The following is a 56,811-nucleotide window of genomic DNA, read 5'->3' as shown; positions in this document are numbered from 1 at the left end:
CGTCCGCGTCCGCGGCACCGGCGCCCCGCGCGGGCGGCGGCGGGGGCGGATGCTGCGGCGGCGGCTGCTGCGGCTGACCGGCCGCGGGCCCGCGATTAATTCAGCGAATTTTCAGCTTTCGTTCCCCGACGCCCGGCCTTGGTCCGCTCTGGTCGGTTCGTCCGGCTCGGGCCCGGCCGGACGAACCGTCCGCCCGCTCAGAGCCGGTCGGCAGGACCTCCGCGGTCCGCACTGTCCTCGCCCCGCGTCACCCGCAGGAACTCCCGCAGGATCCGCTCGCCGGCCAGCACGCCCCGCTCGGGCAGGGCGCTGACCGCCGGTGCCGTCCAGCCGCTCTCGGCCAGCTCGCCGTGGCCGGGCCGCCAGCCCCGGTCCGCCGCGAGCAGCAGGTCGGCGTCGAGCAGGGAGTCACCGGCGGCGAGGGTGAGCCGGGCACCGGTGCGGCGGGCGACCTCGCGCATGGCCGCGCTCTTGGTGAGGGGCTTCGGCACGGCGTAGATCTTGCGGCCCTGGAGCGACACCGTCCAGCCGCGGTCGTCCGCCCACACGGCGAGCTCCTTGACCCACTCCTCCGGCAGCAGTTCGCGCTCGACGACGAGGTAGACGAAGAGGTCCTCGGCGATCCGGTGCTTGCGCACCCAGACCGGGTCGGCCGTCGCCGCCAGGTGCTCCCGCACCTCGTCCAGGGGCGCGCACTCCTCGGCCAGCCGGGCGGTGACCCGGGCGTGCCAGTCCGGGTCGGACACGCCGTTCACCAGGAGGTGCCCGCCGTTGGCGCAGATCACATAGGTCGGCGCGGGGCCGGGCAGGTTGATGCGCTGGTACTGCTTGCGGGTGCGGGTCGTCGTCGGCACGAACACGGCCGCGTCGCCGAGCTCGGTGAGCAGGCCCGCCGAGGTCTCCGTCATGTACGACAGGGGTCTGCTCTCGTGCACCTCCACGCACAGCAGCCGGGGTGCCCGCGGGTCCGGCATGGTCAGCGCCAGGGCCGCCGCGGAGTAGATGAGCGTACGGTCGAGGTCACTCGCCACCAGCACCGGCATCAGACCGTCACCGCCCTGCCGTCGGCACCGGTGGCGCCGCGCGTGTACCTGGGGTGGATCAACCCCACGCAGGTGTACGGCAGTCCGTCGACCTCTTCCACCGGTACGCCCCGCTGATCGGCCAGCAGCCGTACGTGGTCCAGGTCTGCGCCCGCTCCGGCCCGCGCCAGGATCTTCCACGGCACCCGGCGCAGCAGCACCCGGGTGGTCTCGCCGACGCCGGGCTTGACGAGGTTCACGTCGTGGATGCCGTGGTCCTCGCTGATGCGCTCGACGGCCGCCCAGCCCTCCCAGGTCGGGGCGCGGTCGGCCGACAGCAGTTCCTTGGCCTGTGCGTCGACGGCCTCCGCGACCTCCGGGAACCGGGCGGCCACGGCGTCCAGGAAGTCCACCGACACGTCGGCGCCGGCGAGTTCGCGGTAGAACTTCGCGCCGTGGAAGTCGTGCGGGCCGACCAGGTCCGCGCGCAGCACGGTCCGCGAGATCAGGCCGGACACCGTGGAGTTGAGACAGGCGGAGGGGATGAGGAAGTCCTCGCGGGTGCCGTACGTCCGCACGCACGAGCCCGGGTCGGCGAGTACCGCGATCTCCGGGTCGAAGCCGGTGATGCCGTCGGACGCCTCGAACTCCTTGACCGCTTCGGCGAGTTCGCGGGTGATGGCGCCCTTGCCGGTCCAGCCGTCGACGAAGACGACGTCTCCCGGGTCGTGGTGGGCGGCCAGCCAGCGCAGCGCGTTGGCGTCGATACCGCGGCCGCGCACGATCGAGACGGCGTAGTGCGGCAGGTCGAGGCCGTGCCGGAACTGGGCCCAGCGGCGCATCAGGACGCCGACAGGGGTTCCCGCGCGGGCCAGCGACACCAGGACCGGCCGGGGGGAACGCTCGGCGAGCACGAGCTCGGTGACCGCGCCCACCGCCTGCGCGATCCGCGCCGCGGACGCCTCCAGCGCCGTGTGGAAGAGCTCCTGGTACTGCTCGCTGGGCTGGTACTCCACCGGCAGCGACTCCGCGTAGTGCGCGCCCCCGCTCTGGATGGCCTCCTCGCGCTCCTCGGTCGGCGCCTCCAGCGTCACGTCCGAGAGGTCGCGCAGCAGCCAGCCGACCTCCTCGGGCGGATACGAGGAGAAGGCGGGGCCGCGAAGGGGCTCGGGCAGCATGGAGGGCCTTTCGGGTACGTGCAGGGGCTCGGGCGCGTACGAGGGCACGACCGCGAGCAGGACGTGCGGGGCGTGCGCGGCGAGCCGGGACAGCAGGCCGTCCGGCGCGTGCAGTGCGGGGGTGTCGGCGACCGAGTCGACGACGGCGACCACGGCGTCGAAGCCGGCGCCCGCCACGTTGTAGGCGTAGCGCTCGCCGGGGCCGTCGGCGGGGTCGTCGTGGGCGGGGAAGACGATGCGGCTGCGTATCGCGTAGCCGGGGTCGTCGACCGCGAGGACGGGTGAGCGGGTCGTGGTGGAGTAGCGCACCTCGGCGTGCGCGACCTGCTCCAGCTCACGGGCCAGCCTGAGCGGCGCGTACATCAGCTCCTCGAAGCCGAGCACGAGCACCCGCGAGGCGTCGGCGGGCAGCGCCTCGGCGAGCCGCGCGGCCATGGCGGGCAGGGCGCCCTCCAGGCGGGCGCGGTGCGCGGGCGTGAACCCGTGCCGGCCGCCGTCGGGCAGGCCGCGCGGCCAGCACAGGTCGACGCGCGCGACCCGGCCGTAGGGCGGTTCGGCGGGCGCCGTCGCCGGCTCGTACCGCGCGACCAGCTCCTGCCCCTTCTCCAGCACGCCCTCCGGCAGCCGTACGTGGCCCGAGGCGGCCGCCACCAGGTCGACCCGGGCGCCGATCTCCCGCGCGAAGTCTGCGAGCCGGTCCATGTCGGCCGCCGAGCGCATGTCGACGAGGGCGACCACGACGTAGCGCCCGCGCGGGTAGCGCTCGTGCAGGTCCCGGATCGTGTTCAGGACGGTGTTGCCGGTGGAGAACTCGTCGTCGACCAGCACCAGCGGGCCGTCGCCCACCAGCAGCGCCGGGTCCTCCGGCAGCAGCAGGTGCGAGGTGGCGTGCGAGTGGGACTCCTCGAAGCCGCCCGCCGTGGCGACGCCCGGGACCGGGCGGCGGGTGGAGTGCAGGTAGGGGGCGAGGCCCACCCCGTCGGCGACCGAGTGGCCGAGACCGGTGGCGGTCTCCGCGTACCCGAGGACGACCGCCTTGCGGGCCTGCTCGGCGCCGAGCAGCTCGCGCACCCGGCGGCCGAGCGCGAACCCGTGGCCGTAGACCACGGACGGTGACTGCGGTACGTGTTTGCCGAGCACGTTCGACACGAGCAGATGCGCCCGCTTGGGGTTGCGGCGCAGCGCCATCCCCAGCAGGCAGGCCAGCTCGTCGTCGCCCGCGAGCTCGACTCCGAGCCGCTCGGCGACCCAGCTGCCCGACCACACCCCGTTGTTTCCTGCGTTGTTCATGCGTCCCTTGGTGTTCAGCGGTTCTTCAGCCGGGAATTCCGGCGGCGAGGAGCTCCACGAAGCCGATGTCCTCGTTGGCCACCCCGAAGACCTCGGCACGGAGCACGGTGCGCTCGGCCCAGGCCCGGTGCGGCTTCACCTCGTTCATCTTGTTCGTGTACGCCGACCTCAGTACACCCCCACCGCCGCGTTCCGGCCGCAGGATGTCCTGGGCGTCGCTGAACTCCTCGTGACTGACCACGGACAGTGCGTGCACGGGGAGTACGTGGGTGGGGTGGATGCAGGTCTTGCCGAGCAGGCCGTTGGCCCGGTCGAGGGAGATCTCGCGCAGCAGTCCGTCCATGGCGTGCTCCAGCAGCGCCTCGCGCAGTTCCTCGGCCTTCCCGTCCAGGAAGGGGCTGCGGCGCAGCTGTGGCTTGAACATGCGCTCCTGCACGCGGAAGTACTCCCACACCGGCCCGGTCACCGTGAAGCCGGTGCCGTCGGCCCGCCCCAGCATGTTCACCACGTCGGCGATCACGGAGGCGACGACCTGGACGTCGTAGGCCGTCATGTCGGGGGCCCGGCGCAGGCCGTAGGAGGAGCAGAAGTCGGTGACGCCCAGGCGCAGCGCGAGCACCCGGTCGCGGTACTTGTCGACGGCGCGGGAGATGCCCTCCAGGGTCTCCACCCGCGACTCCCGGTACAGCAGCTCGGGCGACTCGAGCACCGGCATCCCGAACAGGCGCCGGCCGCTCTCGGCCTCGGCGCTCGCCATGGCCTCCAGGAACGGGATGCCACGCTCCTCGGTGAACTTCGGCATCACGAACCCGGACAGCAGGCGGACGGCGGGACCGAGCCGCCGTACGAGGTCGGGGATCTGCTCGGGCACCCGGACCCGGATGAACAGCAGCGGGAGGTCGGTTCCGGGGCGGGCGGCGAGTTCCGTGAGCTGCCGTACGAGGTTCTCCTCGCCGTCCGCGACGTCCTCGTCCCCGATCGAGTCCTCCAGGCACAGCACCATCGAGACCACACCGTGTCCGGTCTGCTTGACGATGTCGTCGGCGAGCCGCGGCCGCGTGGCCGGACTGTACAGCGTGGCGCCCAGGGCCACGGCCAGCAGCCGGGCCGAGGAGTCCGCCGTGAACTCGCAGGGCTCCCGGTGGAACAGGCGCTGCCGCACCTCCGGGGCGATGTGCCCGAAATGACGCATTGAACTCCCCGTGGTGATCGAGCGATCCCTGTGGACTGTCCACAGGTGGCCGGTAATAGTACGTAGGGATCCATGTCAGCAGTTCCCGCCGGGCATGAATTTCAGGTAACCCGGCTATGACGATGCGAGTACCCCGCATTGTCGTGATCAGGACCGAGAGGGCAGGATGACCGCATGACGCACGCGATGCTGAAGGGGTCGAACGTCCCGCTCGAAGCCACCACGGTGCGCGCCGTGCTGCGCTGGACACCGGGACAGGGGGTTCCGGATGTGGACGCCTCGGCGCTGCTCCTCGGCCCCGAGGGTCGCGTGCGCTCCGACGAGGACTTCGTCTTCTACAACCAGCCCCGGCATCCCGCCGGCAAGGTGTGGCGGCTCGGCAAGAAACGCGTCGCCGAGGGCCTGACCGACACGATCCAGACGGATCTGGCCGGTGTCGAGTCGGGAGTCGGCCAGATCCTGCTGGTCGCTTCGGCGGACGGCGTCACCTTCGACCGGGTGCGGGACCTGCGCATCCTGCTGTACGACGCCGCCGTCGCCGACGGTGAGCCGCTGGCCCACTTCGACATCAAGCCGGAGACGGGCGAGGAGACCGCCTTGATCTGCGGCGAGCTGTACCGCCGCGGGGAGGGCTGGAAGTTCCGGGCCCTGGGTGAGGGCTACTCCAACGGCCTGAAGGGCCTGGCCACCGACTTCGGCATCTCCGTCGACGAGTCGGAGGCCCTGGACGAGCCCGGCGAGGTCCAGCCGCCCCAGTGGGCGGCCCCGGAGACCGCGCGCCCGCTGCCCCCCGAGCAGCCGACGGGGGTGCCGACCCAGCCTGCCTACGGCTATCCGCAGCAGGGGCAGTCCACCTACGGCTATCCCCAGACGGCGGCTCCGGTGCCGGTGACCGCGGCCCCGCAGTCGGGCTACGGCTATCCGCAGCCGGTGACGACGGTGGCGAACCCGGACTTCCGGCTGCCGCCGCAGGGCCCCCAGTTCATCGGCCGCTGACGAGAGGACCCCGCCGGAGCTCGGCGGGGCGGGGACCGACAGCGAGCCAGCCCGCAGGGCGGGATCCGGCATCGGACAACCCGGCGGCGCGAAAGCCCGCAGGGCGGGATCCGGCATCGGACAACCCGGCGGCGCGAAAGCCCGCAGGGCGGGATCCGGCATCGGACAACCCGGCGGCGCGAAAGCCCGCAGGGCGGGATCCGGCATCGGACAACCCGGCGGCGCGAAAGCCCGCAGGGCGGGGATCGACAGCGGGCTAGCCCGCAGGACGGAATCCGGCAGCGGACAACCCGACGACGCGAAAGCCCGCAGGGCGGGGACCGACAGCGCGGAAGCCCGCAGGGCGGGGTCCGGCACCGCGTGGCCCAGCGGCGCAGGACCCGGCGTCATGCGTGGCACCGGGCCGGGCTCGGCGTCAGCGGTCTGCCTTTGCCTTGTATCCGCGGCCCCACTGCAGCCCCCATCCGTACAGCCGGTCCAGCTCCGCCTGGAAGCCGTACACGAACTTCACCTCGCGCCGCACGACCAGCTCCCCCTTCACGTTCTCGATCATGACGACCGCGCAGGACCGGGCCTGGGGATGGCGTTCGTCGAGGCCTATCTCGATCCGGGGGCCGTTGCTGGGGTAGAGCGTGACGATGGCGTGGGTCCGGTCGAAGGCGGGGGTCTGGTCGTAGATGTAGACGAAGACCAGCAGCCGCTTGATCTGCTCGCGGTGGTCGAGATTGACGTACATCGTCTCGCCTGACGCCGAACCGAACCGGTCGTCGCCGCTGAGCTTGACGAACGGCGGCGCGTTGATCTCGCCGAGATAGCCGCCGAGCGGCTGGACGACGCCCTTGGTGCCGTCCGCCAGCTCGTACAGGCAGCCCAGGTCGAGGTCGACGTTGACCATGCTCTGGCTGTGCCCGATGACCTCCGGGGGCTTGAGTGCCTTGAAGGGGTGCCGCAGCAGGCTCTCCCGCGGGGAGCCGCCGATGTCGGACGTCCGCATCCGCCAGTTCAGGTTGACGCGCAGATGCCCGGTGGCCGCACCCTGCTTGGTGAGGGAGACCTGATGGTGCCGCTTGGTCAGCTCGATGGCGTTGCTCGCCGCGCTGCCCGTGTCGAAGTCGGCCTCACGGCCACGCCAGAGCCCGTCCAGAAAACCCATGCCCGCCCCCACGTCCACTCGTAAACCCGGCGGGGCGGCCGGCGGAGGACTCGTCCTCACCGGCCGCCCCGCACAGAGCGTTCCGCACTGAAGCCCGGTTCACACCGGGAAGCGGGCTCCTAGACCGAGACCTCAGTCTTCTCGTCCGAGCCCGCCGCTTTTCCCTCGGCCGCTGCCAGAGCCTGGTTGCGGCGCACGGAGGACCAGAAGGACCAGGCGATCAGGACGACGCCGACGAGGCCGGTGATCACCTCGTTGATCTGGTACTGGATCGTGACCATGAGGATCACGGCCAGCGCGCCGATCGCGTAGTGCGCGCCGTGCTCCAGGTAGACGTAGTCGTCGAGGGTGCCCTGGCGGACCAGGTAGACGGTGAGCGACCGGACGTACATGGCGCCGATGCCGAGGCCCAGGGCCATCAGGACGATGTCGTTGGTGATGGCGAAGGCGCCGATCACACCGTCGAAGGAGAACGACGCGTCCAGGACCTCGAGGTAGAGGAACATGAAGAACGCGGCCTTGCCGGCCAGCGTGACCGCCGAGCGCTGCTTGCCCGTGCGCGCGGCCTCTTCCTCCTCCTCGTGCTCGCGTTCCTCCTCCTCTTCAAGTTTGTCCTCGAAGTAGCCGGAGAGACCGCCGACGACCATGTACGTGATCAGGCCGGCGATACCGGAGATCAGGACGGTCTGCGCCTTGTCGGCGTGCGCGCCGCCGTGCTGGTGGGCGTGGGTGGCGAAGGTGAAGGAGGTGATCAGCAGGACGATCAGGGCGATGCAGACCGATAGCATGTCGACCTTGCCGAGCTTGGCCAGCGGCCGCTCCAGCCAGGCCAGCCACTTGATGTCCCGGTCCTCGAAGATGAAGTCCAGGAAGATCATCAGCAGGAACATGCCACCGAAGGCCGCGATCGACGGGTGGGCGTCGGTGACGAGCTGCTGGTACTGGTCCTTGTCATTGAGCGCGAGATCGACCGCGTCGATCGGACCGATCTTGGCGCTGATGGCGACGATGACGACGGGAAAGACCAGTCGCATGCCGAAGACGGCGATGAGCACGCCGACCGTGAGGAAGATCTTCTGCCAGAAGGCACTCATCTTCTTCAGGATTCCGGCGTTGACCACCGCGTTGTCGAACGACAGCGAGATCTCCAGGACGGAGAGGATCGCCACGATGCCGAATGCCTCCCACCCCCCGTAGAAGACCGCTGCGACCAGGCCGAGCGCGGTGACCGCGAACGACCAGCCGAAGGTTTTCAGAAGCACTGGCTACCCAATCGTGTAGGTACGGGTCTCCCCCGCGCCGTACTCGGCTTTACGAAACGTTGACTCCGAAGTCTAGAGCGATGCCTCGCAGCCCTGACGCGTACCCCTGCCCTACGGCCCGGAACTTCCACTCGCCCTGATAGCGGTAGAGCTCGCCGAAGATCATGGCGGTTTCGGTGGAGGCGTCCTCGCTCAGGTCGTAGCGCGCGAGTTCCTGGCCGTCGGCCTGGTTGACGACCCGGATGAAGGCGTTGCTGACCTGGCCGAACGTCTGACCCCGCGCGTCCGCGTCGTGAATGGAGACGGGGAAGACGATCTTGTCGCAGTGGGCCGGCACCTTGACGAGGTCGACCAGGAGCGATTCGTCGTCGCCCTCGCCCTCGCCGGTGAGGTTGTCGCCGGTGTGCTCCACCGAGCCGTCCGGGCTCTTGAGCTGGTTGTAGAAGACGAACCACTCGTCCCCCAGCACCCGCCCGCCGTTGCACAGCAGTGCGCTGGCGTCGAGGTCGAAAGCGGCTCCGGTGGTGGAGCGCGCGTCCCAGCCGAGCCCGACCAACACCTGTGTGAGGTTCGGAGCGGCCTTGGACAGGGAGACATTGCCTCCCTTGGCAAGCGTGACGCCCATGCTGCTGGTCCCTCCCCGAGACGGTACCTACCTGGGTTGTCCTGCGCGTCCGGCGCCGCACGCGAGCAGTGCGGCGCCGGACGATGCGGCCTGGGGGCTCAGACGTTGACGCCGAAGTCCTGCGCGATGCCGCGCAGGCCCGAGGCGTAGCCCTGGCCGATGGCACGGAACTTCCACTCCGCGCCGTGCCGGTACAGCTCGCCGAAGACCATGGCGGTCTCCGTCGAGGCGTCCTCGGAGAGGTCGTAGCGGGCGAGCTCCGCCTCGCCGGCCTGGTTCACGACGCGGATGAACGCGTTGCGGACCTGGCCGAACGACTGCTGGCGGTTCTCGGCGTCGTAGATCGAGACCGGGAAGACGATCTTCTCCACGTCGGCCGGGACGCCGGCGAGGTTGATCTTGATCTGCTCGTCGTCGCCCTCGCCCTCACCGGTGATGTTGTCGCCGGTGTGCTCGACCGAGCCGTCCGGGCTCTTCAGGTTGTTGAAGAACACGAAGTTCGCGTCGCTGCTGACCTTGCCCTCGGCGTTCGTCAGGATGGCGCTGGCGTCGAGGTCGAAGTCGGTGCCGGTGGTGGTGCGGACGTCCCACCCCAGACCGACGATGACCGCGGTCAGGCCCGGGGCCTCCTTGGTCAGTGAGACATTGCCGCCCTTGCTGAGGCTGACTCCCACGAGTCCTCCAATGATGTCCAGGGGCGGGGAGCCCCGCCGTGCGTCGGATATCGGATCAACGATTCGATCCTAGTGACGGGTTCCCGCCTCACGCAGGCCTTGGAACCGAAGAATCACAGGGTGTCGAGCGCCTTGACGTACTCGTTCAGGTCACGGGCGTCCGGCAGACCGTTGACGACGGTCCAGCGCACCACGCCCTCCTTGTCGATGACGAAGGTCCCGCGCACCGCGCAGCCCTTGTCCTCGTCGAAGACCTCGTAGGCGCGCGAGGTCTCACCGTGCGGCCAGAAGTCGGACAGCAGCGGGTACTCCAGGCCCTCCTGCTCGGCGAAGACGCGCAGGGTGTGGATGGAGTCGTTGGACACGGCGAGCAGTTGCGTGTCGCGGTCGGCGAACTGCGGCAGGTTGTCACGCAGCTCGCACAGCTCGCCGGTGCACACGCCGGTGAAGGCGAAGGGGTAGAAGAGCAGCACCACGTTCTGGTGGCCGCGGAAGTCGGACAGCCGAACGGTCCGGCCGTGGTTGTCCTTGAGCTCGAAGTCGGGGGCCTTGTCGCCGACCTGGATCGCCATCGCCTTGAATGTCCCTTCGGTGGGGCTGTTCGGGTGATGCGAACACCCTACGCAGCGGTCACCGGGGCGTACGGACGGGCCGACCGGAGTCGGCCCGTCCGGCGTTCACGGAGGATTACCTCTTGGACTTGGCCGCCTTCGGCGTCACGAGCCTGCTGCCGCTCCAGTCCTTGCCCACACTGACGCTCTTCGACGCGGACAGCCCCGCCGTCGTCGCGGCTTCGGAGATGTCGCTCGGCTCCACGTAGCCGTCCCGGCCGGTCTTCGGCGTCAGCAACAGGATCGAGCCGCCTTCTTCGATGTACGTGATGGCATCCACCAGTACGTCGGTCAGGTCGCCGTCGTCGTCGCGGAACCACAGGACAACGGCGTCGGCGACGTCGTCGTATTCCTCGTCCACGAGATCACTGCCGATGACTTCCTCAATGGCCTCGCGGAGTTCCTGGTCTACGTCGTCGTCGTAGCCGATCTCCTGGACCACCTGCTCGGGCTGGAACCCCAGCCTGACGGCAGGGCTAGTCCGTTCCTCCGCGTGGTCCGCGGTCGCGCTCACGGGTTGCCTCCTGATCTTGTTTCGGTGAATGTCTCAGCCACGCGCGTGCGCGAAGCATTGGCCGTAGTCCACACGGGCGGGGCGGATCGCGCAAGTACCCGGCCGCCGAGACCGCCGAAACGGTGACGATCCGGGCCGTGTCGCCGCAACTCCAGGCACGGCGCCCTGATGGCAGGTGACGCACACCACACCTTTCTGCCCCGTTTGTGCGTTTGGGAACCAGGGATGCTGCGGCAGATCCTGTTACCCCGGAGTAGAGATGACGTTTGACGCCCCGAGGTACACGATGGGGAACGGCGCAGGAACGCCGTAATCCCAGCGAAAAGCAGCCCTCTGACAGGTAAGGAACAGCGTGGCTTCCGGATCCGATCGCAACCCGATCATCATTGGCGGCCTTCCGAGTCAGGTTCCTGACTTCGACCCCGAGGAAACCCAGGAGTGGCTCGACTCCCTCGACGCCGCCGTCGACGAGCGCGGCCGGGAGCGAGCCCGCTATCTGATGCTGCGGCTGATCGAGCGGGCCCGCGAGAAGCGCGTGGCCGTGCCGGAGATGCGCAGCACGGACTACGTCAACACCATCCCCACCAAGAGCGAGCCGTTCTTTCCCGGCAACGAGGAGATCGAGCGGAAGGTCCTGAACGCGACCCGCTGGAACGCCGCGGTCATGGTCTCGCGCGCCCAGCGGCCGGGCATCGGGGTCGGCGGCCACATCGCCACCTTCGCCTCCTCCGCCTCGCTCTACGACGTCGGCTTCAACCACTTCTTCCGGGGCAAGGACGAGGGCGACGGCGGCGACCAGGTCTTCTTCCAGGGCCACGCCTCCCCCGGCATCTACGCGCGCGCGTTCCTGCTGGACCGCCTGAGTGAGCAGAACCTGGACGCGTTCCGGCAGGAGAAGTCGAAGGCTCCCTACGGCCTCTCCAGCTACCCGCACCCGCGGCTGATGCCGGACTTCTGGGAGTTCCCGACCGTGTCGATGGGCCTGGGCCCGATCGGCGCGATCTACCAGGCGCGGATGAACCGCTACATGCAGGCGCGCGAGATCGCGGACACCTCCAAGTCGCACGTGTGGGCCTTCCTCGGCGACGGCGAGATGGACGAGCCGGAGTCGCTCGGGCAGCTGTCCATCGCCGCCCGCGAGGGCCTGGACAACCTGACCTTCGTCGTCAACTGCAACCTGCAGCGGCTGGACGGCCCGGTGCGCGGCAACGGCAAGGTCATCCAGGAGCTGGAGTCGATCTTCCGGGGCGCCGGCTGGAACGTGATCAAGCTGATCTGGGACCGCTCCTGGGACCCGCTGCTGGCCCAGGACCGGGACGGTGTCCTGGTCAACCGGATGAACACCACGCCGGACGGCCAGTTCCAGACCTACGCCACCGAGACCGGCTCCTACATCCGCGAGCACTTCTTCGGCGACGACCAGCGACTGCGCGCGATGGTCGAGAACATGACCGACGACCAGATCCTGCACCTGGGCCGCGGCGGTCACGACCACAAGAAGATCTTCGCGGCGTTCGCGGCGGCCAAGGCGCACAAGGGCCAGCCGACGGTGATCCTCGCCAAGACGGTCAAGGGCTGGACGCTGGGCCCGAACTTCGAGGGCCGCAACGCGACCCACCAGATGAAGAAGCTGACGGTCGCCGACCTCAAGGGCTTCCGCGACCGGCTGCACCTGCCGATCACCGACAAGGAGCTGGAGTCCGGCGCGCCGCCGTACTACCACCCGGGCCGGAACTCGGAGGAGATCCAGTACATGCACGACCGCCGGCAGGGGCTCGGCGGGTACGTCCCGACGCGGGTGGTGCGCGCGAAGCCACTGGCCCTGCCCGGGGACAAGACGTACGCAAGTGTGAAGAAGGGCTCCGGTCAGCAGTCGATCGCCACGACCATGGCCTTCGTGCGGCTCCTCAAGGACCTCATGCGGGACAAGGAGCTCGGCAGGCGGTTCGTGCTGATCGCGCCGGACGAGTACCGCACCTTCGGCATGGACTCGTTCTTCCCGAGCGCGAAGATCTACAACCCGCTTGGCCAGCAGTACGAGGCGGTGGACCGGGACCTGCTGCTCGCGTACAAGGAGTCGCCGACCGGGCAGATGCTGCACGACGGCATCTCGGAGGCCGGCTGCACGGCCTCGCTGATCGCGGCGGGCTCGGCCTACGCGACGCACGGCGAGCCGCTCATCCCGGTGTACGTCTTCTACTCGATGTTCGGTTTCCAGCGCACCGGTGACCAGTTCTGGCAGATGTCCGACCAGTTGGCGCGCGGTTTCGTTCTCGGTGCGACCGCCGGCCGTACGACGCTGACCGGTGAGGGGCTGCAGCACGCGGACGGCCACTCGCAGCTGCTGGCCTCGACGAACCCGGGCTGTGTGGCGTACGACCCGGCGTACGGCTTCGAGATCGCGCACATCGTGCAGGACGGTCTGCGCCGGATGTACGGGCCCGACAGCGAGGACGTCTTCTACTACCTCACCGTCTACAACGAGCCCATCCAGCACCCGGCCGAGCCGGAGAACGTGGACGCCGAGGGCATCGTCAAGGGCATCCACCGCTTCAGCGAGGGCACCTCGGGGTCCATCCCGGCGCAGGTCATCGCCTCGGGCGTGGCGGTGCCGTGGGCCATCGAGGCGCAGCGGATCCTCGCCGAGGAGTGGAACGTGCGCGCCGACGTCTGGTCGGCGACCTCCTGGAACGAGCTGCGGCGCGACGCCGTCGAGGTGGAGCGGCACAACCTGCTGCACCCCGAGGAGGAGCAGCGGGTGCCGTACGTGACGCGGAAGCTCGCCGGGGCCCAGGGACCGTTCGTGGCGGTGTCCGACTGGATGCGGTCGGTGCCGGACCAGATCGCGCGGTGGGTGCCGGGGACGTACCAGTCGCTCGGTGCGGACGGCTTCGGGTTCGCGGACACGCGCGGTGCGGCGCGGCGCTTCTTCCACATCGACGCGCAGTCGATCGTGGTGGGCGTGCTGACCGAGCTGGCGAAGGAGGGGAAGGTGGACCGGTCGGTGCTGAAGCAGGCGATCGACCGCTACCAACTGCTCGACGCGTCGGCGGCCGATCCCGGTGCGGCGGGGGGCGACGCGTAGGACGCGTGCGGTGTCGGAGGGCGGCGGGGCCTGCGGGCTCCGCCGCCCTCGCGCTGCGGGCCCTTGCGGGTTCTTTACGATGCGGGCATGGAGCAACAGTCGGCACAGGCCCGTTGGGAGCAGCTGAGCCAGCGGCCCCTGCTGGTACTCGCCGTGCTGTTCGCCGTCGCCTACGCGGTGCCGATCGTGGACAGTTCGGCGGGCCGTTCGCTGACCGCCGGGTGCACGGTGGCCGAGTGGGTGGTCTGGGGAGCGTTCGCGGCGGACTACCTGGTGCGGCTGGGGCTCGCCCGGCAGCGCGGGACGTTCGTGCGGACGCACTGGCTGGATCTGTGCGCGGTGGTGCTGCCGCTGCTCCAGCCGCTCCGGCTGCTGCGGCTGGTCTCGACGCTGATGCTGGTGGGCCGGCGGGCCCGGATGGCCTCGCAGATCCGGCTGACCACGTATGTCGCCGGCGCGGTGGTCGGGCTGCTGATGTTCGGCTCACTCGCGGTGCTGTCGGTGGAGCGGGACTCCCCGCGCGGGAACATCCGCACGCTGGGTGACGCGGTGTGGTGGTCGTTCACCACGATGACCACCGTGGGGTACGGCGACCACGCGCCGACCACCGGGCTGGGGCGGATGATCGCGGTGGGCCTGATGCTCTCCGGGATCGCGCTGCTGGGTGTGGTGACCGCGAACATCGCCGCGTGGTTCATCTCGCGGTTCGAGAAGGACGACGTGACGGAGCGGCGCCAGACGGAGGCCATCGAGGCGCTGACGGCGGAGGTGCGGGCGCTGCGGGCCGAGGTGGCCGCGCTGCGGACGCCGGCCGGGCTGACCCTGGCCGGCGCGCGGGCGGGCTCCCGGCCCATGCGCCGGGAGCCCTTCCCTCACACGCCCGGGTCAGAACAGACCGCTGCCCGGGGTCGCCGCTCCAGCGAGCCAGATGATCGCCAGGAGCGTGTCGATGGCGCCCAGAACGAGGGCGACCAGGGCCGGGATCGAGCGGCTGCCGCCCGACCAGCTACGGCCCATGGCAAGCCAGCCGCAGACAACGGCCACCGGGCCGAGGATGATCCCCAGCACGAAGAAACCGGCGACCGCGCAGATGACTCCGATGATTCCGAGCGTCGCGCGATCCGGCCCGCTCCGTGACCTCGTGCGGCTACGTGAGCGGGGGTAACTGCGCGTTCCGTGTCCGAAGCCCGCCATCATCAACTCCCTGAACCCCTCGGTTGTTTGGGTTCGTTTCGGGTTCAATGGTGCGTGTACCCCGGGTGCGGCCGTTAATCCTCCGGACATCCGTGGTACGGCCGTTAATCCTCCGGACGTCCACGCCCTCGCTTCCGGTCTGCCGGCGCGCCACCCCCCTCCGGCAGCGCGCCGCAGCACCGGTCGCCCTCCAAGGGGCGGTGTCCGACCCGGAGTTGCCTCGGGGACATGCCGTACGGAGGGCTTGACCCACTGTGACCCGAGGCGCGTACCGACGGCGAGGAATCTTTAGCTTTGTCACCCTGATAGGCGAACTCCGCGCATCGTCCGCGATGTTCGCCGGAGATGCGCGGTGCCCGCCCGTTCGGATGTGCGCGGCGCCTCAGATGTGCGCGGCGCCCGCCCCCGCCTCGGCGTTCTCGCCGCGCTTGGTGAGCAGCGCGACCCCGACCGCGACGACGGCGACCCCGGCGGCGACCAGGGACGCCAGGCTCATGCCGGAGATGAAGGTGTCGTGCGCGACGTCCGCGATCTTCGCGGCGATCGCCTCGGGCGTGCCCTTGCCCACCGGGGCCACGCCGACCTGGACCGCTTCGGAGGCCTGGTCCAGCTGGGCCGGGGTGAGCTTCGGCAGGCCCGCGTCCGCCCAGTTGCCCGGAAGGTCGCCGTCCACCTTGGAGGCCATGACGGCGCCGAGCACGGCCGTACCGAGGCTGCCGCCGACCTGCATCGCGGCCTGCTGGAGGCCGCCGGCGACACCGGACAGCTCCATGGGCGCGTTGCCGACGATGACCTCGGTGGCGCCGACCATCACGGGGGCGAGGCCGAGGCCCAGCAGGGCGAACCAGAGCGACATGGTGGCGCTGCCCGTGTCCACCTCCAGGGTGGACATCCCGAACATGGCGATCGCGACGGACACCATGCCGCCGGCCAGCGGGATGCGCGGACCCAGTTTGGTGATCATGGCGCCCGCGAGCGGGGAGCCGACGATCATCATCCCGGTGAGCGGGAGCAGGTGCAGGCCCGCGTCGATCGGGCTCATACCGTGCACGTTCTGGAGGTAGAACGTCACGAAGAAGAGACCGCCCATGAAGGCGATGGCCATCAGCACCATCAGGATCACGCCCGCGGACAGCGGGACCGAGCGGAACAGTGCCAGCGGGATCAGGGGTTCCTTCACCTTCGTCTCCCAGAGGGAGAAGAGGGCGAAGCTCACCAGGGACACCGCGACGAACATCCACGTCTTGCCGTCGCCCCAGCCCCACGCCGGAGCCTTGATCAGTGCCCACACCAGGCAGAACATCGCACCGGACAGCAGCACGATGCCCAGGATGTCGAAGGACCGCGGGGCGTTCTCCGCCCGGTGGTCGAGCAGGATCAGCGTGCCGAGGACGAGCGCGAGGACACCGACCGGCACGTTGATGAAGAACACCGACTGCCAGTTGACGTGCTCGACCAGGACGCCGCCGAGGATCGGGCCGCCCGCGGTGGAGGCGCCGATGACCATGCCCCAGATACCGATGGCCATGTTGAGCTTCTCGGCCGGGAAGGTGGCGCGCAGCAGGCCGAGCGCGGCCGGCATCAGCAGGGCGCCGAACAGTCCCTGCAGCACGCGGAAGGTGACGACCAGCGCGATGCTGCCGGACAGGCCGATGGCGCCGGAGGCGGCCGCGAAGCCGACCACACCGATCAGGAAGGTCTGCCGGTGGCCGAAGCGGTCACCGAGCTTGCCCGCGGTGATGAGGGAGACGGCGAGGGCGAGGAAGTAGCCGTTGGTGATCCACTGGACGTCGGCGAAGCTGGCGTTCAGGTCCTTCTGGATGGCCGGGTTCGCGATGGCCACGATGGTGCCGTCGAGGGCCACCATCATGACTCCGACGGCGACGGTGATGAGGGTGAACCAGGGATGGCCGCGCAGCCCGGAGGCCGAGGACCGGTCGGACGGGTCTGCCGGTGCCTTGTCCCCCGGACCCGCCGTACCGATGGTGGTCTGACTAGTCATACGTTCGAGGTTAGTGACAGTCGCTGACAGTTGACAAACAACATCACAAGTCGGTAACTGTCACGACACCCCGCCCCTTGCCCGGACCGTGGGAACGGACCGGGCGGACAGTTCGAAGGAGAGCCCGTGGAGACAGCCGGTGCCGCGCGTCCGGTGCCACGGCCGGGCCTGCGGGAACGCAAGAAGCAGCGCACCCGCGACGCCCTGCTGCGGGCCGCCCTCGACCTGTTCACGACCCGGGGGTACGAACAGACCACCGTCGACGACATCGTCGAGGCCGTGGACGTCTCCCAGCGCACCTACTTCCGCTACTTCGCGAGCAAGGAGGACGCGGTCTTCTTCGCGCCCGAGCTCGCGGAGTCGCACTTCACCGAGGCCGTACGCGCGCGACCGCCGCACGAGGCCCCGCTGGAGGCCCTGCGACGGGCCGTCCTGGAGAGCTGGCACACCATCGGCGAGGCGATCGAGCAGGTCGTGCCGCTCGAACTGCATCTGCGCACCTACCGGGTGATCGAGGCGACACCCGCGCTGCTCGCCGCACACCTGCGGCGCTCGGCGGAGCTGGAGGAGAGGATCGCCCGCATCATCGCCGAGCGCGAGGGGCTGGACGTCGACACGGACCCCCGGCCGCGCCTCCTGGTGGCGGTCTTCAGCGCGGTGGTCCGGGTGACCGAACGGAAGTGGTCCGTGGGGGAGGACGTCAGCACCGAGGCGATGCGTGAACTGACCGCCTCGTACCTCGATCAGGTGGGTCCGGCCCTGCTGGGGAACTGGCGTACGGCATGAGGGCTTTGTCACCGCATGTGAAACCGTGATCCACGTCACTTGGTTAACGCGAGACCCTCTCGTTCTCCTAGTGTGTCCTTTCAGTGACTTCCTTCGACACCTCCCCGCAACTGAACGTCTGGCGCGCACTGCTCGCGCTGGCCGTCGTGTTCGTGATGCTGGCGACCACCGGATGGACCGCCCTGCGCCACCACCGGGGAACCACCGCGCTGCAGGCCTCGCTCACCGCTTGGGAGCACGGGCACATACACGGGCACCGACTGCCGGACCCCGACGCGGCGCCCGACGTACTCACCCGGTTCTTCGCCTCGCTCACCGTGCAGGAGCGCGCCCGGCTCGCGCACCGCTACCCGCTCGCGGTCGGCAACATGAACGGCGCCCCGGTCGCCCTGCGCTACCGCGCCAACCGCTTCGCGCTCGAGAAGGCCCGCCGGGTGGAGCTCAGGCGCATGCACGACAGCCGGCTCTCGCCGGACGGCCAGCAGGCGGCGGGCCGCCGGATGGACCGCTTCGAGACGCTGATGAGCGGCCACCGCAAGATCCTCGCCTTCGACCCGGCGGGTTCCGGGCGGATCGCCGAGGTCTTCGGCAACCTGTCCAAGGCCGAGCGCGTCTCCGTCGTCGTCCCCGGCGTCGACACCGACCTGCTCACCTTCCAGCGCACGAACCGCAAGTACTCGGCGCCCGTCGGCATGGCGAAGTCGCTGTACGCGGCCGAGCGGGACGTGAGCCCGGACACGCGTACGGCCGTGATCGCCTGGGCCGACTACACGACGCCCGACGGACTCGGCATCGACTCGGCGACCGCGATGCGCGCCGAGGACGGCGCGGTCCGGCTGAACGCGCTGCTGCGGGGCCTGCCCGGCAGCTCGCCGGTCTCGCTCTTCTGCCACAGCTACGGCTCCGTGGTGTGCGGCCTGGCCGCACACCACCTGCCGCACCGCGTGGCCGACATAGCGGTGGCCGCCAGCCCCGGCATGCGCGCCGGGAACGCCTCGCGGCTGCACACCTCCGCCCGGGTGTGGGCGATGCGGGACGCGACCGACTGGGTGCGGGACGTGCCGTACCTGGAGGTCGGCGGACTGGGCCACGGCGCCGACCCGGTGTCCTCGGGCTTCGGCGCCCGGGTGCTGTCGGCGCAGGGCGCGAAGGGACACAGCGGCTACTTCGAGCCGGGCACCGCGAGCCTGCTGAACTTCGCGGAGATCGGCGTTGGCGCGTACCGCTCGGTGGTGTGCGCCGACGAGGACAACGGTTGCTGGAAGGGTTTGTCCGGCACGACGCCGGTCGGACGCGCGTAGAGGCGCAGATACTGCGGTCTGCGCGGAGAGGGACGGAGGAGCGCGTGCCGCATACGATGAGCCGCATGGGTGACGTACTGGCCGGATTTCATGCCGCCTGGGAGTTCGAGTCCGACTCCGTCCTCATCCGTTACGAACGGGGGATACGAACACCCAAGCTCTTCCAGGCACTCGGCGAACGCCGTATCCCCCTGGACGCGATCGCCGGGGTGACGCTGACCCCCGGCAAACGCGGCACGGTCGTCCTGCGCGCCGAACCGAGGCCCGGCGCCGACCCGTTGATGGAGGCGGCCGCGGGACAGCTCAGGGAAGGCTGCGACCCCTACCGGCTGGTGCTGTCCGGCGAGCGGGAGACGCTCGCCGAGTACTACGCCGACGAACTGCGGTCACGGCTGACCGAGTCCGGCCCCGCCGACCGGTTCCTGGTACCGGCTCCCGAGGTACCGCTGCGCTTCAAGGCGTACGACGGCAAGGCGTCCTTCGACGGGAAGACCGTCCACTTCAGGTGGTTCTGGACGGGCGCGTCCTCGACGAAGTGGAAGGCCGGCGACCAGAGTTTCCCAGTCGCCGAGCTGAGCGGTGTCGAGTGGCGCTCCCCCGAGGTCTTCGAGGGACACCTGCGGCTGGTGCCGCGCGACGCGGGCCCGGGACAGACGGCCCAGGCCGACCACGACCCTGCCGCCGTGGTGTTCGGCCTCGGGTACGGGCCCGTCCACGAGTCGCTGCCGTTCGCCGCGGCGGTGCTGGCCGCCGTCCGCTCACGCGGAACGGCGGCCGTGCCGGCCGCACCGCGCCGCGATCCCGCCGACATCGCCGAGCGGATACGCCACCTCGGGGAGCTGCACGAGGCCGGTCTCGTGACCGACGAGGAGTTCTCGGCGAAGAAGGCGGAGTTGCTGGCGGAGTTGTAGGCCCCGCACCGCTGCGGGCCCCGGGTGCGGCTACTCGCGTCCGGCGGAGGTGAACGTCATGTCCGCGTAGCGGTCGCCCGCCACCTTGGCCGCTATCGGCTCCAGCAGCGACAGTTCGTCCTCCGTCAGCACGATGCGGGTGGCCGCCGCGTTCTCCTCCACCCGGCCCGGCTTGCGGGTACCCGGGATCGGGATCACCGGCAGGCCGTGCACCGACGCCTGCTGCTGGACCCACGCCAGGGCTATCTGGCCCGCCGAGGCGCCGTGGGCTTCGGCGATGGTGCGGACCGGGTCCAGCAGGGCGGCGTTGGCGGCCGCGTTGTCCCCGGTGAAGCGGGGCTGCTGGCGGCGGAAGTCGTCCGCGCTCAGATCCTGGTCGGCGTCGGTGAAGGAGCCCGTCAGGAACCCGCGCCCGAGCGGCGAGTACGGCACGAGGCTCACGCCCAGCTCGCGGGCCGCCGGGACGACGTACGCCTCGATGTCCCGGCTGAACAGCGACCACTCCGACTGCACGGCGGCGATCGGGTGCACGGCCTGGGCGGCCCGCAGTTCGTCGGCGGTGACCTCGCTCAGCCCGAGGTGCTTGACCTTCCCTTCGCGCACCAGCTCGGCCATCACGCCGACGGACTCCTCGATCGGCACGTTCACATCGCGGCGATGCATGTAGTAGAGGTCGATGACGTCGACGTCCAGGCGCCGCAGGCTCGCCTCGACGGCCTCACGGATGTACGGCGGATCGTTGCGGATGACCCGCCGGGTCGGCTCGCCGGGCGGGATCGACAGGGCGAACTTCGTGGCGATGACGACCTCGTCGCGGTGCGCCTTGAAGAACGGGGACAGGAACCGCTCGTTCTCCCCCGCGCCGTACGCGTCCGCCGTGTCGTACAGGGTCACGCCGAGTTCCAGCGCCCGCTCCAGGGTGGCGCGCGACTGGCCCGCGTCCGAGGGGCCGTACGCGAAGCTCATGCCCATGCAGCCGAGACCCTGCACACCGACCTCGGGTCCGCCCGCGGTCAGCGGCGTGGTGGGGATCGTGCCGTCCGTCATCCGACTTTCTCCTTCTCGTAGGCGCGCCCCGCGTCCGCGTAGAAGCTGATCTTCCGGTCGAGTACCGCGAGGGTGTCCTGCAGTTCGGCGATCCGGGCCAGCACGTCGCGGCGGGTCTCTTCGAGCAGCTCGAAGCGCTCGGTGAACGTCTGGTCGCCCGCGCGCACCAGCTCCGCGTACCGCACCATGTCGGCGACCGGCATGCCGGTGAGCCGCAGCTTGCCGACGAGGTCGAGCCAGTCGAGGTCGCGGTTGCTGTAGCGGCGCTGGCCGGTGTGCGAGCGGTCGATGTGCGGCATCAGGCCGATGCGCTCGTACCAGCGCAGGGTGTGGGCCGTCAGGCCGGTGAAGGCGACGACCTCGCTGATCGTGTAGCTGTCCTGGCCCGCCGGGCGCCGGTGGGGGTGCGGCGGAGCCGCGCAGCTGTCGGTCCTGGTACCCGTGGTCTCCATCACCGTCATGGCCTCCACGCTAGAGGCTTGGAGCGCACTCGAAGCAAGCGGGACGGGTAAGAAATCCGCAGGACGCGCCACCGGCCCGGTGATTACCGTGCGGTGCATGAGTCTCGTACGCCGTGCCACCCCCGAGGACGCCGTGGAAGTGCTGCGCCTGCGCCAGGTGATGATCGATTCGATGGCGGGCTCGGAGCCCGGCACCGCATGGCACGCGCAGGCACTTCCGAGCCTGTGCCAACGGCTGGAGGACGACGAGGACTTCGCGGCCTTCGTCGTCGACCACCCGGACCGGCCGGAGGCACTCGCGGCCCTGGCGGTCGGCACCGTCGACTACCGCATCGGGAAGGCGGCCAACCCGCGCGGGCGGGCCGGGTATGTCTTCAGTGTCGCCACCGACCCGGACGCGCGACGCCGGGGCTACGCGCGCGCGTGCATGGAGGAGCTCCTGACCTGGTTCCGCGCGCAGGGGGCGGGCCAGGTCCTCCTCACCGCGTCCGCCGAGGCGGAGCCCCTCTACGCCTCTCTCGGCTTCGTCCGCAAGCCGGACCCCGCGATGGGGCTGACGCTGTGAACGCCTAGGCTCGGCGGCATGTCCTTGCAAAGCCTCGCGTTGATCGAGAACTGGCCGGTTCCCACCGCTGCGGCGGGGGTCGTACGGGCGGACGGCACGGTCCTGGGGACCCACGGGCCGGCCGGGCAGCGCTTCCGGCTGGCCTCGGTCACCAAGCCGCTCGCGGCGTACGCGGCGCTGGTCGCCTACGAGGAGGGCGCCATCGAGCTCGACGAGCCGGCCGGGCCGCCCGGGTCGACCGTGCGCCATCTCCTCGCGCACACCTCGGGCCTCGCCTTCGACGAGCACCGGGTGACGGCGCCGCCCGGTGAGCGGCGGCTGTACTCGAACGCGGGGTTCGAGCAGCTCGGGGACCACATCACGAAGGCGACCGAGATCCCGTTCGCCGAGTATCTGCGGCAGGCGGTGCTGGAGCCGCTGGAGATGACGTCGACCTCGCTGGAGGGCTCGCCGGCGAAGGACGGGTGGTCCACGGTCGAGGACCTGCTGCGGTTCGCGGCGGAGGTGCAGGCGCCCCGGCTGCTCGACCCCCGTACCGCCGCGGCGGCGATGACGGTCCAGTACCCCGGGACGAAGGGCGTGCTGCCCGGCTACGGCCACCAGAACCCCAACGACTGGGGCCTCGGCTTCGAGATCCGCGCCGCCAAGTCCCCGCACTGGACGGGCAGTACGTCCTCCCCGCGCACCTTCGGCCACTTCGGCCAGTCCGGTACGTTCCTGTGGATCGACCCGGCCGCGCGGGCGGCCTGCGTGGCCCTCACGGACCGCGCCTTCGGACCCTGGGCGGCCGAGGCCTGGCCGGCCTTCACGGACGCGGTGCTCGCCGAGCTCCAGAGCCCCGCTCCGCTCTAGGACATCTCCCACACGAGCAGCTCGGCCGGGGTCACCGCCACCGCGGCCACGTCCTCGGCGTCCGTGATCCGGGCCGCGTCGCCCGCCGCCAACTCCTCGTCGTCGAGCCGCACTTCACCGCGTACGACGTGGACGTAGACATGCGGCCCGTCCGGCACCGCCGTCCGCTCCCCCGCCGCCAGCCGCCGCACGTGCAGCAGCGCGCCCGCCTCCGGGACGGCGTACGGCGTGGAGTCGGCGATGCCGCGGACGGTCTCGTACGACGGGTCGCCGCCCGGGGTGCGGGGCGTCAGCCACATCTGGACGAAGACCAGCGGGGCCGGGCCGTCGTTGCGCTCCACGTGCCGCACACCCCCCGCGGAGCTCAGGCGCTGCACGTCGCCGGGACGCACCACGCTCTGCCTGCCGGTCGAGTCACGGTGGGTCAGCTCGCCCTCGACCACCCAGGTCACGATCTCGGTGTGGCTGTGCGGATGCTCGTCGAAGCCGGCGCCGGGGGCGAGTCGCTCCTCGTTGCAGGCCAGCACGGCGCCGAAGCGGAGGTTGTCGGGGTCGTAGTGCGGGCCGAAGGAGAAGGCGTGCCAGGACTCGATTCCGGCCTCGGCGGCACCGCCTCGGTAGCGCTCCGCAGCGCGCCGTACGTCCATCACGCCACCACCGTAGCCCCGCCGGGCAACCGAACCACGCAGCCCCGCACACACAGCAAGGGCCCACCAAGCCCCACTGCCCCCACGCGCCGCCCGCGAGGGAGCCGCAGGGGACCCGCCGGTGCCGAGACGGCGAGGCGCGGAGGCGCGAAGGCGCGCAGACGCGAACCAGCCGGCCCACGCGTCCCCGCACAGACAGCAAGGGCCCACCAAGCCCCACTGTCCCACGCGCCGGCCGCGAGGGAGCCGCAGGGGGCGCGCCGGTGCCGAGACGGCCACGCGCGGAGGCCCGCAGGCGCGAAGGCGCGAACCAGCCGGACCACGCGTCCCCGAGCAGACAGCAAGGGCCCACCAACTTCCACTGTCCCCACGCGCCGGCCGCGAGGGAGCCGCAGGGGGCGCGCCGGTGTCGAGACGGCGAACGCGCGGAGGCGCGAAGCGCTGAGCACGATCGACGGCTCGACACCGGCTGGAGCGCCCCCGAAGGCGACCGAGCCATCAAGCACAGCCCCGGCAACGCACACTCGCGTCCGGATAAGGCAGTCTTGTCCCGTGCCCGAACCCGAAGCCCACCCTCCCGAAGCCACAGCGCCTCCGGTCCATCCGCACCCCGCGACGCTGAAGCGGCTGGAGAGGTCGTCCGGAAGTCTCGCCGCGCAGGCCATCGCGCGCATGGACGAAACGCTGTCGTGGTACCGGGCGATGCCCCCGGAGAACCGTTCCTGGATCGGGCTGGTCGCCCAGGCGGGCATCGCCGCCTTCACCGAGTGGTTCCGGTATCCGGACGCCCCGCAGGCCATCTCGACCGATGTCTTCGGTACGGCTCCGCGCGAGCTGACGCGGGCCATCACGCTGCGGCAGACCGTGGAGATGGTGCGCACCACCATCGAGGTCATGGAGTCCGCGATCGACGAGGTGGCGGCGCCGGGCGACGAGTCCGTGCTGCGCGAGGCCCTGCTCGTGTACGCCCGGGAGATCGCCTTCGCCACCGCCCAGGTGTACGCCCAGGCCGCCGAGGCGCGTGGCGCGTGGGACGCCCGCCTGGAGTCGCTGGTCGTGAACGCGGTGCTCAGCGGTGAGGCCGACGAAGGCGCCGTCAGCCGGGCCGCGGCCCTCGGCTGGAACTCCCCCGAGCACGTGTGCGTGGTGTTGGGCACCGCCCCCGAGGGTGACTCGGAGCTGACGGTCGAGGCCATCCGGCGGGCCGCCCGGCACGCCAAGCTCCAGGTCCTCACCGGTGTGCTCGGGGACCGGCTCGTGGTCATCGCGGGCGGCAGCGACAATCCGCTCGCCGTGGCCAAGTCGCTCATCGGCCCGTTCGCGGCGGGGTCCGTGGTGGCGGGTCCGGTGGTGCCCGATCTGCTCGCCGCGACCCGGTCCGCGCAGGCCGCGGCGGCCGGGCTCAAGGCGGGAACCGCCTGGCAGGACGCACCGCGGCCGGTGCTGGCGGACGATCTGCTGCCGGAGCGGGCGATGGCCGGGGACCCCTCGGCCCGCGAACAGTTGGTGGAGGAGATCTACAGACCGCTGGAGGAGGCCGGGTCGGCGTTGCTGGAGACGCTCGCCGTCTATCTGGAACAGGCGAGCAGTCTGGAGGGTGCCGCCCGGATGCTCTTCGTCCACCCGAACACCGTGCGCTACCGGCTTCGACGTGTGACTGACGTCACCGGCTGGTCACCCTCGGACGTACGTTCGGCGTTCACGCTGCGCATCGCGCTGATCCTGGGGCGTCTGGCCGACGGGGATCTCCAGCTCTAGGCTTTTGTCGGGGGCCCACAAAACCCCCTCCTGTTCTTCGTCCCTGTCCCCACGGGCGGCCGTGCCCGTCGACAAGAGAGAGTGTGAGAGTGCTCGTACTCGTCGCTCCCGGCCAGGGCGCTCAGACGCCCGGCTTCCTGACTCCCTGGCTCGAACTGCCCGGTGCCGCCGACCGCGTCGCCGCGTGGTCGGACGCCATCGGACTCGACCTCGTCCACTACGGCACGCAGGCCGACGCGGACGCGATCCGCGACACCGCGGTGGCTCAGCCGCTGCTCGTGGCCGCCGGACTGCTGTCTGCCGCGGCACTCGGCGACGTGGTTCCCGGCGCCGTCGCGGGCCACAGCGTCGGCGAGATCACCGCGGCCACCTTCGCGGGCGTGCTCGACGACACCGCCGCGCTGACCCTCGTACGCAAGCGGGGTCTGGCCATGGCCGAGGCCGCCGCGGTCACCGCGACCGGCATGTCGGCGCTGCTCGGCGGTGACCCCGAGGTCAGTGTCGCGCACCTGGAGAAGCTGGGCCTGACCCCGGCGAACGTGAACGGCGCCGGCCAGATCGTGGCCGCCGGCACCCTGGAGCAGCTCGCCGCGCTGGAGGCGGACCCGCCCGAGGGTGTCCGCCGGGTCGTCGCGCTGAAGGTGGCCGGTGCCTTCCACACGCACCACATGGCTCCGGCGGTCGAGGCGCTGGCGAAGGCCGCCGAGGCTCTGGCGCCCGCCGACCCGAAGGTCGCCTACGTCTCGAACAAGGACGGCAGGACCGTCGCCACCGGCGCCGAGGTGCTGGAGCGGCTGGTCGGTCAGGTCGCCAACCCGGTCCGCTGGGACCTGTGCATGGAGACCTTCCAGGAGCTCGGCGCCACCGCGCTCCTCGAGGTGTGCCCCGGCGGCACGCTCACCGGTCTGGCCAAGCGTGCGCTGCCCGGCGTCAAGACGCTCGCGCTGAAGACCCCCGACGACCTCGACGCGGCCCGCGAACTGATCGCCGCCGCCGCCGACTCCGCCGCTGACGCAGCGGGCGCCTGACCCCCTAAGGAGCCGACCGATCATGTCGAAGATCAAGCCGAGCAAGGGCGCACCGTACGCGCGCATCCTCGGCGTGGGCGGCTACCGTCCGATTCGGGTCGTGCCCAACGAGGTGATCCTCGAGACGATCGACTCGTCCGACGAGTGGATCCGCTCGCGCTCGGGGATCCAGACCCGGCACTGGGCCTCCGACGAGGAGACCGTCGCCGCGATGTCGATCGAGGCGTCCGGCAAGGCGATCGCCGACGCCGGGATCACCGCCGAGCAGATCGGCGGCGTGATCGTCTCGACCGTCTCGCACTTCAAGCAGACGCCGGCCGTGGCGACCGAGATCGCCGACAAGCTCGGCACGAACAAGGCAGCCGCCTTCGACATCTCGGCCGGCTGCGCGGGCTTCGGCTACGGCCTCACCCTCGCCAAGGGCATGGTCGTCGAGGGCTCGGCGGAGTTCGTCCTGGTGATCGGCGTGGAGCGGCTCTCCGATCTGACCGACCTGGAGGACCGCGCCACGGCCTTCCTGTTCGGCGACGGCGCCGGCGCGGTGGTCGTGGGCCCCGCCCAGGAGCCCGCGATCGGCCCGACGGTCTGGGGTTCGGAGGGCGACAAGTCCGACACCATCAAGCAGACCGTGCCGTGGACGGAGTACGACAGCTCCGGCAAGTTCCCCGCGATCACCCAGGAGGGCCAGGCGGTCTTCCGCTGGGCCGTGTTCGAGATGGCGAAGGTCGCCCAGCAGGCGCTGGACGCGGCCGGAATCACCTCGGACGACCTGGATGTCTTCATTCCCCACCAGGCCAACGAGCGGATCATCGACTCGATGGTGAAGACTCTCAAACTGCCGGAACACGTCACGGTCGCCCGTGACGTGCGCACCACCGGCAACACCTCGGCCGCCTCGATTCCGCTCGCGATGGAGCGGCTTCTGGCGACCGGTGAGGCGAAGAGCGGCGACACCGCGCTCGTCATCGGATTCGGGGCGGGTCTCGTGTACGCCGCCACGGTCGTTACCCTCCCCTAGGCACTCCGTGCCGGATCATGCGATCCGGTGCGGGACACGCACCACCCACCGCTCGTACGCGGTGGGAGCCACACCCTCTGGAAACACCAACGAAGGAGCGCCTGACATGGCCGCCACTCAGGAAGAGATCGTCGCCGGTCTCGCCGACATCGTGAACGAGATCGCCGGCATCCCGGTTGAGGACGTCCAGCTGGACAAGTCCTTCACCGACGACCTGGACGTCGACTCGCTGTCCATGGTCGAGGTCGTCGTCGCCGCCGAGGAGCGCTTCGACGTCAAGATCCCCGACGAGGACGTCAAGAACCTCAAGACGGTCGGCGACGCGACGAGCTACATCCTCAAGAACCAGGCCTGATCCCCGGATCGGTCCGTATGCCCCGCCACCCGGCGGTGGCGCCGTAGTCCCCGCTTACGCGGGGGTTGTCCCCCTCGTATCCGATGGAGAATGAATTCCCGTGAGCCCGACCAATCGCACCGTGGTCGTCACCGGTATCGGCGCAACCACACCGCTGGGTGGCGACGCAGCCTCGACCTGGGAAGGCCTGATCGCCGGCCGGTCCGGCGTGAAGCCCCTGGAGCAGGAGTGGGCGGCCGAGCAGGCCGTCCGTATCGCGGCCCCGGTGGCCGTGGAGCCGACCGAGGTCATCCCGCGGCCGCAGGCCCGTCGCCTGGACCGCTCGGCGCAGTTCGCGCTGATCGCCGCCAAGGAGGCGTGGGCCGACGCCGGCTTCACCGCCAGGGCCGGCGAGGACGCGTCCGTCGACCCCGACCGGCTCGGTGCCGTCATCGCCTCCGGCATCGGCGGCGTGACGACCCTGCTCGACCAGTACGACGTGCTCAAGGAGAAGGGCGTCCGCCGCGTCTCCCCGCACACCGTCCCCATGCTGATGCCGAACGGCCCCTCCGCCAACGTGGGTCTGGCCGTGGGCGCCCGTGCGGGCGTGCACACGCCGGTCTCCGCCTGCGCGTCGGGCGCCGAGGCCATCGGCTACGCGATCGAGATGATCCGTACCGGCCGCGCCGACGTCGTCGTCGCCGGTGGCACGGAGGCGGCGATCCACCCGCTGCCCATCGCCGCCTTCGGCAACATGATGGCGATGTCCAAGAACAACGACGACCCGCAGGGCGCCTCGCGTCCCTACGACATCGGCCGTGACGGCTTCGTCCTCGGCGAGGGCGCCGGCGTCGTCGTCCTGGAGTCCGCCGAGCACGCCGCCAAGCGCGGTGTCCGGGTGTACGCCGAGGCGGTCGGCCAGGGCATCTCCGCCGACGGCCACGACATCGTGCAGCCGGAGCCCGAGGGCCGCGGCATCTCGCACGCCCTGCAGAACCTGCTCGACAACACCGACCTGAACCCGGCGGAGATCGTGCACGTCAACGCGCACGCCACCTCCACGCCGGCCGGTGACGTGGCCGAGCTGAAGGCGCTGCGGAAGGTGTTCGGCGACGACGCCGACCACTTCGCGGTGTCCGCGACGAAGTCGATGACCGGTCATCTGCTCGGTGGCGCGGGTGGCGTCGAGTCGGTCGCGACCGTCCTCGCCCTGTACAACCGGCTCGCGCCGCCGACCATCAACGTCGAGAACCTCGACCCCGAGGCCGAGGCGAATGCCGACATCGTCCGCGGCGAGGCGCGCAAGCTGCCCGTCGAGGGTCGGATCGCCGCGCTCAACGACTCGTTCGGGTTCGGTGGGCACAACGTGGTGCTGGCGTTCCGCTCGGTCTGAACCGTGCGGTGAACGGCGTGTGGCCCGCCCCCGGTCGGGGGCGGGCCACACGCCGTTCTGTTCGTCTGCCGGACGGTGGGACCGGTCGCGCGGTTTCCCGCGCCCCTTCAGGGCCGTTGCCGCGCGGGGCGTTTCGTCACACCACCTGGTGCAGCCAGCGCACCGGTGCGCCCTCGCCCGCGTAGCGGAAGGGCTCCAGTTCGTCGTCCCAGGGTTTGCCGAGGAGCTTGGCGAGGTCGGACTCGAGGTCCGTCTCGCCGCGCTGGGAGCGGAGCAGGGCGGCCCGCAGGCGGTCCTCGGGGATGAGGATGTCGCCGTGGATGCCGGTGACGGCGTGGAAGATGCCGAGGTCGGGGGTGCAGCTGTAGCGCTCGCCCTCGGCGGTCGGGCAGGGCTCGGCGGTGACCTCGAAGCGCAGCAGGTGCCAGCCGCGCAGCGCGGAGGCGAGTTTGGAGGCGGTGCCGGCCTCGGCCTGCCAGGAGAACTCCGAGCGCCAGGTGCCGGGCGCGGCGGGCTGCCGGATCCAGTCGAGGTTGACGCGTGTGCCGAGCACCCCGGCGACGGCCCACTCGACGTGCGGGCACAGCGCGCGCGGCGCGGAGTGCACGTACAGAACTCCACGTGTCGTCACCGGGACCTCCGGGCAGAGCGGGACATCTTGCGTACTGGCGGACGGCAGTGGCCGGGCAGCCACGTTGATGGCGAGGCTACCGTGCGGCGGCGCAAGGAGTGTGACGTACCGTCGGTCCCGGTGCCGTGAAACGCCCGCCATTCACCCGGCAGGACGCTTGTACGGGTGTGCGTCGTCGCCCGCGGCCCGGCCGGGAACTCCCGCGCGTTGGTATGGAGGGGGAAGAACCACCGAGGACGAGGACCGACCGCCGCGCACGCCGACCGAGGGGATCATCAGGGGATGCGGAAGCCAAGCAACCGCTCACGGGCGCTACTCGCCGTCCTGGCCGCGGCCGTCCTGGGCGTCAGCGGCTGTGACGCGGCCGGCGGCGAGTCCGCCGGGCCCACCGCGGCACGGAAGGCCACACGCGCGCCGAGTCCGCCGGCCTGGGACCGCAGCCCGGCTTCGGTCGCGGCCGTGGGTGACTCCATCACGCGCGGTTTCGACGCCTGCGCGGTCCTCACGGACTGCCCGGAGGTCTCGTGGGCGACCGGCGCCAGCACCGAGGTCGACTCGCTGGCCGTCCGGCTGCTGGGTGCGGCGAAGGCGGCCGAGCGCAGTTGGAACTACGCGGTGACCGGGGCGCGGATGGCGGACCTGCCCGGCCAGATGGCGCAGGCGGCGGCGCATCGGCCGGAGCTGGTCACGGTGATGGCGGGGGCGAACGACGCCTGCCGGGCGAGCATCTCCGCGATGACCTCGGTGGCCGACTTCCGCGCCGAGTTTAAGGACGCGATGAGCACCCTGCGCGAGGAACTGCCCAGGGCTCAGGTGTACGTGGCGAGCGTGCCCAACCTGAAGCGGCTCTGGTCCGAGGGGCGCACCAACCCGCTGGGCAAACAGGTGTGGAAGCTGGGCATCTGCCCGTCGATGCTGGGCGACGCGGACGCCCTGGACTCGGCGGCGACGCTGCGCCGGGACACCGTGCAGAAGCGGGTGGAGGCGTACAACGAGGTGCTGGAGGAGGTCTGCGCGAAGGACGAGCGGTGCCGCTTCGACGGCGGCGCGGTCTACGACTACCGCTTCGGCACCGACCAGTTGAGCCACTGGGACTGGTTCCACCCGAGTGTGAACGGCCAGGCGCGGCTGGCGGAGATCGCGTACCGCGCGGTGACGTCCGGGAAGGCCTGACGCGGGGTTCGCGCAGGTGTGTCCTAGGGTTTCGCACATGAACGAACTCTTCGGCACACTTCCCGACGGCACCCCGGTCCACCGCTGGACCCTGGAACGGGCCGGCGTCCGGGTTCGGGTCCTGTCGTACGGCGGGATCGTGCAGTCGGTCGAGGTCCCGGACCGGGACGGGCGGGCCGGGGACGTGGTGCTGGGGTTCGCAGATCTGGACGGCTACCTCGCGCACTCGGGTCCGTACCTCGGCGCCCTGGTCGGGCGGTACGCGAACCGGATCGCGGGCGGCCGGTTCGCGCTGGACGGGGTGACGTACGAGCTGGCCCGCAACGACGGGCCGAACTCCCTGCACGGCGGCGAGCGTGGCTTCGACAAGCGCGTGTGGGACGTGGCACCGCTCGAACACGGCCTGCGCCTCTCCCGGGTCAGTCCGCACGGCGAGGAGGGGTTCCCGGGGCGGCTGGAGGTCTCGGCGACGTACACGCTCGGCGAGTCCGGTGCGCTGCGGATCGCCTACGAGGCGGTGACGGACGCGCCGACCGTGGTGAACCTGACGAACCACGCCTACTGGAACCTCGCGGGCTCCGGCTCCGGGAACGCGGGCGGTCACCTCCTGCGGCTGGCCGCCTCCCGCTGCACGCCGGTCGACGCGGACCTGATCCCGACGGGCGCCCTGGACGACGTGCCGGGGACCCGCTTCGACTTCCGGCAGGCGCGGAAGACCGGCTCCGGGTACGACCACAACTTCGTGCTGGACAAGGGCGTGACGGACACTCCCGTCGAGGTCGCCGAGTTGCACGACCCGGTGTCCGGGCGGGTCCTGACGGTGGCCACCACCGAGCCCGGGCTCCAGCTGTACACGGCGGACCACCTGGACGGTCCGTTCGCTCCCGGGGACGGCGTGGCGCTGGAGACCCAGCACTTCCCCGACTCCCCCAACCGGCCGGAGTTCCCGAGCACGGTGCTGCGGCCGGGCGAGGCGTTCCGCTCGGAGACGGTGTACGGCTTCTCGGCCCGCTGATCCCCGCGGGCCCCGGAACGCACAAGCCCCGGCCCGGGTGTCAGGTCCCGGGCCGGGGCTGCTCGTGAGGGGTTCTGCCCCGGATCAGACGTTAGTAGTCGCCGTCACCCGACGGTCCGCGATCGAGCGTCCCACCTGGATCTCGTACGAACCCTTCACAAACGACCACGCGTTGCTCGCCTCGTCCCAGATCTCGAAGGCGCGCCGCGGGAGTTCCACGGTGACCTCGACGCGCTCGCCGGGGCCGGCCTCGACGGTCGCGAACCCGGCGAGCCGGCGCGCCGGACGCCCGGGGTCGCGGTCGACCGGCGCGAGGTAGACCTGTACGACCTCGCGGCCCGCGCGGGCGCCGTCGTTGCGCAGGCGGACCCGGACGCTCGTGCCCCGGGTCTCGACCGCCTCGTACGTCCAGTCGGTGTAGCCGAGACCGTGACCGAAGGGGTACGAGGGAGCGCGGCCCTCCTTCTCCCAGGCGCTGTAACCGATGAACACACCCTCGTCGTAGCGAAGTTCACCGTTCTCGGGGACCACCCGGGTGACCGGGGCGGCGGCCAGGGAGCCCCAGGTGGTGGGCAGGCGGCCACCGGGCTCGTGCGCTCCCGTCAGCACGTCCGCCAGGGCGGCGCCGCCCTCCTGGCCGGGGAACCAGCTGAGCAGGACGGCGGCGACGTCCGCACGCCACGGCAGTTCCACCGGGGAGCCGGAGTTGACGACCACCACGGTGTTGGGGTTGGCGGCGGCGACGGCGCGGACCAGGTCGTCCTGGCGGCCGGGCAGCGTGAGGTCGGTGCGGTCGAAGCCCTCGGACTCGACCCGGTCGGTGGTGGCGACCACGACGACGGCCGTGTCCGCGTCGCGTGCCGCCGCCACGGCCTCGGCGATCAGCTCGTCGGGGTCGCGCTGCGGCTCCTGGTGGGCGAGGGAGAAGGTGACGACCTTGATCGACAGGTCGTCGGGCAGATCGACGACGTGGGTGAGGGAGACGTCGACCGGCTGGCCCGCGGTCAGTGCGGCCCGGGCGCGGGGCTCCGGGGCGCCGAAGAAGGTCACGAAGGGGTCGTCCTTCGCGGGGCGCTGGACGTCGTCGAAGTACGTGGTGCCGTCGACGGTGAGGGTGAAGGCGCCGATGCCCTTGATGCCGAAGGTGTGCGGGCCGGTGGTGCGCGGGGTGAAGGTGCCGGTCAGTTCGACGGTGTGCAGGGCCTCGTGGGTGACGCCCGCGGGAAGGTCCGAGCCCATCCACTGGAGGTGGCCGTTCGGCGCGGAGCCGGTGCCGATGACGTTCCCTTCGGCGTCGCGGCAGACGGCGCGCAGGACGAACCCCTTGTCGGCGACGGCGAGTTCGGTGGTGGGGTCGGCGCCGAGGGCGTAGCTGAGGGTGCCCTCGGGGAGGGCGGCGGTGAGGCCGTCGAGCGGGGAGACGGTCCGGGCGGGGAAGACGGTGGCGGAGCCGCCGCCGAGGACGCGGGCGTCGCGGGCGGCGGCGCCGATGAGGGCGACCTTCCCGGGTTTCAGCGGGAGGGCGTCACGCTCGTTGCGGACGAGGACGAAGGCGCGGCGGGCGATCTCGCGGGCCAGGGCCACCCCGTCGACGGAGTCGGGGAGTTCGGTGACGGCCGGTTCGGCGCCCTCGAGGATGCCGACCCGGGCCGCGAGCCGCAGCACGTTGCGGACGGCCTCGTCGACCGTGGCCTCCTCGACCTCGCCGTCCCGGACGGCCCGGGCGAGGGCCTCACCGTAGACGGTCCGCGGGCCGGGCATCGCCACGTCCAGGCCGCCCTCGACGGCGCCGGCCGTCGAGCGGGCGGCCATCCAGTCGGAGACGTTGAAGCCGTCGAAGCCCCATTCGCCGCGCAGCACCTCGTTCACGAGGCGGCGGTGCTCGGTCATGGTCGTGCCGTTGACGGTGTTGTACGCGGTCATGACGCCCCAGGGGCGGGCGTGTTCGACGATGAGCTCGAAGGGGGCCAGGTACAGCTCGCGCAGGGCGCGTTCGCCCACCAGGTTGTTCACCGTGAAGCGGTCCGTCTCGGCGTCGTTGGCGACGAAGTGCTTGACCGTGGTGCCGACCCCGCCCTCCTGCACACCGCTCACGTATCCGGAGCCGATCCGGCCGGTCAGGTAGGGGTCCTCGCTGTACGCCTCGAAGTGCCGGCCGCCGAGCGGGGATCGGTGCAGGTTGACCGTGGGCGCGAGCAGCACGTGGACGCCCTTGCGGCGGGCCTCCTGGGCGAGGAGCACACCGGCGCGGCGGGCCAGGGCGGGGTCCCAGGTGGCGGCGAGCGCGGTCGGGGAGGGCAGCGCCACGGACGGGTCGTCGGCGGTCCAGCGCACTCCCCGGACACCGATCGGGCCGTCGGACATGACCAGGGAGTCCAGGCCGATCTCCGGCAGGGCGGGCAGGGACCACATGTCCTGGCCGGACAGCAGCCGCGACTTGGCGTCGAGGTCCAGCTTGCCGAGGGCCGCCGCGACGACCGCCTCGCGGGCCTCGTCGGCCGGTGTGGAGCGGGGTCCCAGGGTTTCCGCCATCGCGGCGCCTCCTCGTCGAAGTCCGTTCGGTCCCCCACATCGTGCACCCGTTACCTGTAGAGCGGTAGGTTTTGTTACTTCCCCGTTATTTTCGGTGCGTGGGGATGCCGTACGGTGACGGCATGAACGCCAGGGTCAGGAGTGAGGAGCGGCGCGCGGAGATCGTCCGGGCCGCCCTGGAGGTGATCGCCGAGCGCGGTTACCGGGGCGCGAGCCTCGCCTCGGTCGCGGAACGGGTCGGCCTCACCCAGCAGGGGCTGCTGCACCACTTCCCCACCAAGGACGCGCTGCTCGTCGCCGTACTCGAGGAGCGGGACCAGTGGGACGCCCTGCCGGACACACAGTGGCGGGTCGACCTGCTCGCCTCACTGGTCGAGTACAACGCGATGCGCCCCGGGATCATCCAGACCTTCTCCGCGCTGCTCGGCGAGAGCGTCACCGAGGGGCATCCGGCGCGGGAGTACTTCACCGAGCGCTACACGCGGGTGCGCGTGAGCATGGCGACGGCCCTGCGCGCCGAGTACGGCGACACGCTGCCGAACGGCCTCACCCCGGAACGCACGGCCCCGCTCCTGATCGCGGTGATGGACGGCCTGCAGTACCAGTGGCTGCTGGACCCGGAGTCGGTGGACATGCCCGGCGCGTTCCGCGACTTCCTCACGCTGCTGGGCGAGCGCTGAACCACGGCGCCGAACGCGCCACGTGCGGCCGCCCGCACGGTTTCCCCCACGTCACACGGCATGGCGTGGACCACTTCCGTCGCGCGATACTGCGGCCGTCCGCAGCACGCTCCCCACAGCGACGGAAGGACCAGAACCCTTGCACTCCATACGACTTCGGATCGGCGTACTCGGGCTGACCCTGTTGGCGGGACTGGCCACCCCCACCACGACGGCGTCCGCCGAGACCGCACCCTCCGCCACCGTCGAGGAGCAGAGGCTCGACCGGGCCGCGCCCCAGGAGATCCTCCGGCGCTCCGGATTCGACACCGTGGCGGCCGGTTTCGCGCGCTCGCTCGGCTCGGCCGGCTCCTACGCCCGCGCCCGTCACCTCGTCGCCCACGAGGGATCGGCGCTCTGGCGACGGGCGGTGGACCGGGCACAGGGGCGGGGACCGGCGGGCGGGGATCTCAGCCGGGACGACGACCGGCCGCTGTACTGGGCGCGACTCGGAATGACCCGGGAAGTGCGCGCCTGGCAGCCGGAGTTCGGGCTCAGCGCCGCGCAACGGGCCGCGCTGCTCGGTGAACTGGAGCGGACCTCGCGCGGGCAGACCGCCATCCGGTATCCGCACGGCAAGGGCGTGAAGCGGATCCTGGTGACCGGCTTCGACCCGTTCACGCTGGACCGGGACGTGCGGATCTCCAATCCGTCCGGGGCCACCGCGCTCGCCCTCGACGGCACGGTGATCCGGACGGCCGAGGGTCCGGCCCGGATCGAGACGGCCGTCTTCCCGGTGCGCTGGCAGGACTTCGCGGAAGGGACGGTGGAGCGGACGCTGCGGCCGTATCTGCCGAAGGTGGACCTGTTCACGACCGTGAGCCAGGGGCGGGTCGGCCGGTTCGACGTCGAGCGGACCAACGGGGCCTGGCGGGGCGGCTTCGCGGACAACGAGAACATCGGGCGGACCGAGACCGTTCCGGTCACCGACCCGGCCTCGCAGCCGCAGTGGACGACGACGACCCTCCCGTACAAGGCGATCGTGGCGGCGGACACCGGCCGCTTCCCCGTGTACGACAACACGAGCGTGACCGAGATCCCGGCGGGCGGCACCACCCCCGTCGTACGGGCGGACGGGCCCACGGCGGGGTCCACCGCCCGGGCGGGCGGCGGCGGGGACTACCTGTCCAACGAGATCGCCTACCGGGCGACGCTGCTACGGGACCGGCTGGGCCTGCACGAGGTGCTGCCGGGCGGCCATGTGCACACGCCCGTGCTGCAGTTCGGGACCGGCAACACCGATCCGGCGACCGGGACGGTGACCGACCCGGAGTTCGTGCGGAACCGGCTGGACATCATCGCCCAGGTCCGTTCGATCCTGACGGTGGCGGCGAGCCGGCCGGCCGCTGGATGAACCCCTCGCCCCGCGGGCCGGCGGAGTCACCGTGCTTCCCGGTGTCGGTGGCGTCACCGTCCCCGGTCTCCTCGCCCAGCAGGTCGCGGGCCATGAGGGTGGCGCCCGCGACCGCGCCCGGCATCAGGAACACCGCGACGAACGGCACCAGGAAGGACAGGGCGAGCGGGGTGCCGAAACCCCACACCAGGGTCTTGCGGGAGCGGAGCAGGGTCAGGCGCTCGCGCAGGTCGACGCCCCGGCGCTGGAGGGCGACGGCGGTCAGTTCCTCGGTGAGGAAGAACCCGGTGACGAAGAACCCGATCACCGGGACGACCGTCTGGCCGACGAAGGGGACGAAGCCGAGCACGAACAGCAGCACGGCCCACAGCAGGGCCCGCACGACGATACGGAGGCTGTCGCGGGCCGAGATCCACAGCTCGCGCCACAGGGGGAGGCCGGACTCGGGCGCGGTGCCGTCCGGGGACACGTCACGGTCGACCTTCTCGGAGAGGCTCTCGTAGAAGGGCTGGCCGATCAGCAGCGTCACCGCGGTGAAGGTGAGGACGGACAGGAGGAGGGCGAGGGCGAACAGGACCGCGGTGAGGAAGCCGCGGAAGAGTCCCTGCCAGGGGCTCGACCAGTCGTCGGCGAAGGGTGTCGCCCAGCCCACGAAGTCCTCGCCCCACAGCGCCAGCGCGACCAGCGCCGCCACGTAGAGAACCAGGGTGATCAGTCCCGGGAGCAGCCCGAACCCGTACTGCCTGCCGTGCCTGGCCACCCACCGCTGGCCCTGTAGTAGGTAGTTGAAGCCCGCCCCGAGATCACGCATGGGGAAACTCTATCGGGGGCCATCCAGGTGCTGCCGGGCGGCGGTGCGGGGTGGCGCCGGCGCCCCGGCCCGCAGCCGCTCGGAACGGTGTCACGGGATCGCGTCCATGGGCTCGCGTCGCGTCGGACTCGTCGCGTCGGTCCGCGCCCGCTCCCCCGCGTGCCCCGTCCGGACTGTTCGGGTTGCGCCATCCGAGGTATCCGTGACACGAACTCCTCCCCCTTGCTGTTGAGTCGAACCGGTACACCTCGCCGTACCGATCGAAGGAAGGCGAAAGGGGAGTTCAACCAGCTCGGACGGGCATGGTTCACAGGGCACACGCACGAGGCGGTTCAGGTGAGGAGAACGGATGACGCAGGAGATCCACGGCAGCGTCGCGGACGGCTTCGAGGCGGTGCGCGAGGAGTTCGCCGCGCTGGTGGCATCGGAACGCCCCGACTACGAGGGACAGTTGTGCGCGTACGTACACGGACGCAGGGTCGTCGACCTGTGGGCGGGTGACGGCGCCGACGCCCAGTCCCTGTACGGCGTGTTCTCGTCGACCAAGGGCGCCGCCCACCTCGTGGTCGCCCTTCTCATGCAGGACGGCACGCTGGAGCCGGACCGCAAGGTGACCTACTACTGGCCCGAGTTCGCGGCCGAGGGCAAGGGCACGCTGACCCTGCGCGACCTGGTCGCCCACCGCGCGGGCCTGGTCGGCCTCGACAGCGGGTTCACGGCGCAGGAGCTGACCGACGACCGGGTCGTCGCCGAACGGCTCGCGGACCAGCGCCCGTTCTGGCGCCCGGGCACCGCCTTCGGCTACCACGCCCTCGTCATCGGCGCGTTGACCGGAGAGGTGGTACGGCGGGCGACCGGGCACACGCTCCAGGAGGTGTACGAGGAGCGGGTGCGCGCCCCGTACGGGCTGGACTTCTTCCTGGGGTTGCCGGCCGCGCTGGAGCCCCGTTTCCGCAGCGTGCAGCCGATGGCCCCGACGGCGACCCAGCAGGCCCTGCTCGACCTGGCGCCGACCGGGCCGCACACGCTGGCCTCCATCGCGTTCAACCAGCACGTGCCGGACCCGGTCGACATCGCGGACTACGCCAACTCCCGTGCCGTACGCGCCAAGGGCCCGGCGTCGGCGGGCGGGGTGGCCGCCGCCCGCGGGCTCGCCGGGATGTACGCGGCGGCGATCAGCGAGGTGGACGGACGGCCGCCGCTGCTGAAGCCGGACACCGTCGCCGAGGTCGGGCAGATCCACTCGGTCGGCTACGACCTGGTGGCCCGGGCGCACAAGTCGTACGGGCTGGGCTTCCAGGCGACCGCGGACACCTGGCACCCGTTCCTGGGCGCGGGGTCCTTCGGGCACAGCGGCGCGGGCGGTTCGCAGGCGTTCGCCGATCCGCGCAGCGGGCTCGCGTACGGGTACACGCGGCGCCGTATGGCCTTCCCCGGCGGAGCGGCGCCCGAGAACGAGCGGCTGGTGTCCGCCGTCCACAAGGCGGCCCTGGCGGCCTGACCGACCCGCACGCCGCGATCGCCGGAGGCCGCGCCCCAGCTCGGGGGCGCGGCCTCCGGCGTTCGCGGAGACGCCGTCGGACGACGAGGATCAGTGCACGTCAGAGCTTGACGATCATCTTCCCGGTGTTGTCGCCGCGCAGGACGCCGAGGAACGCCTCCAGGGTGTTGTCGATGCCCTCGACGACGGTCTCGCGGTACTTGAGCTCGCCCGAGCGGACCCAGGCGCCGACCTCCTCGACGAACTGCGGCTGGAGGTCGTAGTGGTCGCCGACGAGCAGGCCCTCGATGCGGCCGCGGGTCTGGATCAGCCGGGCGAGGTTCCTCGGACCCGGGGCGGCCTCGGTGTTGTTGTAGACCGAGATCATGCCGCAGACCGCGATCCGGCCCTTCTCGTTGAGGGAGCCGATGGCGGCCTCGAGGTGGTCGCCGCCGACGTTGTCGAAGTAGACGTCGACGCCGTCCGGGGCGGCCTTGCGCAGCTGCTCGCTCACCGGGCCGTTCTTGTAGTTGAAGGCGGCGTCGAAGCCGTACTCCTCCACCAGCAGCTTGACCTTCTCGTCGGAGCCGGCGGAGCCGATGACCCGCGAGGCGCCCCTGAGCTTGGCGATCTGGCCCACCTGGCTGCCCACCGCGCCGGCCGCGCCGGACACGAAGACGGAGTCGCCCTCCTTGAAGGAGGCGGTGCGCAGAAGGCCGGCGTAGGCGGTGAGGCCGGTCATGCCGAGGACGCCGAGGTACGTCGACAGGGGTGCGGCCTCGGGGTCGACCTTGACGGCCTGCCGGGCGTCGACCGTGGCGTAGGCGCGCCAGCCGCCGAAGTGCAGCACGTGGTCGCCCGGGGCGATGCCCTCGGCCCCGGAGGCGACGACCTCGCCCACCGCGCCACCCTGCATGGCCTTGCCCAGCTCGTAAGGGGCGACGTACGACTTCGCGGCGCTCATCCGGCCGCGCATGTACGGGTCGACGGAGAGGTAGCTGTTCCGTACGAGCACCTCGCCGGGGCCGGGCTGCCGGATCTCCACCTCTACCAGGGAGAAGTCCTCGGGCTTCGGCCAGCCGACCGGGCGGGAGGCGAGGTGCCATTCGCGGCTGTGGGCGGGGAGCGTGGGGGTGTCGGTCATGGGGAGCGCCTTTCCGGGCCGGCCTCGGGAAGCACGGCCAAATACTTCAGTACCTGAAACAACCATGCTCTTGAATATTTCAGGATGTCAAGTAAGCGGGTACCCTGGATCTCATGGCCACACCCCGGCAGACCCGCCGCCCCGACGCCCTGACCATGGAAGTCGTCGAGCTCATCGGTGACGTCGTGGCCCGCTTCTACGAGGACTACGAGGAGGCGGCGGCCGAACACGCGCTCACCGGCGCGCAGGCGCGGCTTCTGAGTCTGCTGTCCCTGGAACCGCTGCCCATGCGGAAACTGGCCAAGAAACTGAAGTGCGAGCCGTCGAACGTCACGGGCATCGTGGACCGGCTGGAGTCCCGCGGCCTGGTGGAACGACGGCCGGACCCCACCGACCGGCGCGTGAAGGTGGCCGCGGCGACGGACGAGGGACGACGGATCGCCCAGGACCTGCGGGAGGGCCTGCGCTTCGCCCGCGAGCCACTGGCGGGCCTGTCGGACGAGGAACGACTGGCCCTGCGGGATCTTCTACGGCGGATGCTGGCGCCCTGAACCCGGGCGCGGCCTCGCACCGGCCGGTGTCACCCGGGTCACGTCGCGGCCGGCGTCATCCGGGGCACGCCTCAGCCGGTGCCATCCGGGTCACGCCTCAGCCGGCGTCACCCGCGGCGGGCCTCAGCTGCACCACCACAGGAACCGCTCGCACGTCTGCGAGGGCGCCGGGGTCGGGGAGGGGTCCGCTGTCGTCGGCTCGGACGTGGGGGGCGGCGTCCCGGCCGGGCTCGTCGGTTCGGGGGCCGGGGCGGACGCGCCCGGGCCCGTACCCGTCGTCGCCGACTGGGAGCCGGTCGCGGTGTCGGTCTCGCTCTTCTCGGACTCCTCGGCCTTCGCCGACTTCGAGGCCGAGGGCGACGCGGACGCGTCCGGAGACGCCGATTCCGACGCCGTGCGCGTGGCGCCGGACCTTTCGGTGAGCGGCTCCGCGGTCTCACCGGCCTCCTTCGACGCACCGCCGTCCGCCGACGCGTCCCCCGCGGCCGCCGGATTCGGCGTCGAGCCCGGCGCGTCGAGGCCCAGCTCCGCCAGGCTCAGCCCGCCGGCCGCCAGCACGAACCCGGCGGCGACCAGCAGGGTCCGGCGTCTACGGCGCCGGTGCGCCGCGGCTTTGCGGTCGCGGCGACTGCCGCCGCCCGCGACGCCTTCGGCGTCCTCGAACTCGTCCTCGCCCTCGTCACCTTCGCCACCGTGGGCGTCCATGGCGTTCCCGGCGACCACGAGGCCCTCGCCCTCCGCGTCGCGCCTTCGGCCGCCGCGTCCGCGCGCCCGGCGAGCGGCCGCCCGACCGCCGACCGCCTCGGCCTCCGCGGCACCGTCATGCCGGTCCGCCCGATCGCCGTACCCGTCCGGACGGCCGTCACCCCGGTCCGCACGGCCGTCGTCCTGGCCCGCGCGATCGCCGTACGCGGCCTCCGTCGGCTCGCCGTGTTCGCTTTCGTACATGCTTGTCCGGTCACCAGGCTCGCCCGCGTATCCGCCACGGTGACCCCCGGCCGCAGCCCCGTACTCGGCTCCTTGGCCCGGCGCCACGGTGCCGTATCCGCCGGACGCACTCCCGTACCCGGCACCCTGACCACCGGATGCGCGGGCGTACCCCGCACCGTCATCACCGTGCCCGTACCCGTGCCCGGCGGCCTCGTACCCGACAGGCGCGGCCCCCTCGGGCCCGTACGCGCCCGCCTGGGCCCCGGTCTCGTGGACACCGCCCCCGTACGCGTCCCCCGTCTCCGCGCCCGGGTACACGGGCGTGTACGTCTGTGCGCGGAGGTGGTCGACGGGTGCGCCGCACCCCGGGCAGGCGAGGGCGCCGTTGAGGTGCCGTCGGCACGGGTTGCAGTAGTCCATGACGCGGGAAGAGTAGATTCCGCACCGGTCACGTTCCTAGGCACGCCTGTGAAAGTTGTGTAGGGAAGCAGCCGTTCCGCTGGGCGGAACGGCGGTCGGCCCCCACCATTCCCCGCCAAGCCGCGGCATCCGGCCCCTATCGGCAGCCACCCGCCCGAGCCCGCCGAAACCGCTCCGGCAAGCGCTTTCAAGAGGCGTCGTCGAACGCGTCGTCGAAAGCGATATCCGTTCGACCCATTGACACCCCCCTCACACCGTCCTTACTGTCACGCCAGCATTTCGAACGTGTGACGAAATCTCGAACACACAGAACCGAGCCGAACAAAGCAGCGAGGGGCGACTGGCGTGCGCATCACCGGAATCAGCACACACGTGGTCGGGACGCCGTGGCGCAACCTGACCTACGTACAGGTGCACACCGACGAGGGGATCACTGGAGTCGGCGAGACCCGGATGCTGGGTCACACCGACGCGCTGGTCGGCTACCTGCACGAGGCCCAGAACAATCACATTCTGGGCTCCGACCCGTTCGCTGTCGAGGACCTCGTCCGGCGCATGAAGTACGGCGACTACGGGCGGGCCGGCGAGATCGTCATGTCCGGTATCGCCGTCATCGAGATGGCCTGCTGGGACATCAAGGGCAAGGCCCTCGGAGTGCCGGTATGGCAGCTCCTCGGCGGCAAGGTGACCGACAAGGTCAAGGCGTACGCCAACGGCTGGTACACCACCGAGCGGACCCCGGAGGCCTACCACAAGGCCGCCCAGGGAGTCGTCGAGCGCGGCTACCGGGCGCTCAAGATCGACCCCTTCGGCACCGGGCACTTCGAGCTCGACCACGAGCAGACCCTCTACGCCGTCTCGCTGATCGAGGCCGTGCGCGACGCGATCGGGCCCGACACCGAGCTGATGCTGGAGATGCACGGCCGCTTCTCCCCCGCCACCGCCATCCGGCTGGCGCACGAGCTCGCGCCGTTCAAGCCGGCCTGGCTGGAGGAGCCCTGCCCGCCGGAGAACCTGAAGGCGCTGGAGAAGGTCGCCGCCAAGGTCGACATCCCGGTCGCCACCGGTGAGCGGATTCACGATCGCATCGAGTTCCGGGAGCTCTTCGAGAGCCAGGCCGTCGACATCATCCAGCCCGACGTCGGCCACATCGGCGGCATCTGGGAGACCCGCAAGCTCGCCGCCACCGCCGAGACGCACTACGTGCTCGTGGCCCCGCACAACGTCGGCGGGCCGGTCCTCACCTCCGCCTCCCTCCAGGTCGGCTTCACCTCCCCGAACTTCAAGATCCTCGAGCACTTCAACGACTTCGCCGACGCGGAGATCAAGAAGGTCGTCAAGGGCGCCCCGGAGGTCAACCCGGAGGACGGCTGCTTCCACCTCTCCGACGCCCCCGGCCTCGGTGTGGAGCTCGACGTCGACGCGGCCGCCGAGTTCCCGCAGCAGCAGGCCCGGTTCGACCTGTGGGCCGAGGGCTGGGAGCAGCGCAAGCCGAAGGGCGCCCGGAAGTGAGCACCGCCGTCGTCGTCGAGGCGCCCGGCGAGCACCGGCTGGAGCCGCACACGCCGCGTGAGCCGGCCGCGGGCGAGGCGCTCGTCCGGGTCCACGCCGTCGGCATCTGCGGCAGCGACCGCGAGGTCTACCAGGGCAACCGGCCCGAGGGGTACGTCCGTTACCCGCTCACGCCGGGCCACGAGTGGTCCGGGACCGTGGCGGCCGTCGGGGCCGGGGTGCCCGCCTCGCTCGTCGGGCGCAAGGTCGTCGGTGAGGGTTTCCGCAACTGCCAGGTGTGCGACCGCTGCCACGCGGGCGAGACCACCCTGTGCACGGCGGGGTACGAGGAGACCGGCTTCACCCAGCCGGGTGCGATGGCGGCCACGCTCACCCTGCCGGCCCGGCTGCTGCACGCCCTGCCGGACGACGCCGACCTGACGGCGGCCGCCCTGCTGGAGCCCGCCGCCTGTATCGCGGCGGCGGCGATCAAGGCGAACGCCCGGCCCGGTGAACGGGTCGCGGTGGTCGGTACCGGAACGCTCGGCATGTTCGCCGTGCAGTTCCTGAAGGCCGGCTCCCCGGCCGAGCTGCTCGTCGTCGGCACCCGTCCGGACCGCGCCGACCTGTCGAAGCGGTTCGGCGCCTCGGACTTCCGCACCAGGGACCAGGACCTCCCCGACGACTTCGACGTCGTCATCGAGACCGCCGGGTCCGCGTCCGCCGCGCGCACCGCCGCCTCCCTGCTCAGGCGCGGCGGGCGCCTGGTCCTGACGGGGATCCCGGCTCCGGGCGCCGAGGGTCTCGACCCGACGGACCTGGTGGTACGGCAGCTGGAGGTGCACACCGTCTTCGGGGCGCCGCCGGATGCCTGGGCGCACACGGTGCGGGTCTTCGGTGCCGGGTTGCTCGATCCCCTGCCCCTGGTCACTCACGAACTGCCGTTGGACGGGTTCCCGCAGGCCATCGAGCTGGTGGGGTCCGGTGATCCGAAGGTCGGCAAGGTGCTGCTACGGCCGTAGGAAGCCCCCAGTCGTACGCCGGTACGGGGGCAACCTGACGGTCCCCGTACCGGCGTGCACCCACGCTTTTCCGTACCCCGAGCCGCGAACTTTGTCCGAAATACCGAACCAGAAGGACAGCTTGTGACCGACGCTTCCGCCACGGCAGCCCGCCGGCCCGGTGAGCAGGCCCTCACCGCCCTCGGCCTTGGTGCGCCCGCCCTCGACCCCGCCGACGCCTCGCCGCACACCTTTCCCGGCGGCGGCCGCTGGCGCACCGAGATCCCCTCGTGCGAGGGCCCCGAAGCGCTGGCCGTGATCCTCAAGGAGTCCTCGCGCCTCGACGTGCCGATCCACCGGATCAGCCAGGGCAGCGGCGTCTGGATGCTCAACGACGCCGAGATCACCGAGATGGTCGAGGCCACCGCCGAACGCGACATCGAACTCTGCCTGTTCACCGGCCCGCGCGGCACGTGGGACATCGGCGGCTCGACCCGTACCGACTCACGGGGCGGGGGGCTGAGAGCCCGCGGGTACGACGCCGTCGCCGGCTGTGTCGAAGACGCGGTGAGAGCAACGGAGTTGGGCGTCAAGTGCCTGCTCGTCGCCGACGAGGGCGTCCTGTGGACCCTGCACCGGGCGCGGCTCGCCGGGATCATCCCGGCCGACACCACGCTCAAGGTGTCCGCACTGATCGGGCCGGTCAACCCGGCCGCGTACGCCGTGTACGAGCGGCTCGGCGCCGACTCGGTCAACGTTCCCAGCGATCTGACGCTGGATCACCTCACCGAGATCCGGCGGCAGTCGGCCGCACCCATGGACATGTACATCGAGGCCCCCGACGACCTCGGCGGCTACATCCGGATGTACGAGGTCGCCGAGCTGATCCGGCGCGGCGCACCGCTGTACCTGAAGTTCGGCCTGTCCAAGGCGCCCGCCATCTACCCCTACGGACACCACCTGCGGGACGTCACCCTGGCCACGGCCAGGGAGCGGGTGCGGCGCGGACGGCTCGCCCTCGACCTTCTCGAGCGGCACGGCGCGGGCACCGACATGGCGCCGCTCGGCTCCCGGCTGCCCGGCGAACTGAACAGGTTCGACGCCGGGTCATAACGTTCCGGAAACCTCGCTTCACAAAAGCTGACACAGCCGCGCACAATCCAACACACCGCTCCTCGGTCTTCCAGGTTCACCCTCGACGGTGGCCGCCCATCGCGAGACCGAGCCCTGCACACACATCAAGGATGATGATCATGCGTAACCGCAGAGCCGCCCTCGCCGCGATAGCCGGAGCCGCCTCCCTCGCCCTCACCCTGTCCGCCTGCGGCCAGAGCGGTGAAGGCGGCAGCAACGAGGACAAGGGCGACGCCAAGGGCGGCACGATCGGCATCGCGATGCCGACCAAGTCCTCCGAGCGCTGGATCACCGACGGCGCCAACGTCGAGAAGGACCTCAAGGCCAAGGGCTACAAGACCAAGCTCGTCTTCGGCGAGGACGACCCCGACCAGCAGGTCAACCAGATCGAAAACCTGATCACGCAGGGCGTCAAGGCGCTGATCGTCGCCGCGATCGACAACAAGTCCCTGGGCAACGTGCTCCAGCAGGCCGCCGACGCCGACATCCCGGTCATCTCCTACGACCGCCTCATCCTCGGCACGAAGAACGTCGACTACTACGCGTCCTTCGACAACGAGAAGGTCGGCCAGCTCCAGGCCAACTACATCGTCGAGAAGCTCGGACTGGCCAGCGGCAAGGGCCCGTTCAACATCGAGCTGTTCGCCGGCTCCAACGACGACAACAACACCAAGTACTTCTTCAACGGCGCGATGAGCGTCCTGCAGCCGTACATCGACAAGAAGAAGCTGGTCGTCCAGTCCGGCCAGACCGGCCTCACCCAGGTCACCACCCTGCGCTGGGACGGCGCCACCGCGCAGAAGCGCATGGACGACATCCTCACCAAGTCGTACAAGAGCGAGAAGGTCGACGCGGTGCTCTCGCCGTACGACGGCATCTCGATCGGCATCCTGTCGGCGCTGAAGTCGGACGACTACGGCTCCAAGAGCAAGCCGCTGCCGGTCCTCACCGGCCAGGACGCCGAACTCGCCTCGGTGAAGTCGATCATCGCGGGTGAGCAGACGCAGACCGTCTACAAGGACCTGCGCAAGCTCGCCGAGGTCGCCACGACCATGGTCGACGACGTCCTCACCGGCAAGAAGCCGGAGACGAACGACACCAAGTCCTACGACAACGGCACCAAGGTCGTCCCCGCCTACCTGCTGCAGCCGGTGAGCGTCGACAAGGCCAACTACCAGAAGGTGCTCGTGGACGGCGGCTACTACACGGCTGACCAGCTCAAGTAAGCGCCGAACCCCTAGGATTGGAAGGCACGACCATGGCGGGACCCGTCCTGGAAATGCGCTCGATCGTCAAGACCTTTCCCGGCGTCAAAGCGCTGTCGGACGTCACACTGACCGTCCGTCAGGGCGAGGTCCACGCCATCTGCGGCGAGAACGGCGCCGGGAAGTCCACCTTGATGAAGGTGCTCTCCGGCGTCCATCCGCACGGCAGTTACGAGGGCGAGATCCTCTTCGACTCGGAGACCTGTCACTTCAAGGACATCCGGGCGAGCGAACAACGCGGCATCGTCATCATCCACCAGGAGCTGGCCCTGGTGCCGTTCCTCTCGCTCGCGGAGAACATCTTCCTCGGCAACGAGCACGCCACGCGCGGGCTCATCAACTGGAACGACACGCTCAGGCACGCCAGCGAACTGCTGCGCCGGGTCGGTCTCGACGACCACCCGGAGACCCGCGTCGCCGACATCGGCGTGGGCAAGCAGCAGCTCGTGGAGATCGCCAAGGCGCTGTCGAAGAAGGTGAAACTGCTCATCCTGGATGAGCCGACGGCCGCCCTGAACGACGAGGACAGCGGCAAACTCCTGGATCTCATCCTGGAGTTGAAGAAGCAGGGCATCACCTCGATCATCATCTCCCACAAGCTGAACGAGATCCGCAGGGTCGCCGACTCGGTGACGATCCTGCGCGACGGGCGCTCCATCGAGACGCTCGACGTGAAGGCGCCGGAGACCACCGAGGACCGGATCATCAGCGGCATGGTCGGCCGCGACCTCGACCACCGCTTCCCCGAGCGCACCCCGCACGAGGCGGAGGCGGGCGCCGCCCCGGCGCTGGAGATCCGCAACTGGACCGTGCACCACCCGATCGACCAGCAGCGCAAGGTGGCCGACGACGTGTCGATCTCCGTGCGGCGCGGGGAGATCGTCGGTATCGCGGGCCTCATGGGCGCCGGCCGCACCGAACTCGCCATGAGCGTCTTCGGACGGTCCTACGGCCGGTACGCGGGCGGCACGGTCCTCAAGGACGGCAAGGAGATCCGTACCAAGACCGTCCCGGAGGCGATCGGGCACGGTATCGCGTACGTCACCGAGGACCGCAAGCACTACGGCCTCAACCTCATCGACACCATCAACCGCAACATCTCACTGACCTCCCTGAACAAGGTCTCCAAGCGCGGTGTGGTCGACGAGCACGAGGAACGGCAGGTCGCCGAGCGGTTCCGCAAGTCCATGAACATCAAGGCTCCGACCGTCTTCGAGCCGGCGGGCAAGCTGTCCGGCGGCAACCAGCAGAAGGTCGTCCTCAGCAAGTGGATCTACGCGGGCCCGGACGTGCTGATCCTGGACGAGCCGACGCGTGGCATCGACGTCGGCGCCAAGTTCGAGATCTACACGGTCATCGACAAGCTGGCCGCCGAAGGCAAGGCGGTCGTCTTCATCTCCTCCGAGCTGCCGGAGCTGCTCGGCATGTGCGACCGCATCTACACGATGGCCGCGGGGCGGCTGACCGGTGAGTTCTCACGAGCCGAGGCCTCGCAGGAATCGCTGATGCGTCAGATGACGAAGGACAAAGAGGTAACCCGATGAGCACGGATGTGACCGCCAAGACCCCGGCCCCGGCGCCGCCCGGGAAGTCCGGCGGCTCGACCGCGGGCGGTGGCCTGCTGCAGCTGATGCTGGACGGCCTGCGCCGCAACATGCGCCAGTACGGCATGCTGATCGCCCTCGGCCTGATCGTCGCCCTCTTCGCGGTGTGGACCGACGGCGACCTGCTGCTGCCGCGCAACGTCTCCAACCTGGTGCTGCAGAACAGCTACATCCTGATCCTCGCGATCGGCATGATGCTGGTGATCATCGCGGGCCACATCGACCTGTCGGTCGGCTCGCTGACCGCGTTCATCGGCGCGTTCGCCGCCGTGCTGACGGTGCAACACGATGTGGCGTGGCCGATCGCCCTGGTCCTGAGCCTGCTGGTGGGCGCGGTGGCGGGGTCGGTGCAGGGATTCCTCATCGCGTATCTCGGCATACCGTCGTTCATCGTCACCCTCGCCGGCATGCTGCTCTTCCGCGGTATGACGGAGATCCTGCTGGAGGGCCAGACCCTCGGCCCGTTCCCCAACGGACTGCAGAAGATGGGCAACGGCTTCCTGCCGGCGACAGGACCGAACACGAACTACCACAACATCACGCTGCTGCTCGGCCTCGCCCTGATCGTCTTCGCGGTGCTTCAGGAGGTCCGCGACCGCAAGCGCCAGCAGGAGTTCTCGCTGGTCGTGCTGCCGAAGAACATCTTCCTGCTGAAGCTCGTCGCCATCGTCGCCGCGATCCTCGTCGTCACGATGCTGCTCGCCAGCTACAAGGGCGCGCCGATCGTGCTGCTCATCCTCGGCGCGCTGGTGGTCGGTTACGGCTACGTCATGCGCAACGCCGTCTTCGGCCGTCACATCTACGCGATCGGCGGCAACCTGCCGGCGGCGAAGCTGTCCGGCGTCAAGGACAAGAAGGTCACCTTCTTCGTCTTCCTGAACATGGGCGTGCTCGCGGCCCTGGCGGGTCTGGTGGTCGCAGCCCGCCTGAACGCGGCCTCCCCGAAGGCGGGACTGAACTTCGAACTCGAGGCCATCGCCTCGTCGTTCATCGGTGGCGCGTCCATGAGCGGCGGTGTGGGTACCGTCCTCGGCGCGATCATCGGTGGTCTCGTCCTCGGTGTGCTGAACAACGGCATGAACCTCCTCAGTGTCGGCACCGACTGGCAACAGGTCATCAAGGGCCTGGCCCTGTTGGCGGCGGTCGGCTTCGACGTGTGGAACAAGCGCAAGTCCGGTTCGTAAGTCAGCTCGGGGCCCTGTCGGACGGCAGGGCCCCCTCCACTTGGGCGAGTGAGCCGAAGGGGCACGCCGATGTCGAGAGGCCGAGCGCGCGGAGGCCCGCAGGGCTGAGCACGGTCGGTCGCTCGACCACCGGCTGGAGTGTCCCGGAGGCGAACCGAGCCCTGATAAAAGGGAGAGCCGCACATGGAACTGAACAGACGTACGGTCATCGCGGGCGCCGCGGCCGCGGGAGTCGCCGCGACCACGCTCGGCGGCACGGCACACGCCACGGGAGGCAGGACGCCGGTGAAGTCGCTCTTCGGCAAGCTCGCCGACGGCACGAAGGTCTACCGCTGGTCGCTGGCCAACGGCGGGACGAAGCTGAAGGTCCTCTCCTACGGCGGCATCGTCCAGTCACTGGAGATCCCCGACCGGCACGGCCGGTACAAGAACGTGTCGCTGGGCTTCGACAACATCGAGGACTACGTCGCGAAGACCCCGTACTTCGGCGCGCTGATCGGCCGCTACGGCAACCGCATCGCCAAGGGCCAGTTCAGCCTCGACGGCAAGAACTACCAGCTCTCCGTCAACGACGGCGTCAACAGCCTGCACGGCGGCGTCAAGGGCTTCGACAAGCACGTGTGGGACGTCGAGCCGTTCGCCAAGGGCTCCGACGTCGGCCTGCACCTCTACTACACGAGCGTCGACGGGGAGATGGGCTACCCGGGCACGCTCAAGGTGAAGGTGACGTACACCCTCACCAAGCACGGCGACTGGCGCATCGACTACGCGGCCACCACCGACAAGGCCACGGTGGTCAACCTCACCAGCCACGTCTACTGGAACCTGGCCGGCGAGGGCAGCGGCTCGATCTACGACCACGAGCTGAAGATCGCCGCCGCCCGTTACACGCCCGTCGACTCGGGGCTGATCCCCACCGGTGAGTTGGCGAAGGTCGCGGGCACGCCGTTCGACTTCCGGCACACCAAGTCCGTCGGCGAGGACATCCGGGTCGCCGACCAGCAGCTGCTGTACGGCAAGGGCATCGACCACAACTGGGTCCTCGACAAGGGCATCACCGGCAAGCCCGAGCACGTCGCGACCCTGCGGGACCCGTCCTCCGGCCGCACCCTGAAGATCGCGACCACCGAGCCCGGTCTGCAGTTCTACTCGGGCAACTTCCTCGACGGCACCCTCGTCGGCACCGGCGGCCACATCTACCGCCAGGGCGACGCGCTCTGCCTGGAGACGCAGCACTTCCCGGACTCACCGAACCAGCCGAAGTTCCCCTCGACCGTTCTGCGGCCCGGTCACACGTACCGGACGACGACGGTTCACACCTTCGGCTCGTAGCGTTCCGCAGGGTCTGCCGTGGGGAGCTGCGGGTCCGTTGTGGCCGGTCACGCAGTTCCCCGCGCCCCTTCCGGGCGCCGGGACCGCCCCCGACGCGTAACCCGAACCTTCGGTTCCGTAACTCACACCACTTTCACACAGGTTGAACAGCGCCACATCCGCCTCCGTATCTAGAAGTGGCCCGTGCTCCCCCGCACGGGCCACCCAGACGACGGGCCCGGTCGTCCCCGCCGGGCCCGCCCCCTACGGAGGCTCCAATTGGCTGACAACGTCACCTCGCTGTTTCGCAGCACAGCGGCGCACAGCCCGTCGATGGCGGCGCTGACGCGTGAAGGCGACGGCTCCGGCCCGGTGGACTTCTGCATCCCGTGCAACCCGTACTTCCCCACCCCGGCCATGTTCGACGAGATGTCGGCCCGGCTGCGGGACATCATCACGTACTACCCGAGCGGCGCCGACACGATCACGTCCGAGCTGTGCAACCTGCTCCAGCTCCCCCCGCAGTGCGTGGCGATGGGCAACGGCTCCACGGAGCTGATCACCTGGATCGACCACCTGCTGGTGCGCGAGTCGCTCGCCATCCCGGTCCCCACCTTCGGCCGCTGGACCGACCAGCCGATGGAGACCGGCAAGCGGGTCGACATGTTCCCGCTCCAGGAGTCCAGCGGGTTCGCCCTCGACCTCGCCCAGTACGCCGAGTTCATCCGCGCCCGGGGCACCCGCGTCGCCGTCATCTGCAACCCCAACAACCCCGACGGCGGCTTCCTGCACAAGCACGCGCTCGTGCAGTTCATGGACGCGATGGCCGACCTGGACCTGGTGATCATCGACGAGTCGTTCCTCGAGTTCGCGGACGCCGAGGCCGAACCGAGCGTCGTCCAGGAGGCCATGCTGCGGCCCAACGTCATCGTGCTGCGCAGCCTCGGCAAGAACTTCGGCCTGCACGGCATCCGTTTCGGCTACCTGGTGGCCAACCCCTCCCTCGCGGGCCGGGTCCGCTCCATGCTCCCGAAGTGGAACCTCAACTCCTTCGCCGAGTACGTCGTCTTCATGCTCAAGGAGCACGGCGCCGAGTACGCGCAGAGCCTGCACCAGGTGCGTCGCGACCGCCTGGACATGGCGAGCCAGCTCTCCTCGCTGCCCGGTCTGACGGTCTACCCGTCGCAGGGCAACTTCCTCTTCGTCCGCCTCCCCGTGGGCGCGGAGGGCACCGTGGTCCGGGACCGGCTGCTCACCGAGCACCGCATCCTGGTCCGTGAGTGCGGCAACAAGATCGGCTCGTCCAGTCGCTTCCTGAGACTCGTGGTGCGTCCCCAGGTGGACGTCCGTCGCCTGGTGTCCGGCCTGGAACAGGTGCTCTACGGGACCAGGAGGGGAGCCGCCGTGCCCGAGCTGGCTACAGGGACCAGCTACAGCTCGGGTACGGCGGCCGTGGACCGGTTGGTCAGCGCCACCAACGGGGCCGGGATGCACAATCTGGCCGCTCAGGCCGTCGGAGCCGGCATTCCCGGCCCCGCGGCAGCCCCGGCCGCCGGCGGCGGGATGCCGCTGCCGGCGGCGGCCCAGATGTCGCAGCTGGCGATGATGGCTCAGATGGCCCAGATGAACCAGTCGGGTCAGCTGCCGCAGCCGGGCCAGACGGGCGGGGCGGGCATGCCGATGCCGGCGCCGGCCGTGATCCAGGAGGCCCCGCAGCCCGTCGGCTACCCGGCGCCCGCCCCCATGCCGGCGCCCGCGCCGATGCCGACCCAGATGCCGACTCCGCAGCCCATGCAGATGCCGGCCCCGGTTCCCGCCGCCGCACCGATCCCGGCCGCGGCCGCGATGACCGGCCCGACCCCGCCCGGCGTCCCGGCACGCGGCGGCCTCACGGCCGCCCAGGTACGGGGAACCACCGGCCCGCCCGGAGGCCCGGGCAACCTGGCCCCGGCCCCGGCAACCGGCTGGCCCAACGCCCAGAGCTGGCCGAACGCGGCCGGGATGGGCCAGGCGGGATAACGGCGCCCGGCCTACGGCCGGCTGCTGACCGTGTATGGAGGCCGCTCGGCGGCCGGGGCGTAGGGCGGCGGCTGTGCGCCGCTTCGGTGGGTGGCCCGCCGACGCGCCCCGGTCGCCGTGTCACCTCGTGCGGCGACCGGTCATGACTCGAAGCCGAACTCCGTGTTCATCCGGTCGGACCAGTCCGCGTCCGCCAGACCCGCGCCCACCAGGACGTCCCGCCAGTCCTCTCTGGCCGACTGCACGGCGTCGAGGAGCCGGTCCACCCGCCCCCGGCCGCACAGGAGCGTGGCGGCGGCGATCCGTTCCTTGTCCTCTCTGTCCCCTCTGTCGTTCAGGTGGGTGACGAGTTGGGTGAGCAGTGCCTCGACCACCTGTCCGTCCCGTTCGGGGTAGTCCTCGGAGATCCGTCGTCTGACGCGTGCGGTCAGCCCCATCCACATCCCTCCACAGCTCTGTGGCTGGCCACGCTACCCCGGCCCTGCCGCAAGACCCGGGAACCGCTCACCCCGAACCCGGCCTCCGCCCCGCCCCCGTGGCGCGGCCCCGCGAACACCGTGCCGCCGTGGCTCTCGGCCACGTCACGGACGATGGCGAGGCCGAGGCCGGATCAGGACAGGCTCCGGGCCGTGTCGGTGCGGTGGAAGCGGTCGAAGATCCGCAACGCGTCGGGTGTGTCGATCGAGCTGACCCAGCTGCTCGTCGTCCCGCTGCCGATGCTGCCGCTGACCCAGACCGCCTGTTATCCGGCGTTCCGCGTCGGGACGGCCGTTGTCGGCCTGCTTTTCTCGGCGTCCTGGCTGCTGGAGCGCACGACACTGACCGACTCCGACCCGTTCGAGGGTGTCCAGTTGTGGCTCGTCGGGCATCCGCTGCTGGTCGCGGAGGCGGTCGCGGCCCTCGCCGGCATCGCCCGGCTCCTGGCGCCACGGCCGGTTCAGGCTGTCTCGCAAGCAACTTGACGGGCTGTCACTTTGCCCGACTGACAGCTGACCGACAGCATCCGTTTCTAGGGTGCCGTGTTCATGACAGACACTTCAGGAGCAACCCCGATCGGGCGCCGCACCGTACTGATCGCCACCGGCGCCACGGCCGTCGCCCTGGCCGTGGGTGCCGCCGCGCCCGAAGCCCCCACCGCCGACGCGGCACCGGCCGCGGCGGCCGTCTGCACCCTCACGAAGGAGATGACCGAAGGCCCCTACTACCTCGACGGACAGTACGTCCGCGCCGACGTCACCGAAGGCAAACCCGGCGCCCCGCTCAAACTGACCCTCACCGTCGTCGACGACGACACCTGCGTCCCGCTGAGCAACGCGCTCGTGGAGATCTGGCACTGCGACGCCCTCGGCGAGTACTCCGGCTTCGTCGGCAACAACGGCCACAGCGAACCGGACGACGGCACCTTTCTGCGCGGCGGTGTCCTGACGAACTCCGGCGGCGTCGCGAGCATCACCACGATCTACCCCGGCTGGTACCGCGGGCGCTGCGTGCACATCCACGTCAAGGTGCACACGAACGTCACGCTCACCTCGGACGGCTCGTTCACCGGCGGCCGGGAACTGCACACCGGGCAGCTCTTCTTCAACGAGACGATCACCGGGAGGATCGCCGCGCTCTCGCCGTACTCGACCAACACGGTCACCCGCACCACGCTCGCCCAGGACGGCATCTACGACGAGGGAGGCGCCGCGTCCGGCCTCCTCACCCTCACCGCGCTGGGCGGCTCGGCCTCGTCGGGCTACGCGGGCACCCTGACCCTGGGCGTGGAGCAGAGCTGAGCAGGGGCCCCGGGGAACCGCCGTCGCACGCGCGGCCCCCCGGGGCCTTCGGCCGCTGCCGCGGTCAGGAGTCCGGGCACTCCTGCCACGCCAGGTGGTACACCGTGCTGATGTCCCCGTCGGTCGAGTCCATCGTCATGAAGCTGACCTTGCCGGGCGACTGGCTGCCGGCGGTCACCCGCAGTTCGGTGTTGATGTTGAAGTTGCGCTGGACCCCGCACGGGGCCCAGACCAGCTGGGCCCAGTCCGTGGTGTCGGTGGCCTGCCAGTTGTCGTTGTAGGGGCCGTTGAAGGGATGGGTCTTGGCGGCCGTGTTCGGAGAGCCCTGGAAGTAGTACGAGGCTCTCTGGGTGCCGTTCGCGCCGGGCTGGAGCGCGGCGAAGCCGCGGTAGTCGGCGCTGGCGATGGCGTAGGTGAAGCCCGCCGGGACATGGACGAGCAGGTTGAGCTGACAGTTCTTGCGGAACGCCGTGGGCGCGGAGTCGCCGCCGGCCTGGGCGAGGTAGTCGCTGTAGGTCACGGTGAAGGCGGTGTTGTCCTGGGAGACGGCGATCGCGGCCGTGCCCTGCGGACAGCCGGAGCCGTTCACCGTGGCGACCTTGATGACAATCTTGTCCGGGGGCGGGTCCTCGAACCCGCCGGACGGGTCGTGCGCGGGGAGCGCGGTGGTGAGAAGAGCGGCGATCGCGCCGCTCAACAGGAGTCCACCGGTCATGGTCTCTCCTAGTGGGTTGGGGGGGTGGCTGCGCCCCCGGCCTTTGGAGAATCTGTGGGGATTCTGTGAAGCGAGGGGGCGATCGCAGCGTAGGGAGCCGCACCCGGGACGGTCAGGGCGAACTCCGGCCATTCACAGACGCGGATTTCACAGCGCCCGAACTTGGTTGAAAACAACAGGTGTTGGCGGACACATCCCCAGGCGGTTCACAGCCGCACATCAAGGTTTTCCTCAGCTGCGCCCCTACCTTCACTCGGCATGACGGGAAACCAGGAACACCAAGAACAGCCCGGCCGGCACCGCCGGAACACGGGCATCCAGCGCCGCCGCGTCCTGATCGGCGGCGGCACCGCGGCCGTGGCGGGCGGCCTCGCGATCACCGGCATCGCCTCGGCCGACCCCGCGGACAACCGGACCGCGACGACGACCACGGACGCCGCCTCCGCCTCCGCGTCCGCGTCCGCGTCCGCCTCCAGTGGCGTCTGCACCCTGAACGCCGAGGTCACCGAGGGTCCGTACTCGCTGGACGGGGCGCTGGTGCGCGAGGACATCAGGGAGGACCAGGAGGGCGTGGAGGTCCGGTACACGTTCACCGTGGTCGACCAGGACGACGACTGCGCGCCGCTCGCCGACGCCCTGGTCGAGATCTGGCACTGCGACTCCCTCGGGGAGTACTCCGGCTTCGTCGGCGGCAACGGACACCAGGAGGAGGACAACGGCACGTTCCTGCGCGGCGGGCAGATGACCGACGCGAACGGACAGGCGAGCATCACGTCCGTCTGGCCCGGGCACTACGTCTCCCGGGCCGTCCACGTCCATATGCGGGTGCACACGGACGTGACGCTCACCGACGACTCCTACACCGGCGGCGAGGTCATCCACACCGGCCAGCTCTTCTTCGACCCCGACATCAACGAGGAGGTCCAGGCCCTGTCGCCGTACTCGGACAACACCACGCAGGAGACCGCCCTGGCCGACGACACCATCTACGACGACGGCGGCGCCTCCTCGGGCCTGCTGACCCTGACGGCCCTCGGCACCGGCGTCTCGGACGGGTACACGGCGACGCTCACCGTGGGTGTCGGCACCGCCTGATCCCGGACACGCACGGACGGGCCACCGCCCCTGGGACCGTGAGGAAAGTCATGGTCAGGGGCGGCGGTCCGGCGTGATGCTCGTCACGGGTTCTCCCACGAGGCCGGCTCGGCGGCCAGCAGCCGTACCGGCTCGGGCAGCGCGTCCGCCGCGATGTCCGCGACCGTGACACCCTCCAGGATCTTCCTGACGTTGGCCCGCAGGGCGACCCACACCGGCAGCAGCGGCTGCGCCGACCCGGTGTACTCCAGCCCGGTGGGGCGCTCGCCGCGCACCGAGACGATGGGCCCGTCCACGGCCCGGATCACGTCCGCGACCGTGATCGCCGCCGCCTCCCGGGCCAGCCGGTAGCCCCCGCCCCCGCCCCGTCGGCTGTCGACGATGCCCCCGCGCCGGAGATCCCCGAGGATGCCCTCCAAAAACTTGTGCGGAATGTCCTGGGCAGCGGCCACGACCTCGGCTTTCACCGGCTCGCCGCCCTGTCGCACGGCGAGTTCCAGCACCGCTCGTACCGCGTAGTCCGCACGTGCCGAGATCCTCATATGAACATTGTGA

The 56,811-nt window shown here is 70.7% G+C and carries 52 protein-coding genes and 1 pseudogene (1 of these 53 running past the window's edge); 31 read left to right on the top strand and 22 right to left on the bottom strand.

What is annotated here, in order from left to right; genetic code table 11:
- Positions 1–77, top strand: the final stretch of a protein-coding gene (locus OG985_RS31975) for a zinc ribbon domain-containing protein (RefSeq protein WP_371671814.1). Its footprint begins 145 nt before the window's first position; the window shows 77 of its 222 coding nt (coding positions 146–222); its start codon lies off the left edge, out of view; it ends in the stop codon at positions 75–77.
- Between the two features lie 120 nt (positions 78–197).
- Here the strand turns inward: OG985_RS31975 and OG985_RS31970 are convergent, their stop codons facing one another.
- From OG985_RS31970 to OG985_RS31960, 3 genes are read right to left on the bottom strand one after another with little or no spacing between them, the layout of a single operon-like run.
- A complete protein-coding gene (locus OG985_RS31970; RefSeq protein ID WP_371671813.1) occupies positions 198–1,043 on the bottom strand; it encodes an HAD family hydrolase in 846 nt (281 codons plus the stop codon).
- The gene (locus OG985_RS31965) at positions 1,043–3,490 is read right to left on the bottom strand and encodes a phosphoribosyltransferase (protein WP_371671812.1); all 2,448 of its coding nucleotides are present in this window, start codon (positions 3,488–3,490) and stop codon (positions 1,043–1,045) included. The genes OG985_RS31970 and OG985_RS31965 overlap by 1 nt, the downstream gene beginning before the upstream one ends.
- 25 nt (positions 3,491–3,515) lie before the next feature.
- Positions 3,516–4,682: an HpcH/HpaI aldolase/citrate lyase family protein gene (locus OG985_RS31960; protein WP_371671811.1), complete on the bottom strand. Its 1,167-nt coding sequence runs from the start codon at positions 4,680–4,682 to the stop codon at positions 3,516–3,518.
- A 174-nt stretch (positions 4,683–4,856) separates the two neighbouring features.
- Between OG985_RS31960 and OG985_RS31955 the strand changes: the two genes are divergently transcribed.
- Positions 4,857–5,678, top strand: a complete 822-nt coding sequence (locus tag OG985_RS31955; RefSeq protein ID WP_371671810.1) for a TerD family protein — start codon at positions 4,857–4,859, stop codon at positions 5,676–5,678.
- Between the two features lie 415 nt (positions 5,679–6,093).
- On the opposite strand, the gene OG985_RS31950 is transcribed toward OG985_RS31955, so the two are convergent.
- From OG985_RS31950 to OG985_RS31925, 6 genes are all read right to left on the bottom strand, one after another.
- Positions 6,094–6,831: a Tellurium resistance gene (locus OG985_RS31950; RefSeq protein WP_371671809.1), complete on the bottom strand. Its 738-nt coding sequence runs from the start codon at positions 6,829–6,831 to the stop codon at positions 6,094–6,096.
- A 119-nt stretch (positions 6,832–6,950) separates the two neighbouring features.
- Positions 6,951–8,093, bottom strand: coding sequence for a DUF475 domain-containing protein (locus OG985_RS31945; RefSeq protein ID WP_371671808.1), 1,143 nt, complete (start codon positions 8,091–8,093; stop codon positions 6,951–6,953).
- A gap of 49 nt (positions 8,094–8,142) precedes the next feature.
- Positions 8,143–8,718, bottom strand: coding sequence for a TerD family protein (locus OG985_RS31940; RefSeq protein WP_371671807.1), 576 nt, complete (start codon positions 8,716–8,718; stop codon positions 8,143–8,145).
- 98 nt (positions 8,719–8,816) lie between these two features.
- Positions 8,817–9,392, bottom strand: a complete 576-nt coding sequence (locus OG985_RS31935; protein ID WP_371671806.1) for a calcium homeostasis/redox stress adaptation protein — start codon at positions 9,390–9,392, stop codon at positions 8,817–8,819.
- Positions 9,393–9,505: 113 nt separating this feature from the next.
- Positions 9,506–9,964, bottom strand: a complete 459-nt coding sequence (locus OG985_RS31930; RefSeq protein WP_371671805.1) for a peroxiredoxin — start codon at positions 9,962–9,964, stop codon at positions 9,506–9,508.
- A 115-nt stretch (positions 9,965–10,079) separates the two neighbouring features.
- Entirely contained in the window at positions 10,080–10,517 is a 438-nt protein-coding gene (locus tag OG985_RS31925) for a DUF3052 domain-containing protein (protein WP_356043694.1), read from the bottom strand.
- Positions 10,518–10,869: 352 nt separating this feature from the next.
- Here OG985_RS31925 and aceE point away from each other — a divergent pair, with 352 nt between their 5' ends.
- Together aceE and OG985_RS31915 are read left to right on the top strand one after the other, a co-directional pair.
- Positions 10,870–13,602: a pyruvate dehydrogenase (acetyl-transferring), homodimeric type gene (gene aceE, locus OG985_RS31920; protein WP_371671804.1), complete on the top strand. Its 2,733-nt coding sequence runs from the start codon at positions 10,870–10,872 to the stop codon at positions 13,600–13,602.
- Between the two features lie 87 nt (positions 13,603–13,689).
- Positions 13,690–14,406: pseudogene (locus tag OG985_RS31915) on the top strand (potassium channel family protein); the annotation flags it as partial.
- A gap of 81 nt (positions 14,407–14,487) precedes the next feature.
- Here OG985_RS31915 and OG985_RS31910 read toward each other — a convergent pair.
- Together OG985_RS31910 and OG985_RS31905 are read right to left on the bottom strand one after the other, a co-directional pair.
- The gene (locus OG985_RS31910) at positions 14,488–14,799 is read right to left on the bottom strand and encodes a small hydrophobic protein (protein WP_371671803.1); all 312 of its coding nucleotides are present in this window, start codon (positions 14,797–14,799) and stop codon (positions 14,488–14,490) included.
- A 379-nt stretch (positions 14,800–15,178) separates the two neighbouring features.
- On the bottom strand, positions 15,179–16,798 hold the full coding sequence (locus OG985_RS31905) for an MFS transporter (RefSeq protein ID WP_371671802.1): 1,620 nt from the start codon (positions 16,796–16,798) through the stop codon (positions 15,179–15,181).
- 126 nt (positions 16,799–16,924) lie between these two features.
- On the opposite strand from OG985_RS31905, the gene OG985_RS31900 reads away from it, so the two are divergent.
- From OG985_RS31900 to OG985_RS31890, 3 genes are all read left to right on the top strand, one after another.
- Positions 16,925–17,584, top strand: a complete 660-nt coding sequence (locus tag OG985_RS31900; RefSeq protein WP_371671801.1) for a TetR/AcrR family transcriptional regulator — start codon at positions 16,925–16,927, stop codon at positions 17,582–17,584.
- A gap of 83 nt (positions 17,585–17,667) precedes the next feature.
- Positions 17,668–18,885: an alpha/beta hydrolase gene (locus tag OG985_RS31895; protein WP_371671800.1), complete on the top strand. Its 1,218-nt coding sequence runs from the start codon at positions 17,668–17,670 to the stop codon at positions 18,883–18,885.
- A 56-nt stretch (positions 18,886–18,941) separates the two neighbouring features.
- Positions 18,942–19,796 carry a DUF4429 domain-containing protein gene (locus OG985_RS31890; protein ID WP_371674557.1) on the top strand — a complete coding sequence of 285 codons (855 nt, stop codon included), beginning with the start codon at positions 18,942–18,944 and terminating at the stop codon, positions 19,794–19,796.
- A gap of 30 nt (positions 19,797–19,826) precedes the next feature.
- Here the strand turns inward: OG985_RS31890 and OG985_RS31885 are convergent, their stop codons facing one another.
- Together OG985_RS31885 and OG985_RS31880 are read right to left on the bottom strand one after the other, a co-directional pair.
- Positions 19,827–20,843, bottom strand: coding sequence for an aldo/keto reductase (locus OG985_RS31885; RefSeq protein ID WP_371671799.1), 1,017 nt, complete (start codon positions 20,841–20,843; stop codon positions 19,827–19,829).
- The gene (locus OG985_RS31880) at positions 20,840–21,304 is read right to left on the bottom strand and encodes a MerR family transcriptional regulator (protein WP_371671798.1); all 465 of its coding nucleotides are present in this window, start codon (positions 21,302–21,304) and stop codon (positions 20,840–20,842) included. The genes OG985_RS31885 and OG985_RS31880 overlap by 4 nt, the downstream gene beginning before the upstream one ends.
- 97 nt (positions 21,305–21,401) lie before the next feature.
- On the opposite strand from OG985_RS31880, the gene OG985_RS31875 reads away from it, so the two are divergent.
- The gene (locus OG985_RS31875; protein WP_371671797.1) at positions 21,402–21,869 is read left to right on the top strand and encodes a GNAT family N-acetyltransferase; all 468 of its coding nucleotides are present in this window, start codon (positions 21,402–21,404) and stop codon (positions 21,867–21,869) included.
- Between the two features lie 18 nt (positions 21,870–21,887).
- Complete coding sequence (locus OG985_RS31870; RefSeq protein ID WP_371671796.1) at positions 21,888–22,721, top strand: serine hydrolase domain-containing protein; 834 nt, start codon at positions 21,888–21,890, stop codon at positions 22,719–22,721.
- Here the strand turns inward: OG985_RS31870 and OG985_RS31865 are convergent.
- On the bottom strand, positions 22,718–23,368 hold the full coding sequence (locus OG985_RS31865; protein WP_371674556.1) for a pirin family protein: 651 nt from the start codon (positions 23,366–23,368) through the stop codon (positions 22,718–22,720). The genes OG985_RS31870 and OG985_RS31865 overlap by 4 nt on opposite strands.
- Positions 23,369–23,920: 552 nt before the next feature.
- On the opposite strand from OG985_RS31865, the gene fasR reads away from it, so the two are divergent.
- From fasR to OG985_RS31840, 5 genes are all read left to right on the top strand, one after another.
- Positions 23,921–25,126: a fatty acid biosynthesis transcriptional regulator FasR gene (gene fasR, locus OG985_RS31860; RefSeq protein WP_371671795.1), complete on the top strand. Its 1,206-nt coding sequence runs from the start codon at positions 23,921–23,923 to the stop codon at positions 25,124–25,126.
- 89 nt (positions 25,127–25,215) lie between these two features.
- Positions 25,216–26,154, top strand: coding sequence for an ACP S-malonyltransferase (locus tag OG985_RS31855; protein WP_371671794.1), 939 nt, complete (start codon positions 25,216–25,218; stop codon positions 26,152–26,154).
- 22 nt (positions 26,155–26,176) lie between these two features.
- Positions 26,177–27,172 carry a ketoacyl-ACP synthase III gene (locus OG985_RS31850; protein WP_371671793.1) on the top strand — a complete coding sequence of 332 codons (996 nt, stop codon included), beginning with the start codon at positions 26,177–26,179 and terminating at the stop codon, positions 27,170–27,172.
- Between the two features lie 106 nt (positions 27,173–27,278).
- Entirely contained in the window at positions 27,279–27,527 is a 249-nt protein-coding gene (locus OG985_RS31845) for an acyl carrier protein (protein WP_164314352.1), read from the top strand.
- Positions 27,528–27,627: 100 nt separating this feature from the next.
- Positions 27,628–28,899: a beta-ketoacyl synthase gene (locus OG985_RS31840; protein ID WP_371671792.1), complete on the top strand. Its 1,272-nt coding sequence runs from the start codon at positions 27,628–27,630 to the stop codon at positions 28,897–28,899.
- Between the two features lie 136 nt (positions 28,900–29,035).
- Here OG985_RS31840 and OG985_RS31835 read toward each other — a convergent pair whose 3' ends face one another.
- Positions 29,036–29,530, bottom strand: a complete 495-nt coding sequence (locus OG985_RS31835) for a DUF3145 domain-containing protein (RefSeq protein ID WP_371671791.1) — start codon at positions 29,528–29,530, stop codon at positions 29,036–29,038.
- Positions 29,531–29,812: 282 nt separating this feature from the next.
- On the opposite strand from OG985_RS31835, the gene OG985_RS31830 reads away from it, so the two are divergent.
- The gene (locus OG985_RS31830; RefSeq protein ID WP_371671790.1) at positions 29,813–30,703 is read left to right on the top strand and encodes an SGNH/GDSL hydrolase family protein; all 891 of its coding nucleotides are present in this window, start codon (positions 29,813–29,815) and stop codon (positions 30,701–30,703) included.
- Positions 30,704–30,740: 37 nt separating this feature from the next.
- Positions 30,741–31,718: an aldose epimerase family protein gene (locus OG985_RS31825; RefSeq protein ID WP_371671789.1), complete on the top strand. Its 978-nt coding sequence runs from the start codon at positions 30,741–30,743 to the stop codon at positions 31,716–31,718.
- Positions 31,719–31,802: 84 nt separating this feature from the next.
- Here OG985_RS31825 and OG985_RS31820 read toward each other — a convergent pair whose 3' ends face one another.
- Positions 31,803–34,250: a glycoside hydrolase family 3 C-terminal domain-containing protein gene (locus tag OG985_RS31820; protein ID WP_371671788.1), complete on the bottom strand. Its 2,448-nt coding sequence runs from the start codon at positions 34,248–34,250 to the stop codon at positions 31,803–31,805.
- Positions 34,251–34,354: 104 nt separating this feature from the next.
- On the opposite strand from OG985_RS31820, the gene OG985_RS31815 reads away from it, so the two are divergent.
- Both OG985_RS31815 and OG985_RS31810 read left to right on the top strand, forming a co-directional pair.
- The gene (locus tag OG985_RS31815) at positions 34,355–34,930 is read left to right on the top strand and encodes a TetR/AcrR family transcriptional regulator (RefSeq protein WP_371674555.1); all 576 of its coding nucleotides are present in this window, start codon (positions 34,355–34,357) and stop codon (positions 34,928–34,930) included.
- Between the two features lie 139 nt (positions 34,931–35,069).
- Positions 35,070–36,323 (top strand): pyroglutamyl peptidase, encoded by a 1,254-nt coding sequence (locus tag OG985_RS31810; protein WP_371671787.1) that lies wholly within the window; start codon positions 35,070–35,072, stop codon positions 36,321–36,323.
- On the opposite strand, the gene OG985_RS31805 is transcribed toward OG985_RS31810, so the two are convergent.
- The gene (locus OG985_RS31805) at positions 36,265–37,134 is read right to left on the bottom strand and encodes an EI24 domain-containing protein (protein ID WP_371671786.1); all 870 of its coding nucleotides are present in this window, start codon (positions 37,132–37,134) and stop codon (positions 36,265–36,267) included. The two genes, OG985_RS31810 and OG985_RS31805, sit on opposite strands and share 59 nt — an antisense overlap.
- 349 nt (positions 37,135–37,483) lie before the next feature.
- Here OG985_RS31805 and OG985_RS31800 point away from each other — a divergent pair, with 349 nt between their 5' ends.
- Entirely contained in the window at positions 37,484–38,635 is a 1,152-nt protein-coding gene (locus tag OG985_RS31800) for a serine hydrolase domain-containing protein (protein WP_371671785.1), read from the top strand.
- Between the two features lie 100 nt (positions 38,636–38,735).
- On the opposite strand, the gene OG985_RS31795 is transcribed toward OG985_RS31800, so the two are convergent.
- Positions 38,736–39,758 (bottom strand): NADP-dependent oxidoreductase, encoded by a 1,023-nt coding sequence (locus tag OG985_RS31795; protein ID WP_371671784.1) that lies wholly within the window; start codon positions 39,756–39,758, stop codon positions 38,736–38,738.
- 113 nt (positions 39,759–39,871) lie between these two features.
- Here OG985_RS31795 and OG985_RS31790 point away from each other — a divergent pair, with 113 nt between their 5' ends.
- Complete coding sequence (locus OG985_RS31790) at positions 39,872–40,309, top strand: MarR family winged helix-turn-helix transcriptional regulator (protein WP_371671783.1); 438 nt, start codon at positions 39,872–39,874, stop codon at positions 40,307–40,309.
- A 123-nt stretch (positions 40,310–40,432) separates the two neighbouring features.
- On the opposite strand, the gene OG985_RS31785 is transcribed toward OG985_RS31790, so the two are convergent.
- Complete coding sequence (locus OG985_RS31785; RefSeq protein ID WP_371671782.1) at positions 40,433–41,659, bottom strand: hypothetical protein; 1,227 nt, start codon at positions 41,657–41,659, stop codon at positions 40,433–40,435.
- A 345-nt stretch (positions 41,660–42,004) separates the two neighbouring features.
- Here OG985_RS31785 and OG985_RS31780 point away from each other — a divergent pair, with 345 nt between their 5' ends.
- The 8 genes from OG985_RS31780 (at position 42,005) to OG985_RS31745 (ending at position 52,668) form a co-directional block, all read left to right on the top strand.
- Entirely contained in the window at positions 42,005–43,171 is a 1,167-nt protein-coding gene (locus OG985_RS31780; protein WP_371671781.1) for a mandelate racemase/muconate lactonizing enzyme family protein, read from the top strand.
- Positions 43,168–44,172, top strand: coding sequence for a zinc-binding dehydrogenase (locus tag OG985_RS31775; protein ID WP_371671780.1), 1,005 nt, complete (start codon positions 43,168–43,170; stop codon positions 44,170–44,172). The genes OG985_RS31780 and OG985_RS31775 overlap by 4 nt, the downstream gene beginning before the upstream one ends.
- 123 nt (positions 44,173–44,295) lie before the next feature.
- Positions 44,296–45,264 (top strand): hypothetical protein, encoded by a 969-nt coding sequence (locus OG985_RS31770; RefSeq protein WP_371671779.1) that lies wholly within the window; start codon positions 44,296–44,298, stop codon positions 45,262–45,264.
- A gap of 140 nt (positions 45,265–45,404) precedes the next feature.
- The gene (chvE, locus tag OG985_RS31765) at positions 45,405–46,511 is read left to right on the top strand and encodes a multiple monosaccharide ABC transporter substrate-binding protein (RefSeq protein WP_371671778.1); all 1,107 of its coding nucleotides are present in this window, start codon (positions 45,405–45,407) and stop codon (positions 46,509–46,511) included.
- 32 nt (positions 46,512–46,543) lie between these two features.
- Positions 46,544–48,094 carry a multiple monosaccharide ABC transporter ATP-binding protein gene (mmsA, locus tag OG985_RS31760; protein ID WP_371671777.1) on the top strand — a complete coding sequence of 517 codons (1,551 nt, stop codon included), beginning with the start codon at positions 46,544–46,546 and terminating at the stop codon, positions 48,092–48,094.
- Positions 48,091–49,338 carry a multiple monosaccharide ABC transporter permease gene (mmsB, locus tag OG985_RS31755; RefSeq protein ID WP_371671776.1) on the top strand — a complete coding sequence of 416 codons (1,248 nt, stop codon included), beginning with the start codon at positions 48,091–48,093 and terminating at the stop codon, positions 49,336–49,338. The genes mmsA and mmsB overlap by 4 nt, the downstream gene beginning before the upstream one ends.
- Positions 49,339–49,521: 183 nt before the next feature.
- The gene (locus OG985_RS31750; RefSeq protein ID WP_371671775.1) at positions 49,522–50,670 is read left to right on the top strand and encodes an aldose epimerase family protein; all 1,149 of its coding nucleotides are present in this window, start codon (positions 49,522–49,524) and stop codon (positions 50,668–50,670) included.
- A gap of 258 nt (positions 50,671–50,928) precedes the next feature.
- Positions 50,929–52,668: a histidinol-phosphate transaminase gene (locus OG985_RS31745; RefSeq protein ID WP_371671774.1), complete on the top strand. Its 1,740-nt coding sequence runs from the start codon at positions 50,929–50,931 to the stop codon at positions 52,666–52,668.
- A 140-nt stretch (positions 52,669–52,808) separates the two neighbouring features.
- Here OG985_RS31745 and OG985_RS31740 read toward each other — a convergent pair whose 3' ends face one another.
- The gene (locus OG985_RS31740) at positions 52,809–53,105 is read right to left on the bottom strand and encodes a hypothetical protein (protein ID WP_371671773.1); all 297 of its coding nucleotides are present in this window, start codon (positions 53,103–53,105) and stop codon (positions 52,809–52,811) included.
- 192 nt (positions 53,106–53,297) lie between these two features.
- Here OG985_RS31740 and OG985_RS31735 point away from each other — a divergent pair, with 192 nt between their 5' ends.
- On the top strand, positions 53,298–53,630 hold the full coding sequence (locus OG985_RS31735) for a hypothetical protein (protein ID WP_371671772.1): 333 nt from the start codon (positions 53,298–53,300) through the stop codon (positions 53,628–53,630).
- 63 nt (positions 53,631–53,693) lie between these two features.
- Entirely contained in the window at positions 53,694–54,446 is a 753-nt protein-coding gene (locus tag OG985_RS31730) for an intradiol ring-cleavage dioxygenase (RefSeq protein ID WP_371671771.1), read from the top strand.
- Between the two features lie 64 nt (positions 54,447–54,510).
- Here OG985_RS31730 and OG985_RS31725 read toward each other — a convergent pair whose 3' ends face one another.
- Positions 54,511–55,161, bottom strand: a complete 651-nt coding sequence (locus tag OG985_RS31725) for a DUF4360 domain-containing protein (RefSeq protein ID WP_371671770.1) — start codon at positions 55,159–55,161, stop codon at positions 54,511–54,513.
- 258 nt (positions 55,162–55,419) lie between these two features.
- Between OG985_RS31725 and OG985_RS31720 the strand changes: the two genes are divergently transcribed.
- The gene (locus OG985_RS31720) at positions 55,420–56,256 is read left to right on the top strand and encodes an intradiol ring-cleavage dioxygenase (RefSeq protein WP_371671769.1); all 837 of its coding nucleotides are present in this window, start codon (positions 55,420–55,422) and stop codon (positions 56,254–56,256) included.
- An 83-nt stretch (positions 56,257–56,339) separates the two neighbouring features.
- Here OG985_RS31720 and OG985_RS31715 read toward each other — a convergent pair whose 3' ends face one another.
- Entirely contained in the window at positions 56,340–56,798 is a 459-nt protein-coding gene (locus tag OG985_RS31715; protein ID WP_371671768.1) for an Rrf2 family transcriptional regulator, read from the bottom strand.
- Between the last annotated feature and the right edge of the window lie 13 nt (positions 56,799–56,811).

Origin of the sequence: Streptomyces sp. NBC_00289, assembly GCF_041435115.1 — a bacterium.
In the GTDB taxonomy this organism is placed as follows: domain Bacteria; phylum Actinomycetota; class Actinomycetes; order Streptomycetales; family Streptomycetaceae; genus Streptomyces.
Note: the sequence above shows the minus strand (reverse complement) of the source record. Positions and strands in the feature narration are given on the sequence as shown.

Excerpts from the sequence above, each read along its gene's own strand:
- OG985_RS31970 (WP_371671813.1), bottom strand. The coding sequence starts at position 1,043 with ATGCCGGTGCTGGTGGCGAGTGACCTCGACCGTACGCTCATCTACTCC.
- OG985_RS31965 (WP_371671812.1), bottom strand. The coding sequence starts at position 3,490 with ATGAACAACGCAGGAAACAACGGGGTGTGGTCGGGCAGCTGGGTCGCC.
- OG985_RS31960 (WP_371671811.1), bottom strand. The coding sequence starts at position 4,682 with ATGCGTCATTTCGGGCACATCGCCCCGGAGGTGCGGCAGCGCCTGTTC.
- OG985_RS31955 (WP_371671810.1), top strand. The coding sequence starts at position 4,857 with ATGACGCACGCGATGCTGAAGGGGTCGAACGTCCCGCTCGAAGCCACC.
- OG985_RS31950 (WP_371671809.1), bottom strand. The coding sequence starts at position 6,831 with ATGGGTTTTCTGGACGGGCTCTGGCGTGGCCGTGAGGCCGACTTCGAC.
- OG985_RS31940 (WP_371671807.1), bottom strand. The coding sequence starts at position 8,718 with ATGGGCGTCACGCTTGCCAAGGGAGGCAATGTCTCCCTGTCCAAGGCC.
- OG985_RS31930 (WP_371671805.1), bottom strand. The coding sequence starts at position 9,964 with ATGGCGATCCAGGTCGGCGACAAGGCCCCCGACTTCGAGCTCAAGGAC.
- OG985_RS31910 (WP_371671803.1), bottom strand. The coding sequence starts at position 14,799 with ATGATGGCGGGCTTCGGACACGGAACGCGCAGTTACCCCCGCTCACGT.
- OG985_RS31905 (WP_371671802.1), bottom strand. The coding sequence starts at position 16,798 with ATGACTAGTCAGACCACCATCGGTACGGCGGGTCCGGGGGACAAGGCA.
- OG985_RS31890 (WP_371674557.1), top strand. The coding sequence starts at position 18,942 with ATGAGCCGCATGGGTGACGTACTGGCCGGATTTCATGCCGCCTGGGAG.
- OG985_RS31885 (WP_371671799.1), bottom strand. The coding sequence starts at position 20,843 with ATGACGGACGGCACGATCCCCACCACGCCGCTGACCGCGGGCGGACCC.
- OG985_RS31880 (WP_371671798.1), bottom strand. The coding sequence starts at position 21,304 with ATGACGGTGATGGAGACCACGGGTACCAGGACCGACAGCTGCGCGGCT.
- OG985_RS31875 (WP_371671797.1), top strand. The coding sequence starts at position 21,402 with ATGAGTCTCGTACGCCGTGCCACCCCCGAGGACGCCGTGGAAGTGCTG.
- OG985_RS31870 (WP_371671796.1), top strand. The coding sequence starts at position 21,888 with ATGTCCTTGCAAAGCCTCGCGTTGATCGAGAACTGGCCGGTTCCCACC.
- OG985_RS31865 (WP_371674556.1), bottom strand. The coding sequence starts at position 23,368 with ATGGACGTACGGCGCGCTGCGGAGCGCTACCGAGGCGGTGCCGCCGAG.
- OG985_RS31850 (WP_371671793.1), top strand. The coding sequence starts at position 26,177 with ATGTCGAAGATCAAGCCGAGCAAGGGCGCACCGTACGCGCGCATCCTC.
- OG985_RS31845 (WP_164314352.1), top strand. The coding sequence starts at position 27,279 with ATGGCCGCCACTCAGGAAGAGATCGTCGCCGGTCTCGCCGACATCGTG.
- OG985_RS31830 (WP_371671790.1), top strand. The coding sequence starts at position 29,813 with ATGCGGAAGCCAAGCAACCGCTCACGGGCGCTACTCGCCGTCCTGGCC.
- OG985_RS31825 (WP_371671789.1), top strand. The coding sequence starts at position 30,741 with ATGAACGAACTCTTCGGCACACTTCCCGACGGCACCCCGGTCCACCGC.
- OG985_RS31820 (WP_371671788.1), bottom strand. The coding sequence starts at position 34,250 with ATGGCGGAAACCCTGGGACCCCGCTCCACACCGGCCGACGAGGCCCGC.
- OG985_RS31815 (WP_371674555.1), top strand. The coding sequence starts at position 34,355 with ATGCCGTACGGTGACGGCATGAACGCCAGGGTCAGGAGTGAGGAGCGG.
- OG985_RS31805 (WP_371671786.1), bottom strand. The coding sequence starts at position 37,134 with ATGCGTGATCTCGGGGCGGGCTTCAACTACCTACTACAGGGCCAGCGG.
- OG985_RS31800 (WP_371671785.1), top strand. The coding sequence starts at position 37,484 with ATGACGCAGGAGATCCACGGCAGCGTCGCGGACGGCTTCGAGGCGGTG.
- OG985_RS31795 (WP_371671784.1), bottom strand. The coding sequence starts at position 39,758 with ATGACCGACACCCCCACGCTCCCCGCCCACAGCCGCGAATGGCACCTC.
- OG985_RS31790 (WP_371671783.1), top strand. The coding sequence starts at position 39,872 with ATGGCCACACCCCGGCAGACCCGCCGCCCCGACGCCCTGACCATGGAA.
- OG985_RS31785 (WP_371671782.1), bottom strand. The coding sequence starts at position 41,659 with ATGGACTACTGCAACCCGTGCCGACGGCACCTCAACGGCGCCCTCGCC.
- chvE (WP_371671778.1), top strand. The coding sequence starts at position 45,405 with ATGCGTAACCGCAGAGCCGCCCTCGCCGCGATAGCCGGAGCCGCCTCC.
- mmsA (WP_371671777.1), top strand. The coding sequence starts at position 46,544 with ATGGCGGGACCCGTCCTGGAAATGCGCTCGATCGTCAAGACCTTTCCC.
- mmsB (WP_371671776.1), top strand. The coding sequence starts at position 48,091 with ATGAGCACGGATGTGACCGCCAAGACCCCGGCCCCGGCGCCGCCCGGG.
- OG985_RS31750 (WP_371671775.1), top strand. The coding sequence starts at position 49,522 with ATGGAACTGAACAGACGTACGGTCATCGCGGGCGCCGCGGCCGCGGGA.
- OG985_RS31740 (WP_371671773.1), bottom strand. The coding sequence starts at position 53,105 with ATGGGGCTGACCGCACGCGTCAGACGACGGATCTCCGAGGACTACCCC.
- OG985_RS31730 (WP_371671771.1), top strand. The coding sequence starts at position 53,694 with ATGACAGACACTTCAGGAGCAACCCCGATCGGGCGCCGCACCGTACTG.
- OG985_RS31725 (WP_371671770.1), bottom strand. The coding sequence starts at position 55,161 with ATGACCGGTGGACTCCTGTTGAGCGGCGCGATCGCCGCTCTTCTCACC.
- OG985_RS31720 (WP_371671769.1), top strand. The coding sequence starts at position 55,420 with ATGACGGGAAACCAGGAACACCAAGAACAGCCCGGCCGGCACCGCCGG.
- OG985_RS31715 (WP_371671768.1), bottom strand. The coding sequence starts at position 56,798 with ATGAGGATCTCGGCACGTGCGGACTACGCGGTACGAGCGGTGCTGGAA.